General features: G+C 35.6%; 55 protein-coding genes and 1 other RNA gene (1 of these 56 running past the window's edge). 14 read left to right on the forward strand and 42 right to left on the reverse strand.

From position 1 onward, the window contains the following. The 4 genes from H560_RS0119390 to H560_RS0119405 form a co-directional block, all read right to left on the reverse strand. The coding region (locus H560_RS0119390) for a transposase (RefSeq protein WP_027381505.1) at positions 1–281 on the reverse strand (281 nt) is incomplete at its 3' end. A 430-nt stretch (positions 282–711) separates the two neighbouring features. Beyond that, on the reverse strand, positions 712–1,080 hold the full coding sequence (locus tag H560_RS22090) for a DUF1697 domain-containing protein (protein WP_228372512.1): 369 nt from the start codon (positions 1,078–1,080) through the stop codon (positions 712–714). 129 nt (positions 1,081–1,209) lie between these two features. After that, positions 1,210–2,697 carry a hypothetical protein gene (locus H560_RS0119400; RefSeq protein ID WP_027381506.1) on the reverse strand — a complete coding sequence of 496 codons (1,488 nt, stop codon included), beginning with the start codon at positions 2,695–2,697 and terminating at the stop codon, positions 1,210–1,212. A gap of 92 nt (positions 2,698–2,789) precedes the next feature. Continuing rightward, positions 2,790–6,275, reverse strand: a complete 3,486-nt coding sequence (locus H560_RS0119405) for a glycosyltransferase family 117 protein (RefSeq protein ID WP_027381507.1) — start codon at positions 6,273–6,275, stop codon at positions 2,790–2,792. A 220-nt stretch (positions 6,276–6,495) separates the two neighbouring features. Between H560_RS0119405 and H560_RS0119410 the strand changes: the two genes are divergently transcribed. From H560_RS0119410 to H560_RS0119425, 4 genes are all read left to right on the forward strand, one after another. After that, complete coding sequence (locus H560_RS0119410) at positions 6,496–7,533, forward strand: PLP-dependent cysteine synthase family protein (RefSeq protein ID WP_027381508.1); 1,038 nt, start codon at positions 6,496–6,498, stop codon at positions 7,531–7,533. 79 nt (positions 7,534–7,612) lie between these two features. Beyond that, positions 7,613–8,884 carry an aminotransferase class I/II-fold pyridoxal phosphate-dependent enzyme gene (locus H560_RS0119415; RefSeq protein ID WP_027381509.1) on the forward strand — a complete coding sequence of 424 codons (1,272 nt, stop codon included), beginning with the start codon at positions 7,613–7,615 and terminating at the stop codon, positions 8,882–8,884. A 72-nt stretch (positions 8,885–8,956) separates the two neighbouring features. Continuing rightward, positions 8,957–9,835: a DMT family transporter gene (locus tag H560_RS0119420; protein WP_027381510.1), complete on the forward strand. Its 879-nt coding sequence runs from the start codon at positions 8,957–8,959 to the stop codon at positions 9,833–9,835. A gap of 31 nt (positions 9,836–9,866) precedes the next feature. Next, positions 9,867–12,059, forward strand: coding sequence for a B12-binding domain-containing radical SAM protein (locus H560_RS0119425; protein WP_027381511.1), 2,193 nt, complete (start codon positions 9,867–9,869; stop codon positions 12,057–12,059). 208 nt (positions 12,060–12,267) lie between these two features. On the opposite strand, the gene H560_RS0119430 is transcribed toward H560_RS0119425, so the two are convergent. From H560_RS0119430 to atpD, 3 genes are all read right to left on the reverse strand, one after another. After that, a complete protein-coding gene (locus H560_RS0119430; RefSeq protein WP_027381512.1) occupies positions 12,268–13,089 on the reverse strand; it encodes a hypothetical protein in 822 nt (273 codons plus the stop codon). 80 nt (positions 13,090–13,169) lie between these two features. Next, positions 13,170–13,451: a FoF1 ATP synthase subunit delta/epsilon gene (locus tag H560_RS0119435; protein ID WP_027381513.1), complete on the reverse strand. Its 282-nt coding sequence runs from the start codon at positions 13,449–13,451 to the stop codon at positions 13,170–13,172. A gap of 78 nt (positions 13,452–13,529) precedes the next feature. Then, complete coding sequence (gene atpD / locus H560_RS0119440) at positions 13,530–15,038, reverse strand: F0F1 ATP synthase subunit beta (RefSeq protein ID WP_027381514.1); 1,509 nt, start codon at positions 15,036–15,038, stop codon at positions 13,530–13,532. Between the two features lie 238 nt (positions 15,039–15,276). Here atpD and H560_RS0119445 point away from each other — a divergent pair, with 238 nt between their 5' ends. Then, the gene (locus H560_RS0119445) at positions 15,277–16,197 is read left to right on the forward strand and encodes a bifunctional riboflavin kinase/FAD synthetase (protein ID WP_027381515.1); all 921 of its coding nucleotides are present in this window, start codon (positions 15,277–15,279) and stop codon (positions 16,195–16,197) included. A 35-nt stretch (positions 16,198–16,232) separates the two neighbouring features. Here the strand turns inward: H560_RS0119445 and H560_RS0119450 are convergent, their stop codons facing one another. After that, positions 16,233–16,685 carry a hypothetical protein gene (locus H560_RS0119450; RefSeq protein WP_027381516.1) on the reverse strand — a complete coding sequence of 151 codons (453 nt, stop codon included), beginning with the start codon at positions 16,683–16,685 and terminating at the stop codon, positions 16,233–16,235. A 74-nt stretch (positions 16,686–16,759) separates the two neighbouring features. Next, a complete protein-coding gene (locus H560_RS0119455) occupies positions 16,760–17,122 on the reverse strand; it encodes an MmcQ/YjbR family DNA-binding protein (protein ID WP_027381517.1) in 363 nt (120 codons plus the stop codon). A gap of 153 nt (positions 17,123–17,275) precedes the next feature. On the opposite strand from H560_RS0119455, the gene H560_RS22095 reads away from it, so the two are divergent. After that, complete coding sequence (locus H560_RS22095; RefSeq protein WP_034753365.1) at positions 17,276–17,929, forward strand: NAD(P)H-binding protein; 654 nt, start codon at positions 17,276–17,278, stop codon at positions 17,927–17,929. Positions 17,930–18,052: 123 nt separating this feature from the next. Here the strand turns inward: H560_RS22095 and H560_RS0119465 are convergent, their stop codons facing one another. The 11 genes from H560_RS0119465 to H560_RS0119515 form a co-directional block, all read right to left on the reverse strand. Then, positions 18,053–18,631, reverse strand: a complete 579-nt coding sequence (locus tag H560_RS0119465) for a glutathione peroxidase (protein WP_027381518.1) — start codon at positions 18,629–18,631, stop codon at positions 18,053–18,055. A gap of 18 nt (positions 18,632–18,649) precedes the next feature. Continuing rightward, the gene (locus tag H560_RS0119470) at positions 18,650–19,312 is read right to left on the reverse strand and encodes a histidine kinase (RefSeq protein WP_027381519.1); all 663 of its coding nucleotides are present in this window, start codon (positions 19,310–19,312) and stop codon (positions 18,650–18,652) included. Positions 19,313–19,388: 76 nt separating this feature from the next. After that, positions 19,389–20,111 carry a 3-deoxy-manno-octulosonate cytidylyltransferase gene (gene kdsB / locus H560_RS0119475; RefSeq protein WP_027381520.1) on the reverse strand — a complete coding sequence of 241 codons (723 nt, stop codon included), beginning with the start codon at positions 20,109–20,111 and terminating at the stop codon, positions 19,389–19,391. Positions 20,112–20,144: 33 nt separating this feature from the next. Continuing rightward, a complete protein-coding gene (locus tag H560_RS23065; RefSeq protein WP_162143872.1) occupies positions 20,145–20,549 on the reverse strand; it encodes a hypothetical protein in 405 nt (134 codons plus the stop codon). A gap of 310 nt (positions 20,550–20,859) precedes the next feature. Continuing rightward, positions 20,860–22,113, reverse strand: a complete 1,254-nt coding sequence (locus H560_RS0119485; RefSeq protein ID WP_027381522.1) for a pyridoxal phosphate-dependent aminotransferase — start codon at positions 22,111–22,113, stop codon at positions 20,860–20,862. Positions 22,114–22,229: 116 nt separating this feature from the next. Then, a complete protein-coding gene (locus H560_RS0119490; protein WP_027381523.1) occupies positions 22,230–23,945 on the reverse strand; it encodes a phospho-sugar mutase in 1,716 nt (571 codons plus the stop codon). Positions 23,946–24,029: 84 nt separating this feature from the next. Then, entirely contained in the window at positions 24,030–24,386 is a 357-nt protein-coding gene (locus H560_RS0119495; RefSeq protein WP_027381524.1) for a four helix bundle protein, read from the reverse strand. Between the two features lie 75 nt (positions 24,387–24,461). After that, complete coding sequence (locus H560_RS0119500) at positions 24,462–25,163, reverse strand: GIN domain-containing protein (RefSeq protein WP_027381525.1); 702 nt, start codon at positions 25,161–25,163, stop codon at positions 24,462–24,464. Between the two features lie 8 nt (positions 25,164–25,171). After that, positions 25,172–25,882 (reverse strand): DUF3667 domain-containing protein, encoded by a 711-nt coding sequence (locus H560_RS0119505; protein WP_162143873.1) that lies wholly within the window; start codon positions 25,880–25,882, stop codon positions 25,172–25,174. A gap of 25 nt (positions 25,883–25,907) precedes the next feature. Beyond that, entirely contained in the window at positions 25,908–26,858 is a 951-nt protein-coding gene (locus tag H560_RS0119510) for a glycosyltransferase family 2 protein (RefSeq protein WP_027381527.1), read from the reverse strand. A gap of 15 nt (positions 26,859–26,873) precedes the next feature. Beyond that, positions 26,874–27,473 carry a DUF4199 domain-containing protein gene (locus H560_RS0119515; RefSeq protein WP_027381528.1) on the reverse strand — a complete coding sequence of 200 codons (600 nt, stop codon included), beginning with the start codon at positions 27,471–27,473 and terminating at the stop codon, positions 26,874–26,876. A gap of 131 nt (positions 27,474–27,604) precedes the next feature. On the opposite strand from H560_RS0119515, the gene ffs reads away from it, so the two are divergent. Next, an RNA gene (gene ffs, locus H560_RS22840) (signal recognition particle sRNA small type) lies at positions 27,605–27,702 on the forward strand. 102 nt (positions 27,703–27,804) lie between these two features. Here ffs and H560_RS0119525 read toward each other — a convergent pair. The 6 genes from H560_RS0119525 to gyrA form a co-directional block, all read right to left on the reverse strand. After that, complete coding sequence (locus tag H560_RS0119525) at positions 27,805–28,491, reverse strand: metal-dependent hydrolase (RefSeq protein WP_027381530.1); 687 nt, start codon at positions 28,489–28,491, stop codon at positions 27,805–27,807. Between the two features lie 256 nt (positions 28,492–28,747). Continuing rightward, the gene (locus H560_RS0119530) at positions 28,748–29,194 is read right to left on the reverse strand and encodes an SRPBCC family protein (RefSeq protein WP_027381531.1); all 447 of its coding nucleotides are present in this window, start codon (positions 29,192–29,194) and stop codon (positions 28,748–28,750) included. An 11-nt stretch (positions 29,195–29,205) separates the two neighbouring features. Beyond that, positions 29,206–30,135, reverse strand: a complete 930-nt coding sequence (gene menA / locus H560_RS0119535) for a 1,4-dihydroxy-2-naphthoate octaprenyltransferase (protein WP_027381532.1) — start codon at positions 30,133–30,135, stop codon at positions 29,206–29,208. A gap of 89 nt (positions 30,136–30,224) precedes the next feature. Beyond that, the gene (locus H560_RS0119540) at positions 30,225–31,061 is read right to left on the reverse strand and encodes a 1,4-dihydroxy-2-naphthoyl-CoA synthase (protein ID WP_027381533.1); all 837 of its coding nucleotides are present in this window, start codon (positions 31,059–31,061) and stop codon (positions 30,225–30,227) included. Positions 31,062–31,577: 516 nt separating this feature from the next. Then, the gene (locus H560_RS0119550) at positions 31,578–32,609 is read right to left on the reverse strand and encodes a tetratricopeptide repeat protein (protein WP_027381534.1); all 1,032 of its coding nucleotides are present in this window, start codon (positions 32,607–32,609) and stop codon (positions 31,578–31,580) included. A gap of 29 nt (positions 32,610–32,638) precedes the next feature. Continuing rightward, a complete protein-coding gene (gyrA, locus tag H560_RS0119555; protein ID WP_027381535.1) occupies positions 32,639–35,224 on the reverse strand; it encodes a DNA gyrase subunit A in 2,586 nt (861 codons plus the stop codon). A 148-nt stretch (positions 35,225–35,372) separates the two neighbouring features. On the opposite strand from gyrA, the gene H560_RS0119560 reads away from it, so the two are divergent. Then, on the forward strand, positions 35,373–35,687 hold the full coding sequence (locus tag H560_RS0119560; RefSeq protein ID WP_027381536.1) for a DUF4286 family protein: 315 nt from the start codon (positions 35,373–35,375) through the stop codon (positions 35,685–35,687). Between the two features lie 92 nt (positions 35,688–35,779). On the opposite strand, the gene H560_RS0119565 is transcribed toward H560_RS0119560, so the two are convergent. The 4 genes from H560_RS0119565 to H560_RS0119585 form a co-directional block, all read right to left on the reverse strand. After that, a complete protein-coding gene (locus H560_RS0119565) occupies positions 35,780–35,962 on the reverse strand; it encodes a hypothetical protein (RefSeq protein ID WP_155845055.1) in 183 nt (60 codons plus the stop codon). Between the two features lie 113 nt (positions 35,963–36,075). Continuing rightward, entirely contained in the window at positions 36,076–36,270 is a 195-nt protein-coding gene (locus H560_RS22845) for a hypothetical protein (protein WP_081414015.1), read from the reverse strand. A gap of 183 nt (positions 36,271–36,453) precedes the next feature. Then, entirely contained in the window at positions 36,454–36,945 is a 492-nt protein-coding gene (locus H560_RS0119580; RefSeq protein ID WP_027381539.1) for a GNAT family N-acetyltransferase, read from the reverse strand. 2 nt (positions 36,946–36,947) lie between these two features. Then, complete coding sequence (locus H560_RS0119585) at positions 36,948–37,460, reverse strand: DUF421 domain-containing protein (RefSeq protein ID WP_027381540.1); 513 nt, start codon at positions 37,458–37,460, stop codon at positions 36,948–36,950. A gap of 143 nt (positions 37,461–37,603) precedes the next feature. On the opposite strand from H560_RS0119585, the gene H560_RS22615 reads away from it, so the two are divergent. Continuing rightward, the gene (locus tag H560_RS22615) at positions 37,604–38,167 is read left to right on the forward strand and encodes a hypothetical protein (protein WP_155845056.1); all 564 of its coding nucleotides are present in this window, start codon (positions 37,604–37,606) and stop codon (positions 38,165–38,167) included. Positions 38,168–38,200: 33 nt separating this feature from the next. On the opposite strand, the gene H560_RS0119595 is transcribed toward H560_RS22615, so the two are convergent. The 3 genes from H560_RS0119595 to uvrA all read right to left on the reverse strand — a co-directional run bounded on the left by H560_RS0119595 (position 38,201) and on the right by uvrA (position 41,921). Continuing rightward, a complete protein-coding gene (locus H560_RS0119595) occupies positions 38,201–38,335 on the reverse strand; it encodes a bacteriocin-like protein (protein ID WP_027381542.1) in 135 nt (44 codons plus the stop codon). 111 nt (positions 38,336–38,446) lie between these two features. Continuing rightward, a complete protein-coding gene (locus H560_RS0119600; RefSeq protein WP_027381543.1) occupies positions 38,447–38,845 on the reverse strand; it encodes an energy transducer TonB in 399 nt (132 codons plus the stop codon). A gap of 244 nt (positions 38,846–39,089) precedes the next feature. Continuing rightward, the gene (gene uvrA, locus H560_RS0119605) at positions 39,090–41,921 is read right to left on the reverse strand and encodes an excinuclease ABC subunit UvrA (protein ID WP_027381544.1); all 2,832 of its coding nucleotides are present in this window, start codon (positions 41,919–41,921) and stop codon (positions 39,090–39,092) included. A 328-nt stretch (positions 41,922–42,249) separates the two neighbouring features. Between uvrA and H560_RS0119610 the strand changes: the two genes are divergently transcribed. The 3 genes from H560_RS0119610 to H560_RS0119620 all read left to right on the forward strand — a co-directional run bounded on the left by H560_RS0119610 (position 42,250) and on the right by H560_RS0119620 (position 44,157). Beyond that, entirely contained in the window at positions 42,250–42,819 is a 570-nt protein-coding gene (locus H560_RS0119610) for a Crp/Fnr family transcriptional regulator (protein ID WP_027381545.1), read from the forward strand. Between the two features lie 338 nt (positions 42,820–43,157). Next, on the forward strand, positions 43,158–43,838 hold the full coding sequence (locus H560_RS0119615; protein ID WP_027381546.1) for a type 1 glutamine amidotransferase domain-containing protein: 681 nt from the start codon (positions 43,158–43,160) through the stop codon (positions 43,836–43,838). 19 nt (positions 43,839–43,857) lie between these two features. Continuing rightward, entirely contained in the window at positions 43,858–44,157 is a 300-nt protein-coding gene (locus tag H560_RS0119620) for a putative quinol monooxygenase (RefSeq protein ID WP_027381547.1), read from the forward strand. Between the two features lie 181 nt (positions 44,158–44,338). Here H560_RS0119620 and H560_RS0119625 read toward each other — a convergent pair whose 3' ends face one another. The 3 genes from H560_RS0119625 to H560_RS0119635 all read right to left on the reverse strand — a co-directional run bounded on the left by H560_RS0119625 (position 44,339) and on the right by H560_RS0119635 (position 48,380). Further along, positions 44,339–46,222 carry a type VI secretion system baseplate subunit TssF gene (locus H560_RS0119625; RefSeq protein ID WP_027381548.1) on the reverse strand — a complete coding sequence of 628 codons (1,884 nt, stop codon included), beginning with the start codon at positions 46,220–46,222 and terminating at the stop codon, positions 44,339–44,341. A 26-nt stretch (positions 46,223–46,248) separates the two neighbouring features. Next, a complete protein-coding gene (locus H560_RS0119630; protein ID WP_027381549.1) occupies positions 46,249–46,689 on the reverse strand; it encodes a GPW/gp25 family protein in 441 nt (146 codons plus the stop codon). Positions 46,690–46,961: 272 nt separating this feature from the next. Next, a complete protein-coding gene (locus H560_RS0119635) occupies positions 46,962–48,380 on the reverse strand; it encodes an APC family permease (RefSeq protein WP_027381550.1) in 1,419 nt (472 codons plus the stop codon). A 508-nt stretch (positions 48,381–48,888) separates the two neighbouring features. Here H560_RS0119635 and H560_RS0119640 point away from each other — a divergent pair. Next, on the forward strand, positions 48,889–49,398 hold the full coding sequence (locus H560_RS0119640) for a DUF4920 domain-containing protein (protein WP_027381551.1): 510 nt from the start codon (positions 48,889–48,891) through the stop codon (positions 49,396–49,398). A gap of 142 nt (positions 49,399–49,540) precedes the next feature. Here the strand turns inward: H560_RS0119640 and H560_RS0119645 are convergent, their stop codons facing one another. Next, positions 49,541–50,650, reverse strand: coding sequence for a M14 family zinc carboxypeptidase (locus tag H560_RS0119645; protein WP_051289405.1), 1,110 nt, complete (start codon positions 50,648–50,650; stop codon positions 49,541–49,543). An 828-nt stretch (positions 50,651–51,478) separates the two neighbouring features. On the opposite strand from H560_RS0119645, the gene H560_RS0119650 reads away from it, so the two are divergent. Further along, positions 51,479–52,027 (forward strand): helix-turn-helix transcriptional regulator, encoded by a 549-nt coding sequence (locus H560_RS0119650; RefSeq protein WP_027381553.1) that lies wholly within the window; start codon positions 51,479–51,481, stop codon positions 52,025–52,027. A gap of 56 nt (positions 52,028–52,083) precedes the next feature. Here H560_RS0119650 and H560_RS0119655 read toward each other — a convergent pair whose 3' ends face one another. The 5 genes from H560_RS0119655 to H560_RS0119675 all read right to left on the reverse strand — a co-directional run. After that, positions 52,084–53,100, reverse strand: coding sequence for a T9SS type A sorting domain-containing protein (locus tag H560_RS0119655; protein ID WP_027381554.1), 1,017 nt, complete (start codon positions 53,098–53,100; stop codon positions 52,084–52,086). A gap of 192 nt (positions 53,101–53,292) precedes the next feature. Then, complete coding sequence (locus tag H560_RS0119660; RefSeq protein WP_027381555.1) at positions 53,293–54,462, reverse strand: proline dehydrogenase family protein; 1,170 nt, start codon at positions 54,460–54,462, stop codon at positions 53,293–53,295. A gap of 63 nt (positions 54,463–54,525) precedes the next feature. Then, positions 54,526–55,455, reverse strand: a complete 930-nt coding sequence (locus tag H560_RS0119665) for a UbiA family prenyltransferase (protein ID WP_027381556.1) — start codon at positions 55,453–55,455, stop codon at positions 54,526–54,528. Between the two features lie 10 nt (positions 55,456–55,465). After that, positions 55,466–56,392 (reverse strand): mevalonate kinase family protein, encoded by a 927-nt coding sequence (locus H560_RS0119670; protein ID WP_027381557.1) that lies wholly within the window; start codon positions 56,390–56,392, stop codon positions 55,466–55,468. Positions 56,393–56,611: 219 nt separating this feature from the next. Beyond that, positions 56,612–57,671: the 3' portion of an MFS transporter gene (locus tag H560_RS0119675; RefSeq protein ID WP_027381558.1), read on the reverse strand. Its footprint extends 425 nt past the window's final position; the window shows 1,060 of its 1,485 coding nt (coding positions 426–1,485); its start codon lies off the right edge, out of view; it ends in the stop codon at positions 56,612–56,614.

Raw genomic sequence — 57,671 nt, forward strand, 5'->3', positions numbered from 1 at the left:
CTCTTGGAGAAGATGCCTACCGCCTTTTTTAAGATATCACGTTCAAGCTTTGTTTCTTCCAGTTCTTTGCGAAGTCTCAATAACTCTTCCCTTATTGGATCAGAGGATATTTGTTTTTCCTTGCTAAGTTTACCTTCTTTGTGAAGTTTTCGCCAATTAACGAGACTTTCTTTACAGATCCCAAATTCTTCAGCTACCGAGGATACATTGCCTCGCTGCTCACTTAAAGATACTGCTTGGATCTTAAACTCTAGACTGTAATTTTTTCTGATCTTTTTCATACTCTTAAAGATAAAGAGTATAAGAATTGTGTCCTAACAAAGTTAGCAACTCCAATCATGACTTCTTATATTTATAGTACAAATACAAGAAGTTAATTACAATACAAATTTATTAAGTGTAAATTTATATATAGTTGCCTTTCATAATAGTTTATAATTTGATGACAAATATAACTAAGACTAAACGGAAATAAAAGAAAAATAGTACGGCACTATTACTTCATTGCTTGTGTTAACGCGAAATTTTAGAAAAAAATTACTGCAATTATAATCAGCCAATCTTATTAAGGTTTTTTTCAAACGTATTGATATTTCTGCTTGTAAACTGGTCTTTAAGGTTTTTTCTTCCCAAAATCTTACCGAATGTAGAATCTAAAGTATTCCCTTTCGGAACCTGCCAGTAAAAAATATTGTCTACAATTTTTGCTTCTTAATGTTCAGTTTTGGAAGCTTTTTCAAATTCCTGCATCAAAGTTTTCTCCACTCCGTCATTGCCGACAAAAGCATAAGAATGCAGGTTTTCGTTTTTTTCAAAAGGATTATTCTTCCAGATATTTTCCGTTTCTTCCTGAGATTTTATAAATAGAAATGCTTCATAAGAAAAGTGCTCAGACATAGCTTTCTCAAGGATTTTCTTTAAATCCTGTGGCTTTTTATCAGACGAAAAAACAATATTTCCCGACGCCAGAACCGACACCACATCTTCCATCCCCGCATCTTTAAAAACCTGACAGACTTCTGCCATTTTCATATTGGTTCCTTTTACATTGACACCGCGAAGAAATGCACAGTATTTCATTTTTTAGGGTTTAGGGTTTAGGGTTTAGGGTTTAGGCAAAGTTATTTCTAATTTAAAATATATGCAATTATAAATTAAAACAAGAAACTAAAAACCAGAAACCAGAAACTAGAAACATTAAACTTTAAATCAATCAATCCTTTCGTACAAATTATAATCTGTTCCGGATGGCTTCAGAATATAGATTTTCTCCAGGATTTTGTTGTCACTTTTCAGGTGATCTTTCACACGGAATTCTTTGATCAGTTTATAATGAAGCTTAAAATATTCTGCATCTTTTCTTTGATATAAATCGTCGTAAGAAAGAAGATATTTCGGTTTTCTTTTTTTGACGGTATTGATCCAGAAATTGGGTTTATCTTTTTTAATTTCTTCCTGAACTTTTTTATCTACCAATCCTACTTCATCAATTGTTTTTAATCCCGAAAAATAAGGAACATAGCCGGCAGGCTCCAGTAAAATCCATTGTTTTTTATCTTTTTCATATTGATTTAAAAATAAACCGATGGTTCTTCTGTAATTCCATTCCCCGTTTCCTGTTGCGATGGCATGAACGGTTTGGAAAGCCAGCATTGGTAAGATATACACAATGATTAATAATGACAGCCAAAGGTTTCTTTTCACTTTTTGCTCCAGAACAAAAATCAGTACCGGAACAAATAATAAAATCTGCGGAACCCAGTAATACCAGTCGAAAAGACTTTTTTGTGACAGGAAAATAACCTGCTTTACCCATCCGAAAATAAAAATCATCCAAAGAAAATAATTCCTTCTTTCTCTTTGCCTGATTAAATAAATAAAGCAAAGTAATTCAAAAATAAGAAGTAAGATCGTCAATGGATTGAAATCTCCCGGAAGCTTCAGCATTCCCCAGAAATTCCCGAAATTAAGCCTGAAATATTCTAAATTCTGGGCAAAAGTAAAGTGTTTATCGTAAGCCAGTTTTTTAGCGACAATGGTATTATTAACAATTTCATTAAAATAAAACCAGTTAAAAGCCAGCGCTGCAGACACCCCCAAAACTCCACCTAAAATGTAAGTCCATCTGATTTTTTTATTCCAGAATACGTCTACCAGAAATACAATTCCGAGGAAAATGACAGTATCAATTCTGGTGAATAAAATAAGTATTGGTAATACGATGAATGCCCATTTTTTGCCTTTATGAAAACCATAATACAGCAAAGACATTTCCAGCAGGAAGAGAATTCCGTATTCCATTCCGAGGATAGAAATTTTTATAGCAGGAGGCAAGATTCCGATTAAAAATATAAAGACCGCTTTATGCCAGACCTTCTTTAAAACCAAATGAGAAAGCAGTAAGCTCCCAATGGTAAAAAGTATGGAATTAAAAATAAGAATAGGCTCAATGAAGTTTTCTTTCCCGAAAATAAGGTTAAAAAAATAAGAGACAAAAACATACAGGTGTGTAGTAGATGCTGAGATTTTGGTATCGCCGTTAAAGCCGATCACTCCGTAATCCAAGAGGTTTTGCGCCACTCTCCAGGTGATGAATGCATCTTCCTGGATATAATGTGTTAATAAAAATAGGAGTTTGAAAACGACTGTAAATAGTACAGCATAAATTGGGATCTTATTATTTTTCGTCTCTGTCATTGTGCTTCATTATTCTGGGCAAAGATAATCTTAAAATTTCTGAAGTACAATAATAAAAAAACGGAACCGAAGTTCCGTTTTAAATTTTGTTTTTATTGCGTTGCTTTTATAATCGCATTGGTGATCTGAGTTTCCTTTTCTTTCGAATAAGTGGAATCAAAAGGCTCCATAACATCAAATAAATACTGATAGAATGGGGTGATCTTCTGCACCTGTTCAGATTCGCTCATTGCTTTTTCCTTGCCCATTTCCTTAAGGTTTTCAACAAAAGTATTGAATTTTTTATCAATCGGCTCGATGGATTTTACAAGATAATCGTAGGCTTTTTCTTTCTGTCCGATTCTTGTGTAGGCATCCGTAACGGCAGAAATTACAAGAGAATACTCCATTGGTTTTGTTCTGATCTGCCTTCTCAGGTAGCTTTGATCTGCCTTGCTAAGACTCATATAATAATCATATTCTTCAAAAATTCCTTTTTTAAGAACTTCGGCCAGTTTTAATCCTTTCTGCTCCTGTCCTGAAACGATGTATCCGTAAACCATTGAGCTTAAAGAACGAGGATCATTGTATTTTTCTGCAGGGATTTCTTTGGAAGCTAAATCTAATAACTCAATAGCCTTGCCTTTTTGTCCCATAGTTGCCAAAGACGCTGCCGCTCTGCTCGCTGATGCTCTGTAACTCATGATGTTCGAGGTTGCCGTTTCATCAAAATGCGTATTAAGATCTTTGAAATTACCCCATCTGAAATTTTTAACGATATTATATAAAGAATTACCGTCTACTCTTCCCAAATCTCCATCCGGAGTTTGCGGTGTATGAATAGGAACTAATCTGTAGCTGAATCCGTCAAACTGAAGATATTCATCAAGATAGAAAACATTTTCGCTGTCATAGATACCTCCGGAAGAAAAGTTAAGCGGCCTTTTCCAGTCAAAATTAGCAAGAATATCAAGCATGATCAGATTATTTTTAAAGAGAGTGTTCCCTTTGTAAGTAATCATTATTTGATTTACCGTACTTAGAAGATCAGCCTGAGTGATGATTCCGGCTTGTAAAGCATTGGCTTTATTTACAGGTAATATGAATTTGTTTACCGGTAAGATATTATACTTTTCATATTTTTCTTCTCCGAAATACATTTTAAGCAATTCATCTTTTGCAGCAGATTTATGCTTAAGGAAATTCACGGCTTCCTTCAGCGTGATAGAATCCTGGGTAAGATATTTTCTGAATTCCGCAAACTCAGTTTCGGGTGCTCCCTGCTCTTTCAGCATAGAGAAAAGTCCCTCCCAGTCGCTTTTCTTCATCATGTAGATCTGGTCATTTACCCCGTCTTTGTAATCATCATGTGTCAAAACTCCCGGAACTGCCGCAGCATTGTAAGTTCTTCTTTTGATCTGATCAATATTCCACGGCGTTGAAGCCAGAGTAAAGTTGACCACCTTTACATCATCACGGAATCTTTCCGTTTCCTGAATCGCCCAAACCGGATATGTATCATTGTCACCATAAACAAATAAAATGTCGTTTTTAGGCAAAGATTTTAATACAGAATATCCGTAGTCATAAGAAGTATATCTATTATGTCTGTTGTGAACATTATAATTCTGGAAGCCCATCATAAAAGGAACTCCCAATAAAACTACTCCTGCAACAATATTTGCCACATTTGATTTTATTTTAGACTGTAAAAACCAAAGAATGGCCCCGGCTCCCAGACCAATCCAGATCGCAAAAGCGTAGAAAGAGCCTACCATTGCATAATCTCTTTCTCTCGGTTCAAAAGGTTTTACCCCGGTGTAGAAAATAATACCTACACTTGTAATTACAAATAATGATAAAACAGCATAAAATCTCCCGAAATCTCTATTTAACTGGAAAAAGAATCCAATTAATCCCAATAACAAAGGCAGGAAGAAAAACTTCACCGTGCTTTCATTTTTAAACTTAGCCGGCATCTTGTCCTGATTACCAACCAGAGCATTATCTATAAAGGAAATCCCGGAAATCCAGTTTCCTCTTGTGCTTTCCATATTCCCTTCAAGGTCGTTCTGGCGGCCTACGAAGTTCCACATCAGATATCTTACAAAATAATATCCATTCTGGAATGTTATGAAATAATCTAAATTCTGGCTTAAAGAAGGCCTTTGAACATTGATTAAATTATAAGGCTTTACCTTCATATAGTCGGCAGCCGTAATGGTACCGTCTTCATATTTTTTTCTTAATTCGTCGAAAATCTGTTTTGCTTCCGGGTTATCAGCTATTTCTTCATTTCCATAATTAAATGAAAAATCCGGTGCTCCGTACATCGAAATGTAGTTCGAAATCACATCATCATCATCACTGAACATTCTCGGCATAAAACCTACATGAGCCTTATTGAAAACATAATTGAATCGGTCACCTGTTTTTCTGTAGGTCCCCGTTTTCTCATCTTTTTCGTAGATTTCTCCGGTTTTTGTTGTTTTAAAACTGCCGTCTTCATTTTTTTCAATTCCATTTGCATCAAGATGGTAGGTATAATTCTGACCGTAAATTGTAGGCCAGTCACCATATTGCTCCCTGTTATAATAATCCAGCATTCCGATGGCGTTGTCAGGATCATTAAGGTTCATTGGAGGATTAGCATTCGCCCTGATAGGAATTACCATCCAGCATGAAAAACCAATCATCATGAAAACTATGGATAAAGCTATGGTCTGGTACAAATTCTTCTTCATTTTTCCCGCATATCTGATCAGGAAATAGCAGATCGCGATCATGATAACAAAGGCAGCAATTGTTCCTGAATGGAAAGGAAGATTTAAACCATTAACAAAGAAAATCTCCAGCTTCCCGAACATCGTCATAATAAAAGGGAAAATTCCTTTAAAAACGATGGCTAAAATTATCAGCGTAACCACATTTGCCCAAAGGAAATTTTTCCAGCTGAAAGTATATTTTCTTGCATAATACACAAAACAAACCGCAGGAATCGCCAGCATACACATCATGTGAACCCCTACAGAAAGGCCCAAAACAAAGAAAATTAAAATAATCCATCTCTCATTATCCGGAGCCAGATATTCATTTTCCCATTTTGTGATTAACCAGACTAAAAGTGCAATGAACATAGACGCCATGGAATATACCTCGCCTTCCACCGCAGAAAACCAGAAGGTATCCGAGAATGTAAAGCTTAAAGCACCCACTACGCCTGCAAAAAGAATAGAAATTTCCTGATGCGTTGTAATTTCAGTAAAATCTTTGTTCAAAAGTCTTCTTACGAAATGAGTAATTGTCCAGAATAAGAACAAAATCGTAAAAGCACTAAACAATGCAGACATCCCGTTGATCACGATAGAATAATTTTCGCCCTTTCCTAAAGCAAAAATGGCTGCCACAGCACCCACAATCTGGAATAATGCCGCTCCGGGAGCGTGCGTTACTTCAAGTTTTACAGCAGAGGAAATATACTCGCCACAATCCCAAAAACTGAAATTGGGTTCTATGGTGGACAAGTACGTAAAAAATGCAATGACGAAAATCACCCATCCAAGAACGGTGTTCCATTGCTTAAAAGTCCAATTTTTCATAGTATTAAATCAATTACGCGAAAATAAGGCTTTTATATGATTTAAGATGGTTTTTAACAAAATTTAAAAATTTTGGCTCACTTTTTGAAAAGTTTGGTCTTAGATAGCGGTAGAAAAATAAAATTTAGCTATTTTAGAGGTGAGAATTCAAACAAAAGTTTAGAAATAATTTATTTTTTTGTATTTTTGCCGACAGATTTTTATTGAAAAATAACAAATAATGAGTAATGTTTACGATAATATACTTGGCCTGATAGGAAATACTCCTATGGTGAAGCTTAATACTGTGACGAAAGAAATTCCTGCAACTGTTTATGCCAAGTTAGAATCATATAATCCTGGACATTCCACTAAAGATAGAATTGCACTTCATATTATAGAAAACGCTGAGAAAAAAGGTTTATTAAATGAAAATTCCGTAGTTGTGGAAACTACTTCCGGAAATACCGGTTTTTCTCTTGCAATGGTTTGCATCATCAAAGGATATAAATGTATCCTTGCCGTGAGCGATAAGACAAAGCCCGAAAAAATTGCTTATCTGAAAGCCCTGGGTGCCACCGTCTATGTATGTCCTGCAAATGTACCTGCAGATGATCCGAGATCTTATTATGAAGTTGCCAAAAGAATCGCTTCAGAAACACCTAATTCGGTGTATATCAACCAGTATTTTAATGAGCTGAATATCGATGCGCATTATCAGACCACCGGCCCTGAAATCTGGGAACAGACACAAGGTAAGGTAACTCATCTTTTTGCATGTACGGGAACCGGAGGAACATTATCCGGATCTGCAAAATTTCTGAAAGAAAAAAATCCTGATATTAAAATTATCGGTGTGGATGCAGACGGCTCTATCCTGAAAAGCTATCACGAAACTGGAGAAATTAATAAGGAAGATGTACATCCTTACCAGATTGAAGGTATGGGAAAAAACCTGATCCCTTCTGCTCTTCTGTTCGATAAGGTAGATGAGTTTGTAAGGGTAAATGATGAAATGTCCGCTTACAGAACCCGTGAAGTTGCTCTTAAGGAAGCTATCATGGGAGGTTATACTACCGGCGCCGTTACACAGGCTCTTATACAGTATGCCCAGTCTCATCAGTTTTCTGAAAGTGATGTTGTAGTATTAATCTATCCGGATCACGGTTCAAGATACATTACAAAAGTATACAGTGACAAATGGATGGCAGAACAGGGATTTATAAACAACTGTGTTCACAACTACGACGAAGTTTTCAAAACAGAGATCATTAAATAAACAGAAATAAATCACGATACAAATAAAGCCTTTTTTGTAGATCTTAAAAGGCTTTTTACTTAAAAATTACTATATAATGTTGGATATTTTTGAAAGAATAAAAGACAATCCAGGACCTCTTGGACAGTTTGCAGATTACGGAGAAGGATATTTTATTTTCCCAAGATTAGAAGGACCTATCGGCCCGAGAATGAGATTTCAGGGAAGAGAAGTGATTTTCTGGAGCGCAAATGACTATTTGGGAATGTGTAATCATCCTGAAGTTTTGGAAGCTGATGCTAAAGCAGCTGCAGAATTCGGAATGTTTTACCCTATGGGAGCAAGAGCAATGTCCGGAGAAACTGAACAGCACCTTCAATTAGAAAGAGAGCTTGCTGATTTTGTTCAAAAGGAATCTGCATATCTTTTAAATTTCGGTTACCAGGGAATGGTTTCTACCATCGATGCTTTGGTTAGCAGAAATGATGTTATTGTATATGATGTTGATTCTCATGCATGTATCGTAGATGGTGTAAGACTTCATGCCGGAAAAAGATTTACTTACAAGCACAACAATATTGAAAGCCTTGAAAAAAATCTTCAGAGAGCAACAAAAGTAGCTCAGGAAACCGGAGGTGGTATTCTTGTGATTACTGAAGGAGTTTTCGGGATGAGAGGCCAGCAGGGAAAATTAAAAGAAATCTGTGAGCTAAAATCAAAATATCAGTTTAGACTTTTAGTAGACGATGCCCACGGATTCGGAACTCTTGGAAAAACAGGAGCCGGTGCCGGTGAAGAGCAGGAATGCCAGGATCAGATTGATGTTTACTTCTCTACTTTTGCTAAATCCATGGCTGGTTTTGGAGCATTCATTGCGGGTGATAAGGAGATTATCAGGTATTTAAAATTCAACTTAAGATCTCAGATTTTTGCTAAATCTTTAACAATGCCAATGGTAATCGGAGGTTTAAAAAGATTGGAATTGCTGAGAACAAGACCTGAAATCAAAGCAAAACTTTGGGAAAATACCAATAAGCTGCAAAACGGACTAAAAGAAAGAGGTTTCAACATCGGTGACACCAATACCTGTGTAACTCCGGTGATGATGCAGGGAACCCCGGTAGAGGCCACTCTATTAGTAAAAGACTTGAGAGAAATCTACGGAATCTTCACATCTGTAGTAGTTTACCCCGTGATACCTAAAGGAATGATTCTACTGAGATTAATTCCTACCGCGTCTCACACAGATTCAGAAATTAATGAAACGCTTGCTGCTTTTGAAGCAATTCATGATAAATTAGTAAGTGGTTACTATAAGGAGCAGGAACAGAAACTGCTCGCAGAAAAAGGCTTAAGTTTCAAAGAAATTTAATAATAATAAAAAACCACTGAAAATTCAGTGGTTTTTTATTATATATTTTTAAAATTTTATAGAATAATATTAATGAAATTTAAAGGTTATGCTTTAGGAATTACTTCAGCCGTGTCATATGGACTGATACCTATCTTCATCATACCTATAAAGCAGGCCCATTTTCCGCTGGACATTACTTTATTTTATAGATTTTTATTTTCGGCATTGATGATTGGTGGCTATTTACTTTATTCAAAAGAAAAATTTTCTATCAATAAAAAGGAAGGGTTAATTTTGGTCATCCTCGGTTTGTGCTATGCATTTTCCTCAGAATTTTTATTTTTAGGATATGATTATCTCACCCCCGGAATTGCCTCTACTGTACTTTTCATTTACCCGGTCATAGTAGCGTTGATCATGTTTTTCTTTTTTAAAGAAAAATTAAACAGGTTCTCCATACTCTCACTGGTATTTGCTTTTGCAGGTGTAATCATTTTATGCTTAAAAGAAAATAGTATGGAGATCAATTATTTGGGACTTGGAATTGTGATGCTAAGCTCACTTTTCTATGCTCTCTATATGATCATCGTAAATAAATCGAATATTAAAGTTTCCGGATTTAAACTTTCATTTTATTCCATGCTTTTTACTTCAATATTTTTTATGATTAAAGCATTTATAGGAAAAGAATCATTTGTAATTCCTTCTACAACATTATTTTTAAACTTTATCATTTTTGCTTTTCTTACCACAGTAATTTCAACATTATGTCTTGTTTTTGCCATAAAAAGTATCGGCTCTACCGCAGCAGCAATTTTGGGTGCATTGGAACCGGTAGTTGCTGTATTGGTAAGTGTGTTAATTTTTCATGAAGAATTTACTTTTAATTTATTGATCGGGATTACTCTAATACTTTTCGGAGTAATTTTAAATGTTTTGGCCGGAAGTAAAAAAATTGTTCATTCTTAAAAATTAAAATAACTTTGCAAAAATTTTACTGTTGAAAGATCTGCTTCTTATCACTCCGCCTTTTACCCAGCTCAATACTCCTTATCCTGCAACAGCTTATATTAAAGGTTTTTTGAATACAAAAAATATTTCAAGCTACCAGATTGATTTAGGAATTGAGGTTATCCTGGAATTATTTTCCAGAGACGGAATTCAGAAAATCTTCAATAAAGAAATTGATTTACAGGATATTTCAGAAAATTCACAGCGGATATTTGCACTGAGAGAAGAATATTTAAAAACAATTGATCAGGTAATTTCTTTTCTTCAGGGTAAAAATCCTACACTGGCAAGACAAATCTGTTCCATGAATCTTTTACCGGAAGCTTCAAGATTCAATCAGCTTGATGACATGGAATTTGCTTTCGGGAATATGGGATTACAGGATAAAGCTAAACATTTGGCTACCTTATATTTAGAAGATTTATCTGATTATATTGTTGAAAACATTGATCCCGATTTTGGCTTCAGCAGGTATGCCGAAAGATTAGGCAAAAGTGCCAATTCTTTTGATGAATTATATTCAAAATTATTAGCAAATGAGACTTTTATTGATGATTTTACTTTAAAAATTTTAAAGGAAAAAATAGAATTAGTCCAACCAAAGTTAGTTTGTTTTTCTGTTCCTTTTCCCGGAAATTTATATGCGGGATTTCGGTGTGCGAAATTTATCAAAGAGAATTATCCTCATATTAAAACAGCCATGGGAGGCGGCTTTCCCAACACAGAACTGAGAGAAGTAAAAGACAAAAGGGTTTTTGAATTTTTTGATTTCATCACTTTAGATGATGGCGAGCTTCCCATTGAACTTCTTTATCAAAATATAACTACTGAGGTGGCTGGGCCTGTCGAAGCCAAAAGGACATTTTTAATTGAAAATCAAGAAGTAGTTTATAAAAATAATTCTAAAATAGCTGATTATAAACAGTCAGACATCGGAACACCGGATTATACTGATTTACAGTTAGATAAATACATTTCTGTCATTGAAATTGCTAACCCGATGCACAGCCTATGGAGCGACGGCAGGTGGAATAAACTGACGATGGCACACGGCTGCTACTGGGGAAAATGCACTTTTTGTGATATCTCTTTAGACTACATTAAAATTTACGAACCCATTTCTGCAAAGATTCTGGTCGACAGAATGGAAGAATTAATTGCAACAACCGGAGAAACCGGGTTTCATTTTGTGGATGAAGCTGCTCCACCGGCTTTGATGCGAGAAGTTGCGTTAGAAATTTTACGCAGAAATCTTGTAGTAACCTGGTGGACTAATATTCGATTTGAAAAAAGTTTTACTAAAGACTTATGTTTTTTGTTGAAACTTTCTGGCTGCGTTGCTGTTTCAGGCGGCCTTGAAGTGGCGAGCGACCGATTATTGAAATTAATTGATAAAGGGATTTCCGTAGAACAGGTTGCACAGGTAACAAGAAATTTTACGGAAGCCGGAATCATGATTCATGCTTACCTGATGTATGGCTATCCTACTCAGAATGTTCAGGAAACAGTAGATTCTTTGGAAATGGTACGGCAGCTTTTTGAAATGGGAATTTTGCAAAGTGGATTTTGGCATCAGTTTGCAATGACTGCTCATTCGCCAGTCGGGATCAATCCGGAAGAATTTGGAGTAACCCCGATAAGGCAGGAAATTTTATTTGCCAATAACGATGTGGATTTTACAGACAAAACAGGAATTGATCATGGAAAGTTTAGTTTCGGTTTGAAAAAATCTTTGTTCAATTATATGCACGGAATTAATTTTGAGCTTCCCCTTCAGGAATGGTTTGATTTTAAAATTCCGAGAACTACAATTCACCCGGATTATATTCACGACTGTTTACTGGAAGATGAGGATTTTAAATTTAAGGCCAATTCAAAAATTATATTTCTAACAAAAAACGTAATCGCTGAGAATCGCATAAAAACAAAAAAGAAATATTCCGGGACGTATACTGAACTTACATTCCACTTAAAAACCAATATTGTAAAGGTTGAAATGCAACAGGAAATTGCAGAATGGTTTATAAAAGTACTAAAAGAAAACTCAATTGAAAATCCGAAAAAGATTAATCTTCAGCAACTTAAAATAAATTTTGAGGAAAATTTTGAAGATTTTGAATTATTTTGGTTCTCAAAACCGATGCAGCAGTTAAAGGAAAATGGTGTGATTTTGAGTCTGTAGATTTTTATATTTTAATTATCAAAAAATATTATCCATCTGGTGGTTTGTCATTCCTTAAGAATCTAGCTTCCGATTTTAGCAAAACGCGATGTTGAGATTCCTACGGGATGACAAACTAAGTTGAAAAAATTTAATTTTTATAATTTTGGCTAAAGCCAATTGGATTTATATATTCTAAAACGGGCTAAAGCCCGTTCCTACTGATAATTTATTTTTCAATACCGTCTTTCATTAATTGTCCGGCTTCCACTTTACCCTGAACTTTAATAAAATTGGGATCCATGATAGCCATTCGTTCTGCAATAGCTTTGTAAGTCGGAAACTTTAAAATAGATGCACGGCCGGACATTTCTCTGTAAATTGTAAAAGTTTTTCCTCCGGCTGATTTCAATTGTTTCGTGGTAGTGATATACCGTCCAATAAATTTACTTTTTGCATCATAAATTTCAATATCCACAAAAGTTTTATCCATAATGGTATCTTCCGAACCGAAACTTACCGGTAAATTTGTAAAATAACCTACTGGTCTTCCATTACTTAAAATTTCACCGACATTATTGACTGTAATATTCAGCTTATCAATTTTGCTTCTGATAGAATAAGCTTCTTTGGTTTTCGCATCTAAATTTCTTTTGGGGGGTTTAGAAAAAAGATCATCCAAATTTTTGATATTAATTCCTTTATTATCAATAATTTTCAATCCTTTAACACAAGTATATACTGCAGATTTTTCATCACCCGAAAATGCTGACGGAGAAATATAATCCAATTCCAGTACTTTTTCCTGATTGTAAATCCTTTTTAATTTAATATAGCTGTCCCGTACAGAATCCACTATACTTTTATCTACAAACTCTATTGTATAAATGGGTGTTTCTTTTAAATCCATAAAAGTGTAAATATTGGATTTATTAGAAATTTTTGCGACATGCGTTCCGTCCAGGGTTACAATACCTCTTTTAGTTTTAATAATTTGGGCATTAAGCAGGATTCCCAAAACTGTAAATAAAATGATTAAACTTCTCTTCATAAAATCAGATTCTTACATGAAATAAAAAAAGTGTAACCAAAGTTACACTTTCTTGAAAATATATTTAGCTTTTCATTTAATTATTCACAAAGGATAATCCCTTTATTATGATTAAATTCTACAACACCGCTCTTGATAGGATAAGAAAAAACTGAGTCTTTTTCATTTTCTTTGGTAAAATATTTTGCATAAGCTTCGTCTACAGACTTTGTATACAATTTTACATTACCGCCGATTAAAGAAGAAACAATTCCCGCGTGGTTGGTCATGATGTGGAATTCACCATTTTTCCCAGGCAGTAATACAGAGTCTACCTCCCCTTCAAAAACTACGTATTCTGGTGTTAAAATTTTTATATTCATTTCTTTTTAGATTAAAGAGTAAAGAGAAGAGAAAAAAGAGAGTGTCTTTACTCTTTTTTCTTTATTCTATTTTTCTAATTAAGCGTTATCAGCTAACATTTTTTGTCCTGCCTCGATAGCTTCTTCGATAGTTCCTTTCAGGTTGAAAGCAGCTTCCGGTAAGTGATCCAATTCACCATCTATGATCATGTTGAATCCTTTGATGGTATCTTTGATGTCTACCAATGATCCCGGAATACCTGTAAACTGTTCTGCTACGTGGAAAGGCTGAGATAAGAACCTCTGAACTTTTCTTGCACGGTAAACCACAGATTTATCTTCTTCAGAAAGTTCTTCCATACCAAGGATTGCGATGATATCCTGAAGTGCTTTGTATCTCTGAAGAATTTCTTTTACTCTCTGAGCACAGTTATAATGTTCTTCACCGATGATTTCCGGAGCAAGAATTCTTGAAGTAGAAGCCAATGGATCTACCGCCGGATAAATACCTAATGAAGCAATTTTTCTATCTAGTACTGTAGTTGCATCCAAGTGAGCAAACGTAGTTGCAGGAGCCGGGTCAGTTAAGTCATCCGCAGGTACATAAACTGCCTGTACTGAAGTAATTGAACCATTTTTAGTAGAAGTAATTCTTTCCTGCATCGCACCCATTTCAGAAGCAAGCGTTGGTTGGTAACCTACCGCAGACGGCATACGACCAAGAAGTGCAGATACCTCAGAACCAGCCTGTGTAAAACGGAAGATGTTGTCTACGAAGAAAAGTACGTCTCTACCCTGTCCGCTTTCTCCACCGTCTCTGTAGTACTCAGCTAATGTAAGACCAGAAAGCGCTACTCTCGCTCTTGCACCTGGCGGCTCGTTCATCTGTCCGAAAACGAATGCAGCTTTAGAATCTTTCATTACTTCTAAATCTACTTTAGAAAGATCCCAGCCTCCGTTTTCCATAGAGTGCATGAAATCTTCACCATACTTGATGATTCCTGATTCTAGCATCTCTCTTAAAAGGTCATTTCCTTCTCTCGTTCTTTCACCTACTCCGGCGAAAACTGAAAGACCTCCGTGTCCTTTTGCAATATTATTAATTAACTCCTGAATCAATACTGTTTTACCTACACCGGCACCACCGAACAAACCAATTTTCCCCCCTTTTGCGTAAGGCTCGATAAGGTCGATTACTTTAATACCTGTAAATAAAACTTCCGCAGAAGTTGAAAGTTGATCAAATTTTGGAGCTTCTCTGTGGATAGGAAGACCTCCTTCCTTAGAAATATTTTGAAGCCCGTCGATAGCATCACCAACAACGTTGAATAGTCTTCCGTTCACAGCCTCACCGATTGGCATTGTAATAGGATTTCCGTATCCGATTACATCCTGCCCTCTTTTAAGACCATCAGTAGCGTCCATTGCGATACATCTTACTGTATCCTCTCCAATATGCTGTTCTACCTCTAAAACTACTTTTTCACCGTTATCTTTTGTAATTTCTAACGCGTCATAAATGCTGGGAACTGCTTCCACATCAGTAAAGACAACGTCGATTACCGGACCAATAATTTGAGAAATTTTACCTTTAATTTGGTTTGCCATTGCTAAATTTTTTCTTGGTGCAAATATAATGATTCTTGATTAACCCGCAATTGGTAAAAAACAGATTTTTATCATACTTTTGGGTCAATGTAGCAATATACCAATTTAGCAGTTTACTAATCAAATTATTGATAGCAGAATTTAGTTTGTATTACACGTTGTTAAATTGCTACATTGTTATATTGTTACATTAATTTAGTACATTATTTCCTATATTTGCAGTCAAATTTTTTTCATTTTGAAAGTTTTCAAAAATTTTACAGATTATTCTTCTCAAAAGCCTTTGGCACTGTCTTTAGGTATGTTTGACGGGGTACATCTCGGCCATAAAAGTATTATTGATGAATTAATAAAAATTGGTTCCGGGAACAATCTTGAGACCGCTGTGCTTACTTTCTGGCCGCATCCGAGGTTTGTTTTTAATCCTGATGAAGATTTAAAACTTCTGAATACCCTGGAAGAAAAGAAATTTTTAATGGAAAAATATGGTATCGAAAATTTATTTTTAAAAGAATTTGACGAGGATTTCAGAAACCTTACGGGTGAAGAATTTGTCCGCCAGATTTTAATCGAAAAGCTGAACGTAAAATATCTCATTATAGGCTACGACCATTCTTTCGGAAAAAATAAAAGCGGAAACTTTGAACTGCTTCAAAAATTATCCAAAGAGCTTGATTTTGAAGTGGAACAAATGGAAGCCATCAATATTCACGAAAATAATATCAGTTCCACGAAAGTGCGTAATGCCCTTCTGGCTGGTCATATCAAGGAAGCCAATGAAATGCTGGGGTATTCCTACTCTGTTTCCGGAACGGTAGCTCATGGAAAAAAAATAGGCAGAACTATTGGTTATCCTACAGCCAATATCGAAACAGATTCCATTAAACTTTTACCTAAAAAAGGCGCTTACATTGTTGAAGTTTTTGTAAATGATCAGCAATATAAGGGAATGCTGAGCGTTGGAACAAATCCTACAGTGAACGGAGAGAAATTGACCGTTGAAGTGTATATTCTTGATTTTGAAGGTGATATTTATGATCAAAAAATCACTGTGAAATTCAGGGATTTCCTTCATGACGAAATAAAATTCGAAGGGCTTGAAAAATTAATTGAAAGACTGGATGAAGATAAAAGGCTAACGCAAGAATTCATCTTTTAATAAAAGACAGCTTCACGATGTGAAACTGCCATTATTTATTTCAAAACTTTCAAGTATATTTCCTGGGTTTGCCCGGATAAGCTTACATTGGGGAACTTTTTGTCAAAATCAATAAACAAATCTCCTTTTTTGTTTACTTGTCCGTCTCCATTTGAATCCCATTTTAATGTTATATAATAATTTACCGGTCCCGCAGGCTTAGGATTTATACGGTTTTGGGCATCATCAGGAATTGGCAAATCAATAGTAAACGGAACAGATTTCTGTTCATATTCTTTTTCAGAAATTAATGTAGCCGGTGCAACAACAAGAAACTTATCGTGACCATGTAAGCTCACTGTAAATTTAGGGTTTGTAATCACCGTATTTTCCGAACCGTTAAACTGAAGTTTTATTGTTTTTTGAGCTGTTTGTTTTTTTTGATCCATTGCTGTACAGCTTAATAGAGACATGGCTCCTGCTGCTGCTAGTAAAAAATAATTTCTCATTTGTATCATTTTTTGTAATTAATAAAATTAGTCTTGATTTATACAAATTCCATACCTCAGTTCATTTTTAAGATTTAATCCTTTTCAGAACCGTTGATTTCATTTTGAGCTTTTTTTGTTAAAGATTTAAATACCAATTCATACGACTGGTCGATAAGTTTTAAAATCAAATCTTTCTTTAAACCATCTGTAAGAACGGAATTCCAATGGGTTTTGTTCATGTGATATGCCCCGGTGATCTGTGGATGCTGCTCTCTAAGCTCTGCGCTCCACTCCGGATCGGTTTTTACATTGACTGATAGTGGCTGTCTTTCAAGGCTCATCAATAAGAACATTTTTGTACCTACTTTCATCACAAGCGTTTCATTATCAAAGGGAAAGCTTTCCGTAACACCTTTTTTGGAAAGACAATAATCCAGAATTTCGTTGGCATCCATTGTTATAAGTAATTGGTAATTAGTAATGAGTAATTTTTATGATTCATTGATGCTTCTACGGCTCAGCATCTGAATTTTCTTTATTTTAATATAAAACTTTCCACCAAATTTAGTAAATTTAAGAAAGAAACATCATCACACAAACAATATATTATGAAAGCTTTGGTAATCGGTGCTACAGGCGCTACGGGAAAAGATCTGGTTAATCAGCTTCTTAACGATAAGGATTTTGAACAGGTCAATATTTTTGTCAGAAAACCTGTTGATATTCAAAACGACAAATTAAAAACCCATATTGTTAATTTTGATAAGCCTGATGAGTGGAAGTACCTGGTAAAAGGCGATGTAGCTTTTTCATGCCTTGGAACCACCTTGAAAAGTGCAGGAAGTAAAGAAGCTCAGAAAAAAGTAGATTTTGATTATCAGTACGAATTTGCAAAAGCAGCTAAAGAAAATGAGGTGGAAGATTATGTCTTAGTTTCCGCTTACGGGGCCAATCCGAAGTCAAAAATTTTCTACTCTAAAATGAAAGGTGAGCTTGAGGAAGCTGTAAAACAGCTGCATTTCAATAAAATTACCATCTTCAAACCCGGAATGCTCGAAAGAAAAGATTCTGACCGTGCAGGTGAAGTATTGGGAAGCCGTATTATAAAATTTGCCAATAAAATAGGCTTGCTGGAAAGCCAAAAACCGCTGCCGACCGATGTTTTGGCCAAAGCCATGATTAATTCTTCTAAAATTAAAAGTAATGGCTATTCAAGCATTAAGCTTGGAAATATTTTTTGTTTTGCGGAGAAAGGTAATTAATAAAGTTATGAGTTATGAATCATAAGTTATAAACGTTTCGACTTCGCTCAGCGTGACATTTCTAATACTACTGTTTATTTAGCAGAGTGTCACGCTGAGCGAAGTCGAAGCGTTTATTTTATTTTATTTCAAATATTTTGTAATCGCTTCATCCGTTGGTTTGGTAGTACTTACAAAAGAATCGATAAGCTTTCCGTTTTCATCGATTAAGAATTTTGTAAAGTTCCAAAGGATCTTTGTATTTTTTACTCCGTTTAGTTCTTTTTCAGTTAAATATTTGAAGATTGGTGCTGTGTCATCTCCTTTTACTGAAACTTTAGATGCTAACGGAAAAGTTACTCCATAATTCTTCTGGCAAAAAGCTCCTATTTCTGCATTGGTTCCGGGCTCCTGACCGCCAAAATTGTTGGCAGGAAATCCTACAACTACCAATTTATCTTTATACTCTTGTGAAACTTTCTCAAGATCAGCATATTGCGGAGTAAAACCACATTCTGATGCTGTGTTTACAATAAGAATTTTCTTCCCTTTGAAATCAGCAAAATTGATTTGTTTTCCTTCTTCCAAGGCATCTACCTTAAAATCGTAAATTGATTTTCCCATAAGTTCTTTGGTTTTAGATTTAGAGGCATCACTTTTTTTCTGGGCACAGCTGTTAAAAAACGCTACAAAAGAAAGCAGCACTAAAAATAATTTTTTCATATTAAATTGATTATTTAATTAAAATTTAAAAATATTAGCCGGAAATACTTTATTGATATCTATCCTATTCATCAGCATTACGTAATCCCCATCCTTTTTGGTGCTTGAAGATTCTATCCTGAAAGGCATTGATAAGTTTCCTATCTTTTTGTATTCGGAATAATCCAGGGTTTCATCTTTTTTAATTTCTCTCAAAAGCATATAAGTTTTGGTATCGAAATAATAGATGTTTTTATTTACATTTTTCGTTAATTCTACCTTATGACAATAAATATTTCCGATCTTTTCCTTTCCTAAATATTTAGCATCGAAACCTTTGCTTTCCCAATCAATAAAGTCATTATCAAAACTTTCTGATACATATTCCGGATAAACCTGAAGTTTATTCGTTGCATAATTCATTGCATAGCCTTTTGTACCGTCAAATCCTTCAATAGCTGTATCTTTTCCATTAATTGTAATGATTGTCTTGGTAAGATTCGGGCGCTGCTGGTAGATTTTTATAGGATATTCATCTTTCACTCCCAAAATTACTTTCCCCTGAAGCAATACTGAATTTAACAGCTTCCAATTCGTTAATCCTCCGGACATTTCGATATTTTTATCTATAATTTCCTTTGCAGTCTGTGCATAGAAAATCTGAGAAAAGATCAGGACGAATACTACAAATATTTTCTTCATTAATTCTTTTTATAAATTCAAATATAAGGCGAATTTGTAAAAGGGCAAAAGGCAATAAGCTATTTTGCTGATTAGCCTAGATAAGCTTTCTTGCTTTTTCAAGATCTTCAGGCGTGTCGATACCTACCCCTATAAAATTGGTTTCTATCAGCTTGATTTTCATACCATATTCAAGGTAACGGATGCATTCTATTTTTTCTGAAATCTCCAAAGGCTTCATTTCCAGCTTTGAAAATTGAATTAAAGCATGTTTCCTGAAAGCATAGACCCCAATGTGCTTAAAATAGCTGATATCATAAGAAATTTCCCTGTGAAAAGGGATCACAGAACGACTGAAATATAATGCAAAACCGTTATTATCCGTAATTACTTTTACATTATTGGGGTTTTCAATCTCTTCTTTTTCTGTAAGCTTTATTTTTAATGAGGCTAAAGAAATTTCCTGGTTTTCATCGTTATGAAAAACATCGATCAATTGTTGTAACGGTTCTAATTTTAAGAAAGGTTCGTCCCCCTGAACATTGATAACAATATCACAGTCAATATTTTGTACAGCTTCCGCAATACGATCGCTTCCGGTTTCATGCTGACCTGTCATTACCGCTTTCCCGTCGTTCTTACTAATTTCATCAAAGATAATTTCCGAGTCTGTAGCCACAAAAACTTCATCAAACAAACCTGTTTCCACCACATTCTGATACGTGGTAGTGATAACGGTTTTCTCTCCCAGCATCTGCATCAGCTTAGCAGGAAATCGGCTTGCTTCGTAACGGGCAGGAATAACTGCGATGATTTTCATACGTAAATAATTATAAGTTATTAATTATGAGTTTTAACCTAAATAATTAACTAAAAAGATAATTCCATATATCCATGAAATATACAAAAATGAATAAAAAAATCCGAAAGCCAAACTTCTCAGCAAATCCCCTTTACAATGCTTTGAATTTTTAAATACCAAACGTAAAGCTCGGAAAAAAATCCAATATAACATTGCTGCAAATAATAAAATTACCGCCCAAAAAAAGACTCCAAGAAAATATAAAAGAAAAACCAGAACAATAGTAAATAATATCCATAAAACAATGGAAAGTATAATACCACCTATACTATCACCAACAGCAGGAATATCAAAATCTAAGTTGCTGATTTGAGGCGTTCTATCCGAATATTTTTTAATCCTGTCTCTTGTTAAAACATGCCCCACATTTTCTTTTAATTTTAAACCATAATACAATCCTAAACTGATAAACAGAAAAAAGGAAATGGCTAAAATCGAAGTTGAGAGAATAGAATTTTGAAATAAAGATCTGTGAGAATTTAATCCTGAAATCCAGACACTTACAATTACTAAAACAATAATCCCTATTGTCGCATAACTTAAGAATTTGGTTTCAAGAAAAAACTTCCGGGATAGTTTCACTTTATTATAAATTTGAAAAAAGCTTCGACAGGCTCAGCATGACATCGTTAAAAATATACTGCTAATAAAGCAGTTAGTATTAGAATCGTCATGCTGAGGGAGCCGAAGCATCTATTATATTAAATTATTTTAAAGCATTTAATGCTGTTTCCAATTTCGGCATCATTGATGAAATTTCTTCCGTAGCTAAACCACCTACAGATGCTCTGAACCAGGGCTCAGATTTTTCTTCCCCGAAAGCAGAGAAAGGAACCAAAGCCACTCCAGCTTCATTGATTAAATAAAATACCAGGTCAGAAGAATTTTCAATTTTGGATCCGTCCGGTTTTGTTTTTCCGATATAGTCTAATTTAATGGTAAGGTAAAGTGCTCCCATCGGTTCAATGCTGTCTACAGAAAGGCCTTTTGCTTTTAAATCCTGAATCCCTGCGTGAAGAACTTTCAGGCTTGCCTCCAGCTTATCCTTGAAATCTTCAACGAAAGCGTTTACTTCCTCCGGATTTTCATAATATTTTGCAGTGGCTTCCTGCTCCGGTTTTGGAGCCCAAGCTCCCACGTGCGTCAAAAGAGCCTTCATTTTATCTAAAATATGAGTAGGACCGAATCCCCAGCCTACACGAACTCCAGTAGCAGCAAGGCATTTTGAAATTCCGTCGATATAGATGGTATAGTCTCTCATTTCAGGGAAAAGAGACACAGGATCCACGTGTTTTGCTCCAAAAGTAAGGTTTGAATAGATTTGATCATACATCAGGTACAATGGCTTCTCATCTTCGCCTCTTTTTTTGTTTTCAGCTAATACCAGTTCGCAGATTTCTGAAAGCTGTTCTTTTGTGAACATCGTTCCTGTAGGGTTTAACGGTGAACAAAGAGCCAATAAAACCGCTCCATCCAAATGAGGTCTTACATCATCCGCAGTCGGAAGGAAATTATTTTCAGGAGTCGTTTTTACTTCCACAGCATCAGCTGAAGTAAGGTAAGCATAATGGTTGTTATTCCATGATGGTGTTGGATAAACTACTTTATCACCCTCGTCTACAATTGTTTTGTACACTGCATAGATCAAGGGTCTTGAACCAGCCGTAATCAAAATATCATTAGGTGAATAATCCAGATTCCATCTTGTTTTCAAGTCTTTAGAAACCTCTTTTCTTAAAGATAAAAGTCCGTTAGCAGGCGGATAATTTGTCAGGTTATTCTGATAAGCCTTCTGAATTTCTTCCTTCAATTTTGCAGGAATCGGATAAATATTAGAATTTAAATCACCAATCGTAAGATTCGCAATTTCCGCTCCTTTCGCTTTTAAATCATTTACTTCATTACCAATTTTTACAATCTCAGAACCGATCAGGTTCGCAGCTAATTTTGAAACTTTCACTTTATTTTTATTTAATTAGAATTCGTTTTGAGGGCTTAGGAATTAGGTTTTAGGTCTAAATTTCTGCGTACAAAAAATTTACCTAATTCCTTTTTCCTAAATCCTAAACCCTATTTTTATGTTAGTTGTAAATCGTTTTTTACCTGATTAATCTTCTCATCCAAAGATTTTAATTTGTCCCTGAAATCTGCTTCAGAAGTAACAGAATCTTTTACTGAGATATAAAATTTAATTTTTGGTTCTGTCCCTGAAGGTCTTACGCAAACTTTTGTTCCGTCCTGAGTGTAATAAATCAGTACATTTGATTTTGGAATGTCATTCATTACCAATTTTTCATTTTTAGAAACAACAAGATTGGTCTGTTCTTTAAAATCCTTCACTTCTTCAACCGGTGAACCCGCTAATTGCTTAGGTGGATTTTCACGGAAGTTTTTCATCATATTTTCTATTTCCTCTGCACCGTCTTTCCCTTTTCTTACCAGGTTTACCAGGCCTTCATAATACATTCCTGTTTCCTGATAGATCTCGATAAGGTATTGATACATTGTTCTTCCGTTTGCTTTGCACCATGCTGCAATTTCGCAGGCAAGGACGATACTTCCGCAAGAGTCTTTATCACGAACGAAATCTCCCGTCATAAATCCGAAGCTTTCTTCTCCACCGCAAATGAATTTCTCTTTTCCTTCCACATCACGGATCATTTTCCCGATCCATTTGAATCCGGTAAGCCCTGCTTTACACTGAACGCCGAATTTCTGAGCAATGTCAAAGAAAATATCTGAAGTCACAATCGTAGAACCAATAAATTCTGAACCAGTGATTTTTCCCTGTTTTCTCCATTCATTTAAAATATAATACGTTAAGATCGTATTACACTGATTTCCATTCAATAACTGAATTTCACCATCCAGATTTCTTACTGCAATTCCTAATCTGTCGCCATCCGGATCCGTCCCGATAACAATATCTGCATTGGTAATTTTTGCAAGATCCATCGCCATCTCCAATGCTGCAGGCTCTTCCGGGTTCGGAGAATCTACTGTCGGGAAATTTCCGCTTGGGATCATCTGCTCTCTTACTAAATCTATCTTTTTAAAGCCTGCTTTTTCCAGTGCTTTCGGAACCGTTGTATAAGTAGTTCCGTGGATGGATGTGAAAACAATATTTAAATTTTCTTTCCCAACGTTCTGATAGGTAGAGTTTTCTATACAGGCATCAATATAAACATCATCCTGCTCCTCTCCGATCCATTCAATAAGATCATCATTTCCGTTAAATTTAATTTCATCAAATTTTACAGAATACACCTCTTTGATAATCGCTTCGTCGTGCGGCGGAACAATTTGTGCCCCGTCATTCCAATACACTTTATATCCGTTGTATTCCGGTGGATTGTGAGAAGCCGTCAGTACAATTCCTCCGTGACAGTTTCTGTTTCTTACCGTGAAAGACAATTCCGGAGTCGGCCTGTGATCTTTGAAAAGCAATACTTTAATCCCGTTTGCCGTCAAAACATCTGCCACCAGCTTTCCGAATTCTTTTGAATTATTTCTTACGTCATACGCAATCGCAACTTTGATTTCTTCACCTTGAAACTGCTTTAGCATATAATTCGCAAGTCCCTGTGTAGCTTGACCTAACGTGTATTTATTTAAACGATTGGTTCCAACCCCCATAATCCCTCTCATTCCTCCGGTACCGAATTCCAGCTCCCTGTAAAAAGAGTCCTCCAGATCCGGAGAATTTCCTTCAATTAAAAGCTGAACAGCATCTCTTGTTTCCTTATCAAATGATTCATGCAACCAAAGTTTTGCTTTTTCTAGTGTTGTCATATTTGTAATTTTTTTTATTTGGTGGAAGCTGGAAGTAAGGGAGCGGGAGGTCTTCCATCATCCCCGCTTCAGGCTTCCCGCCCTTTATTCTTTTATTTGATTCCTAAATGCTATAATCTGATTCATAAGATTATAACTTTCATTATACATTTTATTAAAATCCTGCTCTGAAATATATTTCTTGTTTTTCGTTTTATACAAACAGGTTACAACTTCAGCTAAGGAGCAAATTGAGTATCCTAAAAATTTTTTAAATTCTAATTTTGATTGTAGAATACTGCCTTCGGATATATTAAGTGCAATCGAATCTGAAGCTCTTCTTATTTGTGATGTTAAGTTAAAGGCCTCTTCTTTTGGAAAATTCTGTGATAATTTAAAAATATTTTCACCATAATCCATAGATTTCTGCCAAATAATTAACTTTTCAAATTTGAAACTCATCAGTTAAAATTTTTCCCATCATTTAATTTGTGTGTATAGTTCTTCCATCATCCAGCTTCCTTCTTCCAGCCTTTTCTAATCCAGTTTTTTATTCTCCACCCGTGTTTCTTTGTCTATCTTAAATGCTCTGATCGGGTCATTATAATAAACAAATTTCGCCGTGTTCTGGATATGTCCTTTTAATGAATCTTTTACATTAACTTCTGCATAATTTCCGTTCTTCGAATCAATTTTAAGGTTCTCGATTTTCCAGTACGGAGCTATTAAACTTGCTGTATCAGAGATCTTTATCACTGCATCCCTGGTTTGTCCAAGAAAATTTGCCCTGCTTCTGTTCAGCATTTCAACCTCCGCTCTTCTTGTGTTCACCGAACCCATAAAAGTAGCATTATTTTTTAAATTAAGCTTAAAATTGTCGGTCTTAATTTCACTTGATATATTCATTTCCACAGAATCGGAAATCGATACTTTTTCCAGATTATATTTTGAATAAATGGTGATATTATAAAAATCGACGCCTTTTGTTCCGCGTTTTTCTTTGATGGAAAGTGTCTTATCATCTACATCCACATCCAGATTATCAGCCACATTGGGGTATGTTTCTATTTCCATGAAGTTTTTTGGACCCCTTGCATAAAATACACGGAATTTTCCTTCCAGATCCAGATTTACAAACTCAGAAACATCCACATTCTTCCTTTCAATATTGCCTTTTGGTGAAACTTTACCACAGGAAACAAGGCTAACAAATAAGAATGTGTATAGTATATTTTTCATATTTTAATTTAAACTACCTTATATAAAGCTAAAATCAATACAGAACTTTCTATTCCCATCAAAACATACAGAACCAATACCCTCCAGAATAAACCTGGTGTAGAGTATATATTTTTAAAAGCATTCCAGTAAGTGAGTGCAGGGAAGAGAATAAAAAGACCGAATATAATATTGTCGAAAATATCGAAAATCTTTGAAACAGGTTTCCACAAACCAATCAGACTTACAATATCGTCGAACAAAAATATGATTAAAATTCCTAATAAGCTTACTGTTGCTATAATAAAATGCTCAGCAATATTCAATTTTACCCTTCTAAAAAGAAAATAAGCATGAACCGCAAGCATAGGAATAATAATGAATAAAATGGTTTTAGAATATTTTGAAAAAAACATTCTTATTTCAGAATCATCTGCCAAAGTTTCCGGTGGAGCAAATTTTCCATAAAAATGCAGCCCAAGCACATTAAAACCAAAAAGAACCAGCAACAATGATATAAAATTATTGTATCTGATTCTTTTTCCTGAAATATAATCCATTGCCGTTTTGCCCGGCCTGATGATAATATCTTTTAAAGTGTTGAAAAATCTCGCTTCTACATGCCAGATTGATCCGAGGATATCATTTTTAATGAGAGATTTTGGAGTTATTCTTGCTGTGTCCGCTTTCTGTCCGCAATGAGGGCAAAACTCATCGGAGATTGAATGACCACAGTTCAAACAACTTTTTTTATTCATTCATTAATTAAATTACTTCGTCAATATTGTAATTTTTATGTTCCCTATTCGTTCTGATAATCATTTCACCTAAAAATCCTGCCACGAATAGCAGTGTTCCCATAATCATCATCGTTAAAGCGATGTAAAACCAAGGGTTGCTGGTAATTAAATGACCGTAAATACCTCTGGAAACATCAATTAACTTTGAAACTCCCAGCCAAAGCGCAGAAAGAAAACCAAAAATAAACATCAGTGTACCCACAGCCCCGAAAAAGTGCATTGGCCTTCCTCCGAAACGGCTTACAAACCAAAGTGTTACCAAGTCCAGAAAACCTCTGATAAATCTTTCTGTCCCGAATTTTGATGTCCCATAAGGTCTTGCCTGATGCTGAACCTCTTTTTCCGTAATTCTTCTGAAACCCGCATTGGCAGCCAAAACCGGAATGTATCGGTGCATGTCTCCGTAAACATCTATGGTTTTTACAACCTGCTTTTTATATGCTTTTAATCCGCAATTGAAATCATGAAGATAAACGCCGGAAACTTTTCTGGCCGCCGCATTGAATAATTTTGACGGAACATTTTTCGTCATGACATTATCAAAACGCTTCTTTTTCCATCCGGAAACAATATCGTAATTTTCATTCACCACCATTGCATACAGCTCTGGAATTTCTTCAGGAAAATCCTGTAAATCAGCATCCATTGTAATAATTACATCACCATTTGTTCTTTCAAAAGCTGCATGAAGCGCTTGTGATTTCCCGTAATTTTTAGAGAATTTGATGGCGTGAACCTGTGGATTCTGAATCTTTAGATTTTCAATAATGCTCCAGGATAGATCTGTACTTCCGTCATCCACAAACCAGATTTCATATGATAAATTGTTTGACCTGCAAACATTATCAATCCTCGAAAAAAGCTCTTCCAGAGAGTCTTCTTCATTGAGCAACGGAATAACTATAGATAAATTCATGTAATTTTAATAAAATTATTCTTGATTTTGTTCTTCTTGGTAAATAGTTTTCGTTCTGAAAAACGCCCCGAAAAACACTGACAAAACTACGTAAAATATAAGAATTGCCGCAAAATATCCTGAAAAATGACTTGCCGTAAGCATATCTTTTCCTTTAACAGCTTCAGGAGTAAAACTTTGAAGTCTTTCCTTGTATTTCTGATCCAGCTCGTCTATATCTTTTTGATGTTTCAAAACCTTTCTCGCTGAAGTATATTCTTTATCCAATTCAGCTTTTTGTCTGGTTACATATTGGTAATTCAACAATTTTTTTGCATCCGTATCTACAAAATTGAGATACGCAAAAATGCTGAAAATAGAGAGAATTCCTCCGACAAACATCGGAACAAAAGCTCTTTTAAAGGCTTCTTTGAAACTCACTACTCTATTATTATTCCAATATGTTTTTACTGACCAGAACGCTGCTCCGGCGTACAAGATCGGTAATACAAAAGCATTGGCTTTCAATGAAATATCAAAATAATTAACTCCTGAAAAGAAGTAATACACCACGAAAAAAACAATCATCGTAGCTCCAAACAGTATAATTCCTAATGTGGAAGGGCTTTTCGTCATATCTAATTTTTTAGAAAAAAGTTGAAAAATTATTGTTCTAGCATTCAATATCTTAGTTGTATTGCTGCATTTTTTTCAACTAATTTTCTTTAATAAGTTTTCAATTTTATAAAATATTCCTATCTTTGCACCGGCAAGTCCTAAACAACCAGCTCCTGAGAATCCTCCAGGGTGGGAACGCAGCAAAGGTAATTGGTCGTAGCGGTGTGATTTAGGTAGCTTGCCATTTTTTATTGGTTTTAGTTGAAGAGAGGTAATTTGAAAATTATCTTTTTTTGTTTCTAAACTTTTCAACAATTCCATTCTGATTTTCAAATTACCTTTCATTTATTTAAAATTCGAACTCCTCACCCAGCTTTGGTAAAACAAGCTCTACATTTTTGTCTGCAAAATGTTTCAATGCACTTTCGTGATTAATTTCAATGGCAGGGAAAGTATCGAAATGACATCCGATTACTTTCGGAGTTTTCAACAATTCCGCTGCTGCAAAAGCCGCTTTTCTAGCACACATTGTATAGTGGCTTCCAATTGGAAGAATGGATAAATCCAAATGTCCGTATAGTCTCGGGAAAAGTTCCATATCAGCCATTACGCCCGTATCACCAGCCAAATAAAGGTTTTTACCTTCCGGCAATCTGAAAATATATCCTACAGGAACACCTCCGTAGCTTCCGTCAGGAAACGAACTTGTATGATGAGCCGGAACCATGGAAATTTTAAGATCATCGATTTTTGCTGAGCCTCCAAGATTTACATCATCCGTATTTTTAGCCATTTTGAAGTGACCGCAAATTTCCGGAACCGCAATAATAGTTGCTTCCGGATGATACTGTAATACTTCCTCCACATCTGCAATATGATCTCCATGCGCGTGAGTCAGTAAAATATAATCAATTTTCTGAGCGGCAATATCAAACCCTGATTCTGCTTTTTTGTAGTTGTAGAAAGGGTCACAAAGAATTGTTTTGTCTTTATAAGTGAACAAAAAACAGTTTTGTCCCAGATACTGTATTTTCATTTTATTTATTTTTTTAAGTTTTTAACCCGAATGGCACAAATATTTTTCACGAATAACTCAAATTGAAATTCGAAAAAACCTGCGAATGAGATGCTTCGACCCCGCTCAGCATGACAGCGCGCTCAACTAACTGTTTTAACCTAACCTAAGTTATAACACTGCCATGCTGAGCCTGTAGAAGCATCTTTATTTTTAAATACAAATAATTCTAATATTTCACGAATGACACGATTAAAATATTAGAATTGTTCATTTCTCAATTAGATGGAAACTTATCTTCAATCAACCCTAGATTAATTCCGTGCTCTAAGTAAGCTTTACAACCGTCTAAAACCGTTGTGAAACCTCCTGTATTGTCATTGATTATTTTTAACAAATCTTCTCCTTTCTGAGAAAATCCGTAACTTTTAATAATTACCAGAGTTCCTTTTTCCATTCTTTTGAATTCATAATCTACATTTGTTGAAGGTTCTCCCCAAATCGTTTTTATCAATTGATTTTGAACAATTTGGAGAACTTTAACATCAGATTTTGCGCCGTACATTTCCCATTCCCAGGTAACTGTTTTGCCTTCTTCGAGTTTTCCTGTTGACTTTGTAAACCAAAAATTGGTTGTTATTTCCGGAGTGATAAATGCTTCGAAAACGTCTTCAATCGGTTTTCTTATCAGCATTTGAGCTTCAACATAGATATTTGAACTCATATTGAAATATTTTAGTTAAAAAAATTAAGCCCGAAAGCAGTAAGAACCGCCATCACAAAAGTCATAATCCCGACTTGCTTCAAAAACGGATCAAGCTCTCGCGGTTCTTTTACAGCCATTATTTTTCTTCTCAGCTTCATTAAAGGCAGTAATAAAATCATTACGATGAAAACATAATAATTCTGTGTCTGGAAGAAGCCATTAATTCCTAAAAACATCAAAATCAAAATCAGAGGAAGCTGCAGCAAGATCATTTCATAAATCATGGCATTTTTGAATCCTATTCTTAATGCAAAGCTGTTTTTTCCTGATAATCTGTCGCTTTCAATGTCTCTCATATTATTAAGATTCAAGACTGCCATACTCATCATTCCCACTGCTGTTCCCGGCAAAAGCATATCCCAGCTGAACGTTTTAGTAAATAAAAAATAGCTCCCGCAAACAGAAACCAGACCGAAAAAGATAAAAACAAAAATGTCTCCCAATCCCATGTATCCATAAGGTTTTTTACCTACTGTATACCCAATTGCCGCTAAGATACTTGCCACTCCCAATCCAATGAAAATGTAAAATTCATTCATATATTTTGGAATGAAAGCAACGTACAGAAGCGCAACTGTCGCGACAAAGGATAAAACTGAGAAAAGAATGACTGCATTTCTCATCTGTTTTGCTGTAATCCTTCCTGATGCTACCGCTCTGGATTCTGCTTCCGTGGCTCTTTTTGCATCGGTTCCTTTGATTCCGTCTCCGTAATCATTAGCGTAATTTGAAAGGATCTGATACAGCAATGTCACTAAAAGTGCCAGTGCAAAAATTCTCCAATCCCAAAATCCGCCTTCACCATAAAGCCTCCATTTTGCGATGAAAGCTCCCATTATAATTCCGCTCAAGGAAAGCGGTAATGTTCTAAGCCTTGCGGCTTTTATCCAATCCGTCATATATTTAGATGTTAGATATTAGAAGTTAGAAGTTAGATTCTTAAAGCTGCAAAAGCTAATATCTAATTTCTAACCTCTAACTTCTTATTTTATGATATCCATTGATTTTCTCCGAAATCAGGCTTTCTCTTTTCCAGGAAGGCGTTTCTTCCTTCTTTTGCTTCTTCCGTCATATAAGCCAAACGGGTTGCTTCTCCCGCGAAAACCTGCTGACCAACCATTCCGTCGTCTGTAAGGTTCATTGCGAATTTCAGCATTCTGATGGATGTAGGAGATTTAGCTAAAATTTCCTGAGCCCATTCATAAGCTGTATCTTCCAATTCGTCGTGAGGAATTACTGCGTTTACCATTCCCATATCCAGAGCTTCCTGCGCAGAATAATTTCTGCCTAAAAAGAAAATTTCACGAGCTTTTTTCTGTCCGACCATTTTTGCAAGATATGCTGATCCGTAACCACCATCAAAGCTGGTAACATCGGCATCTGTCTGCTTGAAAATAGCGTGCTCTTTACTCGCCAGAGTAAGATCGCAAACGACATGAAGAGAATGACCTCCACCAACAGCCCATCCCGGAACCACCGCAATGACTACTTTCGGCATAAAACGAATCAGACGCTGAACTTCAAGAATATTCAAACGATGTCTTCCGTCTTCACCTACGTATCCCTGATGCCCTCTCGCCTTCTGATCTCCTCCGCTGCAGAATGCCCAACCTCCGTCTTTCGGACTTGGCCCTTCTCCTGAAAGCAGTACAACACCTATGGAAGAATCTTCATAAGCGTCATAAAAAGCATCGTATAGTTCTGAGGTAGTTTTTGGTCTGAAAGCATTGCGAATTTCCGGTCTGTTGAAAGCGATTCTCGCTACACCATTACATTTTTTATATGTAATATCTTCGTATTCTTTGACGGTTTTCCACTCGATCATTTTTGTAAAAATTTTTCTCAAAGATACGGAATTACATAGAATTTTAACATTGATTTTTGATGATAATCGTTGGGAAATTTGTGAAAGTTTTTGGTTTAAAATTTAATTGATTTTATGCAAAGAACACTAAGCTTTCTTTTTTAATGTTTGTGAATATTTTTCGCAAAGACATTTAACTCAGCAAAGAAAAAATACAGCATTTGTCATTCTGTATATACTCAGATACCACCTTTCTGTTAAAATTTTGCTTAAATATCGCGGGATGACAAATAGAATGGATATAAGTTATAAAAAAAGACTACTAGTGACTGGTGGCTGAGGCTCTCGAAGCCACCAGTCCTGCCATCCTAGCCCCGATTGTAGCATTGTTTAAGCTCATTTTCAGGATTTCGGCGGCGGCAAAGCCGCCGCCGAAATCCTGAAAATAGCGAGTGCGGAAAGCGGGAAAAAGCTCCAAAATCAAACAAAAAAACCGAAACAAAATGTTCCGGTTTATATGTATTCAATGTTTGAAAATTATTTAGCGGGCTGTTTTGCTAACTCAGTTTCTTTAGCTTTCATTTCATTGTATTTTGCTGTATTTTTTGTGATACTGTAGATTTCTTTCAGCATCTGGACAGCATTAATGTCATTCGGTACAGCCTGATACCATTTTTCAGCATAAGGTAAAGCTTTGTTGAATCTTTCCTTTCTTGCATCAATCAGTTTTGTAGCATCATCCGGCTTAGTTTTTCTAAGCGTATTGATTTCGCTTACCGCTTTTTCATCATCTCCGATAGCTGTATACACTAAATTTTGATAAGCATTAGAGAAGTCCGGCTTAAGCTCGATTGCCTTCTGGAAGGAAGTCATTGCGTCATTAGCTGTTTCAGGGTTTTTTGCCTGAAGAACTCCTAAATTATACCAGTTGGTAGCATCATTAGGGTTTTTCGCTAACTGCTCTTTCAGGTTCTGCATGAATTTATCGGTATTTCCTGATGCATATAATGCTGATCCCTGATATTCTTTTAGTTTAGCACTGTTCGGGAATTTTGCAAGACCTTTTTCAATAATCGCCAATGCTTCGTCATTTTTCTTAGCATTTAACAATAAGGTTGATAAAGTTTCGTACAAATCCTGCTCAACACTTGGAGTCTGCTCAGTTTTGAAATCTGTATAATCTCCTCCTGATTTTTTCAGCAATTCCCAAGTCGCTTTGTCATAAGTAGCAACCTGACCTGTTTTTTTGTCTTTAGCAGTATAATTTGTTTCTACTCCTGTATATCCGGAATTAATTAAATCTGTATATATTTTAGTAGCCTGAGGAATATCGTTTGCCAAAGCATAATTAAGTCCTGAGTAATACATATATACTTTATTATCCTGCCCGTTTGTTTTCAGTAAGTTATAAACTTCCATAAACTTAGGAGCCGCCACAGCATAGTTTTTAGCATTATATGCATCCATTGCCGCTTTGTTAGCTTCTTGCAGCTTAGCGTTTGCATCTTCTTTCTGCCCAAAAGCAAAAGCTGATGCCACGATAGCCATCCCTAAAATTAGCTTTCTCATAATCACTATTTTATATTAATTGTACAATACTATTCTTCCGAATCAGAATTCTCTGTTTCCTCAGTAGGGTTTTGGTTTTCTGCCTGAGGTTCTTCCATATTGTTTTCCTGGTTATCAGCTATGTTTTCTGCCGCCTCTTCATTTTCTTCTTCATCTGCCACATCCTTATCCATTTCTACTTTTGCAATGGCTGCAATTTCGTCATTTTTCTTAAGGTTGATCATTCTTACTCCCTGAGTATTTCTACCCATTACTCTCATCTCATCCATATTCATACGGATTGCAACTCCGGATTTGTTGATAATCATCAATCCGTCTTCATCCGTCACGTTCTGAATAGCGATCAGATTACCTGTTTTCTCAGTAATATTAAGCGTGATAACTCCTTTTCCTCCTCTGTTGGTAATTCTGTAGTCTTCCACGGCGGTTCTCTTACCATATCCTTTTTCGGATACCACAAGAACCGTTTCTTTCTCCACATCATTCACAACAATCATACCAATAACCTCATCATTATCCTCCATCGCGATACCACGAACCCCGATAGAACCTCTACCTACTTCTCTTACTTTTTCTTCTGGGAAACGGATACATTTACCGTTTTTGGTAGCGATCATGATCTGTGAATTCCCATTGGTTAAATAAGCTCCTAACAACTGGTCATTATCCCTAATCTCAATAGCATTTACCCCGTTTACCCTTGGTCTTGAATAAGCTTCCAATGAAGTTTTCTTAATGGTACCGTTTTTAGTTACCATCACTACGCTCATTTGATTTATGTATTCAGAATCTTTTAAGTTATTGGTTCTGATATAAGCTTTGATCTTATCGTCCGGCTCAATGTTAATTAAGTTTTGTACCGCTCTTCCCTTCGCAGTTTTTGAACCTTCAGGAATTTCGAATACTCTTAGCCAGTAACATCTTCCTTTTTCTGTAAAGAACAGCATATACTGGTGATTGGTTGCGGAAACAATATACTCTAAGAAATCGGAGTCTCTTGTAGTTGCCGCTTTATTTCCTACACCGCCTCTACTTTGGATTTTATATTCTGAAAGCAACGTTCTCTTCACATATCCTGCATGAGAAATGGTAAGAACTACAGATTCATTCGGGATGATGTCTTCTATTGACATTTCACCACCTGAATAGTCTATTTCAGTTCTTCTTTCGTCACCGTATTTTTCTTTAACTTCAATTAATTCATCTTTGATAATCTGGAATCTTCTTGGTTCATTAGCCAAAATATCTTCCAAATTAGCAATTTCTTTCATAATTGCATCGTACTCGTCGCGGATCTTATCAAGCTCCATTCCTGTAAGACGTGCAAGACGTAAATCAAGAATGGCCTGAGCCTGAATTTCAGAAAGATCAAATTCTGTTATTAATCCTTCTTTCGCAGCCTGTGGATTGGCAGAGTGACGGATAATAGAAATGGCTTTATCTAAAGCGTCCTGAGTTCCGATCACCTTCATGAAACCTTCAAGAATGTGAGCTCTTTCTTTTGCTTTTTTAAGCTCAAACTGAGTTCTTCTTACTATTACCTCATGTCTGTGCTCCACAAAATGATGGATGATATCTTTTAGGTTTAACTGTTCCGGTCTTCCATGAACCAAAGCAATATTATTAACGCTGAAAGATGTCTGAAGCGATGTATATTTATATAATAAGTTTAAAACAACATTCGGAATCGCATCATTTTTTAATTCATAAACAATACGAAGCCCCCTTCTGTCGGATTCATCTCTGATTTCGTAGATTCCCGGGATTTTTTCCTCTTTTACCAATTCGGCAGTTCTGGCAATCATTTCCGCTTTGTTCACCTGGTAAGGAACTTCGTTTACGATAATTGCGTTTCTGTTCCCGATTTCTTCAAAGGCAACTTTAGCTCTAAGAACCACCCTTCCTCTTCCGGTATGGAAAGCATCCCTTACCCCGTCATATCCATAGATAATCCCACCTGTAGGGAAATCCGGAGCAATGATGTGCTGCATGAGCTCATCAATGGTGATTTCTCTGTTATCAATATAAGCGCAGATAGCATCTACAGCTTCCGATAAGTTATGTGGCGCCATGTTTGTTGCCATCCCTACCGCAATACCTGAGGTTCCGTTTACAAGAAGATTCGGAATTTTTGAAGGTAAAACCGTTGGTTCCGTTAAACTATCATCGAAGTTATTCTGGAAATCTACCGTTTCTTTGTCTAAGTCTGAAAGCACCTCATCGGAGATTTTTTTCAATCTTGCTTCCGTGTAACGCATTGCTGCAGGCGGGTCACCGTCCATAGATCCGAAGTTACCCTGGCCGTCTACCTGAGGATAACGCAAGCTCCAGTCCTGAGCCATTCTCACCATTGCATCGTATACAGAAGAGTCTCCATGCGGGTGGTATTTACCCAAAACGTCCCCAACAATTCTCGCAGATTTTAAATATTTTCTATTAGAAAAAACCCCTAGTCCATACATACCGTAAAGTACTCTTCTATGAACGGGCTTTAAGCCGTCTCTTACATCAGGCAACGCTCTTGAAACGATAACCGACATCGAATAATCGATATAAGACGACTTCATTTCATCAACAATGTTGATAGGAATCAGTCTTTCTCCTTCTTTTTGCATAAACAAATTTTATTATAATGATAGTCAGACCCTTAGCTGTATGTCTGAAAATATTTTTTTTTGAATTTTTATTAACGGGCTAATTTACGAAAAATTTGCCGATTTTTGCGGTAGAATTTATCCACAAACTCTTAAAAAATCATAAAATATGAGCATATTAAGCATAACTTTTCACTCCACGAAAAATAATCTGGAAGCCTGGGAAAATTATATTGATGAAACCCTGATTTTAATGACGGAAAACTTAATGGATGTAAGCAAATATATCCTTTCTGAAGTTCACAGTGATTATATTGAGGAGGGTAAAAATTATAATCTTCTTTTGATTTTTGATAATGATGATCTGAGAGATGATTTTATAAAAAGCGAAATGGTAAATATTGCCGAAAGAATCGAGAAAAGATTCGGGACGGAAGTGATGATTTTTAATACTTTGCTTAATCAGAAGAAGTCAAGGATGTAAATTGAGTTTAAGGTTAAGGTTGAGATTTAAACTAATATTTTATTAAAAAAATAAGAGCCCTGAGTTTCTCGGGGCTCTTTTGTATTAAACTTCTATGTGTTTTCTGTAGATTTTCTTGTAAAAATTAAATCTGTTTTAGACTGCTCCTGACTTTTTTCCAACATTCCGTGTGGTCTTGGAGGTTTCGGTGGTCTCGGCGGTCTTGGAGGCGGATGGCAGGCGCTGGTAGCGTAAGCCAACACAAATATTCCGAAAATTTTAGGTAAAGTTTTCATATTTTTTATTTTGAATTTAACAATCAAGCTGAATGCCAATTTCAAGATTATCAGCAATTAATTTATAAAAAGCAAAAGCACCGGAATTTCCAGTGCTTCTATTTTTCTTAATCTCATCTGTGGCGGCCGTGGCCGTGACCTCTATGTTTGTAATGCCCATGACCATGTCCGGGATTTTTATAGATGTACACTTTTTTTGCCTGTCCGGGAGGCAATCCTCTTCTTCCGTGATGCTCATGAACGATGCATGAAGTTAACATCAACATTGCAATTGTTGCGGCACCGGCAACTTTAATCAAACTTCTCATTTTTTCACTTTTTCAAATTCCGATGTGAAAAATATCAATGTTAATGCCAAAATTAATTGATGAGTTTGAATGAATGATGGTGTTATAGTTATTTTTTTTGTGTTTATAAGACTTTTTTGAACTTAAAATAAATTTACATCTAAACTTTAATTCAACTTTTTACTCGTTTCTTTTATTATTATCTTAAAATAAATCACTTCTTTTTTCAAGCAAGACAACATCTTTCCAGTCTCCGTTCAGCTTTGCTATTTTTTTTCTGATTCCTACCGTTCGAAAACCATTTTTCTGATGGAATTTAATGGATGCTTCATTTTCGTAGAATATATTTGCCTGTAAAGTCCAGAATCCGTGGCTTTCGCTATCCAAAATCATCTTTTTAAGTAAAACCGAACCCAAACCCTTACCCTGATAATTATTATCGAAATAAATGCTTACTTCTGCCACTCCGTGATAACACTCCCTTTTGCTGACAAGCTTCAGGGCACACCAGCCTACAACTTCATTATTTTCATTTTCCAAAACCCAGCGGCAGTCGTTGAAATATTCCATATTCCAGGCCTCCGGAGTTGGAATGTTTGTTTCAAATGTGGAAATTCCGCCTTCAACACCCTGCCTGAATATTTCCAAAACCCTTACGCTATCACTGGAAAGCATTTCTCTAAGCTCGTAGTTCATTATTAATGGTATTTTCGTTTGTTTTTTCTTTTAATCCTGGAATAATGGGTCTGTTTGTTTTGCTCGTCTTCAGAGATTACACTGATGTTTCCGTCTACTTCCAAAATAGATAATTTTACATTTTCAATTCCGTCCACGCCATGTTCCCTGATTGCTTCTTCCAGCTCCTGCTTGTTTATTTTAACCTTAAATAAAGCATCCTGATTAATTTTACCATCCCTTATAAGAATCACAGGTTCATCTTCAAAAAATGCTTCAAATTTTTTGTTGGAAAACATCAATCTTTTAACAATAAAATTAGCCGCAAAAAGAACCAAAGCAGCTACAAGGCCCCCAGTAAGAGATGTATCCGGGCCCACCATTGCATTCTGAACAGCATTTGAAATAAGCAGCAACAGGACAACATCCCCTGCATTGAGCTGGGAAAGCTGGTTTTTACCAAAAATTCGGATCGCAATTACCATAAAAAGATAGACGCAGAGAGACCGGACGACAACATCAAGGATGGGATTCACAACAGTTTATTTTAACTCAAATGTATACATTTTTTACATACCTGATTACAATTATTAAATTATAAAAAACAATACATAAAATTTAAAAACACGGCATAAACTTTGCTAATAAGTTGTTAATATTAAATTAATTTACACAAATTATGAAACAATTATTTCTATACTTGGGAGTTCTCCTGACATTTGCATCTTGCAATAAAAATGACAATTTGCCGAAAACAGTAAATAATGATGCTGAAATCACACTAAAGGTTAATGAATTGTACAGTATCTACGGTAAGTCCACAGAATCACTTTATAAAGTACCTTTTGCCGATTCTATTTTCTCACCAGGACTTAAAAAAAATCTGGATGAGGCTGTAAAAGCTTCTAACGCAAGCATTGAAAGAACTGAAAAAGAAAAAAAAGGTGATAAGCCTCAGATTTTTGAAGGCTCTCTATTTACAAGTCTTTATGAAGGATATACTAATTATAAAATCGTTTCTGTAAAAATGCTTAACGATTCCGGAGAAGCTAAGGCTGAAGTAAATGTAGAATTTGAAAACTCCAATGAAAATCCAAAAATTACGTGGGTTGATAAAATCAATTTAATTAACCCCGGAGACGGATGGAAAATTGATAATATTGATTTTGATGATAAATTAGGAAACACTTCCGATCTCAAAAAAAGTTTAGCAAGCTTTATAGAAGGTGCCAAAACAAATTAAAAACTAAAGCCGCTCGATGAGCGGCTTTAGTTTTTAAGGGCATTGTGAAATAGGAACTTCGCTGCATACTACAGCATTCATCCATTCGCAGTACACGCAGTATTTTTTAGGAGCACCTCCGTTTACTGCTTTTAGTTCTTCTTTTGATAGTTTCTTTAGATTTTTCATATCGTTTAATTTTTGCGTATTAAATATAAACGAAAAAAATATTACGAATTATTATAACTTTTTATTTAAAAATTTCATAATTATTATATTAATGTATAATAATTTATAATTCTATCTCTGATCTATCTCTATTGTAACAGGCATAACATAAGTATAGGCCATCATTTTTCCGTTCAGCTTTTTAGGCTTAATTCTGAAATTACTCAAAACATTTTCAATTTCTTTACTAACATTTTTACAGTCGCCAGTGGAATGAACATTAGCAACCTTTCCATCTTCCAAAATATCAAATTTTACCTCAGAATTTACTATTCCCTGTTTATATTCATAGTTTGTAAAGTCAAAATTGTTTATTAATTCTTTTCTTACATCGCTTAGAGCATCTTTTTTATTTAATTGAACCTCCTGGATAACATTGCTGTTCGTATTTTGTGCTTTAGCTGTATTTACCACAGCTGCAAGTCCGCACACCATAAATGAAGCTATAAATATTTGAATATTATTTTTCATAACTAATTGGTTTTAAATATTATACTTATTTAATTTTATATCTACTATCAAAGTTATAAAAAATAATTTACAATAAATTTACATTCAGTTAACATTGGGTTAACATTGAAATTTAATTAACTGATTTTCAACTATATAAATTTTAAAAATAATTAAAAATTTAATATTGGAAGTTAATATTAAGCATAAAAAAGGCCAAAACATTAGTTGTTTTGACCTGTAATTTATAAACTTTAACAAAGTATTACTCTAGTTCTCTTTTCAAAAACTTACCTGTCAAACTTTTCTTCGATTTTACGATTTCTTCCGGAGTTCCCTGTGCTACAATCTGCCCGCCGTGCTTTCCACCTTCAGGACCAACATCTATAATATGATCTGCTAATTTTATAACGTCCATATTATGTTCAATAATAATAAATGAGTTTCCTAATTCCACTAATTTATTAATAGCATCCATAAGTATTTTCACGTCTTCAAAGTGAAGTCCGGTGGTAGGTTCATCAAGGATATATAATGTATTTCCGGTCTGTCTTTTTGCCAGTTCAGTTGCCAGCTTGATACGCTGAGCCTCTCCTCCTGAAAGCGTGGTCGATTGCTGTCCCAAAGTAATATACCCCAAACCTACATCCTGTAATGTTTTTACTCTTGCAAAAATCTTTGGAATCGGCTGGAAAAATTCTACGGCTTCATCAATCGTCATATCCAATACATCTGAAATAGATTTTCCTTTGTAACGTACTTCCAGCGTTTCCCTGTTGAAACGTTTTCCGTTGCAGGTTTCGCAATGTACATAGACATCCGGTAAGAAATTCATTTCAATAACCTTCAACCCGCCTCCCTGACAGGTTTCGCATCTTCCGCCTTTTACGTTGAAAGAGAATCTTCCCGGCTTATAACCACGGATTTTACTTTCCGGCAATTCAGCAAAAAGATTTCGGATATCCGTAAACATTCCTGTGTAGGTTGCCGGGTTTGAACGTGGCGTTCTCCCGATCGGGGTCTGGTCTACATCTACAATTTTATCGATGTTTTCGAGACCATCAATTTTTTTGTATGGTAAAGGTTCCTGAACGGCTCTGTAAAAATGCTTGTTTAAAATCGGGTACAAGGTTCCGTTAATCAAAGAAGATTTTCCGCTTCCTGAAATTCCTGAAACTACAACCAGCTTACCTAAAGGAATATCCAGTGTTACATTTTTAAGATTATTTCCTGTAGCCCCTTTTAATACGATATTTTTACCGTTTCCTTTACGTCTTTCCGCAGGAATTTCGATTTTTCTTTTTCCATTAATATACTGAGCTGTAATCGTATCCGCTTTCAACAAATCTTTCGGTTTTCCCTGCCAAAGGATTTCTCCCCCGAACTTCCCGGCTCTGGGGCCAATATCCAGTACCTCATCGGCCTCCAGAATCATATCTTTGTCGTGTTCTACCACCAAAACAGAGTTTCCGATATCACGGAGATTTTTCAGTGAATTAATCAATCTCTCATTGTCTCTCTGGTGTAAACCTATACTCGGTTCATCCAAAATATAAAGAACATTTACCAATTGAGACCCTATCTGCGTAGCCAGGCGAATCCTTTGAGACTCCCCTCCTGAAAGAGTTTTTGAACTCCTGCTCAGGCTTAAATAATCCAAACCTACATCCAGCAAAAACTGAAGCCTTGTTTCGATTTCTTTTAAAATTTCATGAGCAATAATGGCATGCTTTTCTGAGAATTTATCTTTAACGTCAGCTAACCAGTCTTTTAAATCTATTAAACTCAATGCATTAACCTCAGCAATATTTTTTCCATCGATTTTAAAGCTCAGGCTTGAAGGCTGAAGACGTGTTCCCTTACATTCCGGACACGTTTCTTCCGTTGTGAAATGTCTTTCCAGCAAAATAGCCTCGTAAGATTCCCTTTCCTCAATGATCTCTTCCATAAAAGGAATTAAACCATCAAAGCTGATTTTAATTTTCTTGGTAATTCCGGCGTATTTTAAATCTTTATTGAATTCTTTGTGGCATCCGTTGTACATATAATCCAACGCTTCTTCCGGGATATCCTGAAAAGGAGTAGTTAAGCCCAATCCGAAAATTTCAAGGATATTTTTAATCTGAGCCAGAATCCATTTATTAGATTTAATATCTTCCAAAGGCAGTAAGCCTCCCTGATTTATTGATAATTTTGGATTTTCAACAAAATAATCGGTGTTTATTTTTTTAATAGTTCCCAAGCCTTTACATTCCGGGCAGCTTCCTTTCGGAGAGTTAAAAGAGAATGTATTCGGTTCCGGCAAAGCCAATGAATGACCGGTTTCCGCATCCATTAAATTCTTTGAAAAATATTCAATTTCCGTACTTCCCAGTTTTTGAATCCCGATTAAGCCTTCTCCCATTTCCATCGCCGTCCGCAATGATTTTTCCATTCTGGCTTCGGAAGCACTTTCCCCGATAATCCAACGGTCGATTACAATGTCGATATCGTGGGTTTTGTAACGGTCAAGCTTTAAATCATATTCAATATCCTGCAGTTCACCGTCAATTCTTGCCTGCCCGTACCCTTTCTTAGCCATCTGCACGAAAAGTTCATGATAATGACCTTTTCTGGAACGTACCACTGGAGCCATCAGCATGATTTTTTCGCCTTTATAATTTTCTTTAATTGTATCAAGAATCTGATCTTCGGTATAGCTTACCAGCCTCTTGCCTGTTGTCTGAGAATACGCATCTGAAACTCTTGCGTATAGAAGACGGAGAAAATCATATAATTCCGTAACCGTTCCTACGGTAGAACGGGGATTTTTATTGGTTGTTTTCTGTTCTATGGCAATTACGGGAGATAATCCTTCTATTTTGTCTACATCAGGACGCTCCAGTCCGCCCAAAAACTGTCTGGCATAAGCAGAAAACGTTTCGATATAACGGCGCTGGCCTTCTGCAAAAATAGTATCAAAAGCCAATGATGATTTTCCGCTTCCCGAAAGCCCGGTAATTACTACCAATTCGTTGCGCGGAATTTTTACGTTAATATTTTTAAGATTATGTTCACGGGCTCCGTAAACTTCTATATATTCTGTTGATTTACTCATAATTTGGTGTGATTTTACCTGAAAATCACGATGTGCAAAATTACGGAAATTTTAGGAATTTTTTGTGTTAAAATTGTTAGATTATTAGCCGTGAATCTATCCATTTTTTATTTTAAATGAAATTAACTTTGTGGAATTCTTCGACTGCTCACGTTCAGCATGACAGAAGTCTAATACTAATTGTTTTATTTCAAATTAAATGCAGAAAAAATTTCGCGGTGTCATCCTAAGTGAGAACAGTCAAAAGATCTCTAACAATACCAAGCAAGAATATCCATTCAAAAATTAACTATTTTTTAATTAAATTTACATCACTTAAAACCCAGCCATGAACAGACTCCGGGAACATATTGAAGCCATAACTCCGCTTACAGATGAGGAGTTTGATTACGTCAAAGACTTTTTCGTTCTTAAAAATGTTCGCAAAAACCAGTTTTTAGTTCATGAGGGAGACGAAGTAAAATATGAATTTCTGGCTTTAGACGGTATTTATAAAGTTTTCTATATTGATGAAAACGGTAAAGAACATATCCTCCAGTTTGCGAAAAAAAACTGGTGGATGACGGATTATATCGGATTTTTTAAACAAAAGAATGCTACCATGTTTGTAGAATGCCTGCAGGACGGAGCTATAGTATGCCTTACACTGGAAGGCCGTGAAAAACTGTCTTCAGAACTTCATAAGATGGAGCATTTCTTCAGAGTAAAGCTGATGAACGGCTATATTGCTTTACAGCAGAGAATTATGCTTTTATTATCGAGTACACCGCAACAGCGATATGAAGAATTTGTAAGATTATATCCGGATCTTATCTCCGAAATTACTAAAAAATATGTTGCAGAATATCTTGGAGTAAGCCGCGAAACACTTAGCAGGCTGTATTCTAATATTAAATAATTTTATGTCATTGCGAGGAGCGAAGCGATGAAGCAATCTCTTTTTTAAATACTAATAGCACTAATTTTTCACAAATAACACTGGAATATATTATACCTCTAAACTATGCTTAGATCCTTCCAGGATGACAAACATTATGTATATTTTTTATGTTTAATAATAGTTTTACATAAAATTCTAATTTAAAAATCAAATATTCAAGTGTGATTTCGATCACACTTTTTTTGTGACTTCACTCCTTCTGTTGAGGCATTGGATCAACCTACATTTGCTATAGAAATTTAAAACAATTTCAAAAGATCATTCAAAAATAATAATTAACTAAAAAAATTTAAGTCATGAATCCAAAAGTATTAATCATTGTATCCAATGCCAGCTCAATCGGACCTAATCACCGAAGAACCGGAACTTTCTTATCTGAAGTAGCGCATCCTTACGCAGAATTTGAAAAAGCAGGCTATGAAGTTGATTTTGCAAGCCTTACTGGTGAATCTCCGTTTTTAGATGCTTTAAATTTAGCCGGTGATCCTGATAACTTAAAATTCTTAACCGGAAAAGGTTGGGAAGGAATGCACAGTGCAATAAAACTTTCTAATCTGGATATCAGTTCTTATGATGCTGTTTTTGTTCCGGGAGGTCTGGCACCGATGGTAGATATGCCGGAAGCCGCCGAACTTAAAAAAGTAATTGCTGAATTTTATGAAAACAATCGCGTTGTAGGAGCCGTTTGCCACGGTCCTGTTTCACTCTTAAATGTAAAATTGAGTGACGGAAGTTATCTGGTGGATGGTAAAAATATCACATCATTTACGACTGAAGAAGAAGATAACTATGCAAGACCGGATGTTCCTTTCGATTTGCAAACGGCCTTAACTGAACAGGGAGCGATTTTCCACGCCGCTGAACCCTGGTCTGCCAACAGTATCGCAGACGGAAATCTTGTAACAGGTCAAAACCCAGCTTCTGCAAAAGGTGTTGGTGAAAAAATGGTTGCTCTGCTGGAGGCTAAAAAATCATAATTTAATTCAAAATAAAAAAATGGATCAAAACGCTGTATTTGTTCACGCCAAATGGCAGGTGAAAGAAGGAAAACTGGATGCCGTTCTTCAATTAATGAAAGAAGCCGGAGAAAAAAGTACCCGGGAAGAAGGAAATTTGTTTTATAAACTGCATCAGAGTCAGGAAGATCAGAATACAATTATTTTATATGAAGGGTATATAAGTGCCGATGCTGTGGAAATCCATCGTAATTCTGAGCATTTTAAAAGCATTGTACTGGAACAGGTTGTTCCTTTATTGGAGGAAAGAGAGGTGATTCTTATGAATCTGTTATTTTAATGATGTGTTTTAATGAGTTACGGGCAAACCTATGGTTTGCCCGTAACTTTTTTATAATTGTTTGATCCTTCGACAGGCTCAGGATGACACTGTGAAAATCTCCTGCATATTTTAATTAAAATAAAATGAAACAGTCAGTATTAGAGCACTGTCATCCTGAGCCTGTCGAAGAATCTTTAATTTAATTATCAAAAAAATCAGAATCTTCATTTGTTACTTTCACAACATATTCTATTCCGTCAATTGCTTTTGAAATGATCTGATTTCTCAGAATATTCGCCATGTTTTCCCAATATACTCTTCCGTAAAAAGAATAATTCTGTGGAATGATTTCTACCTCAACCGTTCTTACAAAGCCCTCTTTAGGCTTGTTGCTGATCATGGTTCCGCGTTTTACCCTTACGTCTTTTAATTCGTCTTTCAGAACCATTCTGCAATAGTTTTTAACATCTTCCAAAGAAATAATTTTATCTCTCGTGGTCAAAGCATATTTATACGCCTGAATGCTGTCTGTTCCTTTCTGTTCTTCCGCCCCGCCGATGGTTTCCGTTAAAAGAATAAGCATCTGGGATTTTAACTGGTTGGAAAGCTCAGTCCCGGGACGCATGTGGTTCGCAAGCGTGCAGTGGGTAACCCAAAATGATGCGTAGGTATGATCCGTTTTTTCTACAGGCTCCATAATGATGTAATTCAGCTCCTGCTTGATGGTTCTTTTCGCATTATTCACTTTCTGAACCATAGATTTCATCTTATCGGCCATCTCGCTTAAGACACCCTTTACATTATCCCTGTTTAAAAGAGAAAACGCGGCAATTTCGTCTCTGGTAAGTTCCAGAACATTGGCGATCATATCCACTGCATTTCTGTTTGTAAAACGTTCCATACCGCCTTTTCTTACCGTGTATAAGCCTTTTTTAAGATCATCGTTGGGCGTAAAAGGTATTTCCGTATACCGTCTTCCGTCTCCATCCTGAACTTCATCAACATATAAAAAATGTTCGCCTTCATCTGTAACCAGCGGAATATTATTTCCCATAATATCCAGGCTGTATTCTGTTTTTTTCCAGCCACGGTTGTAAATAGGGAATGCGTTTAATACAAATGAAAAATTATCTAAAATCTCTGCCGAAAACTGTGGAGGAAACTCCAAAGTAAGCCACAGATAGCGTTTTCCGTCAATATGTTTTGTGATTTCTTCTTTATAATCTACATATTCTAAATTTTCAGGCAATTTTCCAGGTTCGGAAAACAAAGAATCCGAAAGTCCGGTAATCTCAATGAATTTGTGGCGGTAAATGCTTTTCACATCTTCAAAAAGTTTATTCTGGATAGACTGTTCGCGGAACATCTGTTCATATCCGTCCGTCTGATTATTTTTGATATAAGTAAGTCCTTCTTTTACAAACAAAGGGTTTCCATTACTGGAAACCGTAATGTACGGTAATAATTTATAGACAAAATCAAGATGTTCAAAGGCCGGATTTGAGCAATAAATGCTGAGATACTTAGGAAAACTTTCACTTTCATATTTTGAAACATTAATTCCGATGGTAACCTTCCTGTAATCTTCCGGCTTTCCCTGGAATCTTGCAATCGGGATTTTATTTAAGCGGTCGTCCACACTGTAGCAGGTATTCCCTACGAACATAACAGCGGTCTGCGCTTTATTGATCCTGATATTTCCTACGGGCGTAAACGGAATATTAATCTGCTTATCTGACTCTGATTTTACCGTAGAGGTCATCTGTTTCCTGAAGAAAAATTCTGTATGCTCCAACAGGATTTCCGAAGATTCATAAGGCTGCGTAAAAGCAATGGCATGGGCCGGAATGGGATGTGTATAAATGGACGGCGTTAATAATTTTGCCAGCTTTTCTAAAATTCTGGCATTTACCGTCTGTATTTCGTTATTTGCTTTGAAAACTTCTGTGCTGAATGCGTCTATCAATAACTTTACGAAAGGATCCAGTGACTGTGGACTTTTTAATCCCCAAACTTTGGTAGCATTCTGAAGCATTCTTGCTTTTACAGATTCTTTGGAATATATATTTTGGTCTAAATTCATAGGTTCTGGTTACAAGTTTACAATAATTAATCAATCGACATCGGGCTCAGGAATAATTCCGTAGAAAAGCTGAACCGCTCTCCCGTTTCTTCCATTTTTGCATTGATGGCAATTTTTACTTTCTTTTTGATTTCAGTATGCTCTTTTGTATCGTAGCTGTGTTCTACAATGAGGATATGTGCATCGATCTGTGGCTGCACAATCCTCGGCTCATAATCCCTGATCTGTCTTTTCAGGCTTTTTATGAATACGCTTTCCCATACTGCACTTGTAACTCCGTTATCGAATTCCAGGTTCCAGACGTCGTTTCCGTAATTTTCATCATATCTGTTTTCGCCTTTCTTTGTGGTGATCAACAGCATGATGTTATGGGCAATGCTTTCTCCCATGTCGCAGGTGTCGATACTTCCTCCTTCTGTCATTAAGGTTGACGGAACGAAAGGCATTCTGTAATTTGGTGTGTCCATGATCTCAACTTCTTTATTTTTTACTTCATAGTCTTGTTTAATCGAAAATAAATACCAAATTAAGTATTTTTAGCGAAATAAAATATTATAAGATTTAAATTTGATGTATAATATTTAGGCTGTTAGCTTTAGGGCCTTCAGCAATTATTTAGCAAGGTTTCGGGGCTGGTGGCTTCGAGTGCGGAGAGCGGGAAAAAGCTCCTTTAAAAATAGGTAATGAGTATTAAATAACAATAAAAAAGCTGTCTAAATTAATTAAACAGCTTTTGAATTTATTCTTTAATTTTATTGTTATTTCTATTGATAAAATAATACACCGGAAGTCCAAGCAATACCATCAGGAAGCCCGGCCAGGTATACTGCTGCTTATAGATCAACAGCAAAATACAGAATCCCGCTCCTATCACTAAATAAATAATTGGTGTTACAGGATACAGCCATGTTTTGTAGGGTCTTTCGAGGTTCGGCTGCTTAATTCTTAAATAAATAACTCCAAAAACCGTAATCATATAAAATAACACGATTACAAAAGAAATCATATCCAGAAGGTTGCCATACTGTCCGCTTAAACAAAGCAGAGAAGCCCAGATTCCCTGCATCCAGAGTGCATTAGCAGGAACATCATTTGCATTGTTTTTTTCCGCTGATTTAAAGAACATTCCGTCTTTTGCCATTGTCTGAAAAACTCTTGCTCCGGCCAGAATAAGCCCGTTATCACATCCAAATGTAGAAACCATCACCAGTAAAGCAATGATGATTGTCCCGGCACTTCCAAAAATAAAATGAGAAGCAGAAACCGCTACCCTGTCATTTTCAGCAAAAGCAATAGCATCGCGGTCCAGAGCATTAAGATAAACATAATTGACTGCGATATATAAAATCATGACGGCTGTAGTACCATAAATCATTGATTTTACTACATTTTTCTTAGGGTTTTCAATCTCTCCGGAAACGAAGGTCACACTTTCCCAAGCTACCGAGCTGAACACGGAGCCTACCATTGCGGCTGCAATTCCGCCAAGTAAAGTCATCCCGCCAATAGGTTCCCAGCCTTCTTTAAGAAAATTCCCGAAGGTGTCTTTTTTAAGATTATTAAAAGAATCCATCCCGAAGCTGAAGTTTTCTGCCATGTGGGAAACATCCACTAAAATAAATCCAACAGCTATTAAGCCCAACAACGCAATAATTTTTGACCCTGTAAAAATATTTTGTAATAATTTTCCGCTTTCTACCCCTCTTGTGTTGATATAGGTAAGCAAAAGAATGACTCCAATGGCCAGAATCTGAATCCATGTAATTTTAAATTCTCCACTCTGGATAATAGGAGCAGCATCATTAAGCGCCGGAACAAGGTACGCAGTAAATTTTCCGAATGCCATTGCTACTGCCGCAATAGTCCCGGTCTGAATAACCGTAAACAATCCCCAACCATAGAGAAAACCCATTCTTTTTCCGAAAATTTCCTTAAGATATGTGTATTGCCCTCCAGCTTTCGGGTATAATGCTGAAAGCTCTCCATAGCTTATAGCTGCAGCAACTGTCATGATACCGGTAATTACCCAAACCACGATCAGCCAGAATCCTGAGCCTAAATTCCGCATCATATCTGCGCTTACAATGAAGATTCCGCTTCCGATCATCGAACCCATTACGAGCATGATGGCGTCCCAAAGTTTTAGTTTTTTTTGCATAGTTGAGTATAGATGTCAAATATAAATAAATATAGCATTGAATTTAAATTTTGTTGTGAAATTAAGAAAAGTGTATTAATATATTTACGCTATGCTCGCAAGGCTATTTGAATTAATCTTGAAAACAGTTTTGATCGCAAGGGCACTTCGTTCAGCAAATGATAGCAATATTTTAATTGAAAAATTGATGATAATAAAATATTTTTATTGATTTTCACACAATGTTTGTCATCCTGAAAGGATCTAAGCATCATATTAGAAAACAGTATGAAAGATTCGCGGCCAGATTCCTACGGAATGACAAGCTCTGTGAATACCTAATGCTTAAATGAATGACTTCAGCCCTAGCCCCGATTGTAATGAAAATCCTTTTTTGCTAAAAAAAGATTGTAATGGAAAGCGGGAATAGCTTCAAATAATTAAACACAAAAACATAACCTGTTTTTTATCAATTTTTTCGCAATTTATGATTCAAATTTTATTAGTACTTTTGAGAAAAATATTAAAAATGAAATTCAAAGCAATATTATTCGCTGTAGCTGTAAGTGTTTCTACTTTAGCTTTTGCACAGGAGACAAAAAAATTCGGGCCGCCGGCTGGAAATGCCGTTGTTGGTGACGTATACGGAGGCGGTGTAGCTGCTAACGCAGAATCTAAAGCAATTACTGTTGAAAAATTAAGCAAAAAGCTTAAAAAAGAGAATAAAAAAGTAGAAAATGTAGCTGTAAAAGGAAAAGTTACAGATGTTTGCGAGAAAAAAGGCTGTTGGTTAACCATCCAGACTGAAGATAACTCCCAGTTTTTCGTAAAAATGAAGGATTATGCATTCTTTGTTCCAACTGCTCTGAAGGGTAAAACAGTTGTTTTAGACGGAACTGCAGAAAGAAAAGTAACTTCTGTCGACGAGCAAAAGCATTACGCAGAAGACGCAAAAAAACCTCAGGCTGAAATTGATGCCATCACAAGTCCAAAAGAAGAAATCAGATTTGTAGCAAACGGGATTAAAGTGGTGAACTAAAAATTCTAAAATTTTAATTTTTCGTTGTCATTCAGCGGAACAAAGTGGAGTTAAGAATGTGTAACTTTATTGAGATTGCTTCACCTTCGGTTCGCAATGACATTTAGTATAAAACAAAAGCGGAACAAATTGTTCCGCTTTTTTAGTCTTCTATAGTAAAATTTACTTCTGCATCCAGTTTTGGATATTTTGTGGCAGAGACAAATCTCTTCCCGGTACAGTCTATTTCCAGCCAGCCTTTTCGCTGTTTTACATCGCCCACTTCCATTACAAAAGGAATAAATGATATTTCATCTTTCCCTTCCTCCATAATTTCTCTGTACTGAACGGCTACATCCAGAATACATTCATGTTCCGTGTTCAGTTTTACATTCCTGTAAACAATGTCATAGTGCGTTTCCCTGTTTTCAGGAATATCAAGATAAGCTTCCCAACCTTCAATACCTGAATTTAGCTCCGAAATTGCTTTTAAAGCATAATATAAAGCAATTGTATAGTATTTTCTGGTTCCTTTTCGGGTATAATCATCTATAAAATGTCCGCCTTCAAATAAAATAGTAGGCATTCCTGCTTTTATAAAGTTGTCACCAGTGGAAGTCGGGTAAAATTCATCAGAATACCGGCCGATCTGGTTGGGGATCATTTCTTTAAGATGATGATAAACATTGGCAATAACAGCCATACATTTTTTCCGGTTTTCCGTAACCGTCCGCTCGACGTTTTCAGAAGGGGCAAGGAAAGAAAGTGTTGCAGGATGGATGCCGTCTGTTGTAAAAATAGTTCTTTGCTCATGCAGATTCAGCGCATAATCATATTTATTTGAAGCGACCGCATTCTTAAGATATTTGATCTCTCTGCTGGATTCATTGTGAAAGTCCCTGTTTAAATCGATATCTGCAGCATTCAGCCTGGTCCATCTTTCCGAACCGTCAGGGTTTAGCATAAAAATAAAATCCAGCTTTACTTTACTGAATAGCTCGTCTTTAAGCTCCGGAACTTTATCCAGAGTAATCAGCAGGTCGAGCATTGCATGGGTTGCATTGGATTCATTACCGTGCATCTGCGACCAGGCAAGAACTTGAATATTACCTGTTCCAACTGTCAGTTTATAAATAGGTTTATCTAAATAAGATTTTCCGATCTCCTGAATATAATCGCTGAGATTGGTCTGTAGGTAAGAAAATAATTTTTCAGGGGAAATATAGCGATTTGGGAATTCGGGATTTGGTTGATAAATCTGTTCAAAATTCATTGTGTAATAGTTTACAAGAGTCAAATTTAACCATTTTTAATAAGAAAATAAAATTAACATTTGTAACGCAATTAAACAATGTAAATTGACAAAATGTCTGTGGATAAAATTGTGGATTAATTATAATTCAATTACTTATAGTTAAATTATTCATTATGAGATATTTAAAACATTTATATAAACCCGTAGTTTAGATTTACTTTAAGCGCATTATGCAGTACTTATCTACATTTGCGCGTAATTTCATTAAACAAGAATTAATGTGGAAAATGATTTAATATAATTAATATACAATTGTAAATTATTGATAATTTAGAATATTAATCAATGAATCTTTACAAATTGAGATTTACATGAAAACTCTAACTTAACAATAAAAACAAGAATTTTAGCTATAAGAATTATTCTTAAATAAATGTAAGATCACTTCCAATAAACACAATTCAGACGTTTTAAGACGATACATGTACCGTTTAATAATCTAAATCAGGTATTTAGAATACTACCACTCTATTTTAAGTTAATTTAGTAGTTAAAACATGCTATAGAGTCGATCAATAAAGGGATCATAATAGATTTCATAAATAAAATTTAAATAAACGGCTTACTTCATGTTTTACTTGAAGTAAACATTTTAAATAAGCTTCTTGGGGAAAAATTGTTAAATAATAAATCTTGCTTTTTACAGAATAATGAGTAATTAATTGATTGTTAATATTTTATAATGTTTACAATTGTATATTAAATAAATTATTTATGACTTACTTTTGTATTTTGCATTTGTAAATTATATCTTTACATTTGTAAAGTGATTTAAAGCTTATTTTTATGAGTCTAAATGAAAGAATTTCCAAGGTTATTGAATACTCAGGGTTAACACCGTCTGAATTTGCAGATGAGGTTGATGTGCAACGCTCTTCCATTTCACATATAACTTCCGGCAGGAATAAGCCGTCACTGGAATTCATTATAAAAATCAAATCCCGCTTTCCTGAGATTTTATGGGACTGGCTTGTAAACGGCGATGGAGAGATGTTAAAATCTGATCTTTCTGAAACTGTTAAAAAGACTGAAGAAACTTCAGAAAATTCAGAAGAGGAGAAGCTAAAGCCAACTTCTCTACCCGATCTTTTTACCATGATGAATGAGGACGAAGATTTTGGGATAGAGGAAAAAGAATTTGAAGCTCCAAAAATAAGTTCCCGAGAATCCGTTATACCGGACCAATATAAAGTAACGGAAAATATATCCGATTCTCAGCGATTAGAAAATAATCAGTCTGATGCCATTCGCCAAGTTGTTGGAAATCAAAATGGTAAGATAAAACGTATTGTTTTGTTCTATGAAAATGGAAAATTTGAAAGTTTTGAGCCATAAAAAAAACCTGATCGCATATTGATCAGGCCAAAAATATTTGAAGAAGAAAACTAAAGCTATTGCTTTATAAGTTTTGTAATTTTTGTAGCTTCACTACTTTTAATTTTAAGGATATAATTTCCTTTAGGTAAATCCGAAACATTATATTCTTCAGAAGCTTTTAAGTTTTTAATAATCTTCCCGGATATGTCTATAATTTCAACATTAGAAATCTTGATTTTTTCCGGATTATTAATTTTAAACATATCTTTCACAGGATTTGGATAGACCTGCACTCTGTTGTCATATTGCATTACCTCGCTTGTTCCTAAACCTGTAGTTGTGAAATTCACGATAAACGGCATATCCATTGGATAGTCTGTGGCGGTGGCTGGATTTCCGTCATCAATTAAAGAAGTCCAATTACCAGTAATCGCATCATTTTGCTTTGCATTCCAGCCAGGAAGCCCTCTTGTTCCTGCAATTGTAACTGGAGGTAAAAATCCGGCACTGGCTGTAACCACGTTCTGAAGCTGATACTTAACCCAATACGTTCCAGCCGTAAGTGAAACAGGTGTAGAAGCTGTAACTTTCCAGATTTTTCTGGTAGTTCCGGGTGTAGAAGCGGTAGGAACCTGAGTGTTGAAAACTCTGTACATATTGGAGTCTATGCTTGATAAGAACCTGTTGGTAGTATCATTTCCGAAAACACTTGCAGCTCCGGTTACGGAAGGATCAGAACTGAAAATATTCACCCTCACAGTGTTAAAAGGAGATGTAGTACCCGCATAACCCGTTTGATAAGCAAAAAAATCGATGGAGGTAATATTCCAGGTCTGCCCTGCCGGGATCGTAAAATCATCTGCAATAAAAAAGCTTGCAGTTGTGGAACTGTAAGTTCCTCCATATCCGGCATTTGTATTGGATTCCGTTGTATTTCCTGTGTTATTCTGAACTTCAGACCACGTGTAGCCTGCAGGTGCGGCAACTCCACTCTTGGAAGTGGCTCCAGTACTTAAACCTCCATTATTGTAGGTTTGTGCTAATGTAATGTTTGCTACCAAAGCAACAGCAGCAAGTAGAATTTTTTTCATGAGTATTTAGTTTTTTTTGTTAATTCAATCAAATATAATAATTTGAATTAATTTAGCAAATAAAAAGACTATTTTTTATTATTATATTAATATAATCGATAAATAAAATAATTTTCACCAATTTAACATACCACATTTTTAAAAGTAAAAGCCCCACAAATGTGAGGCTCGTTATTATTATGAAGAACTTTTTTAATTCTTTCTTCTTCTTTCCAATTCTTTTTTAATAAGACCAAGCTCACGCCCGGTTTGTCCTGCTACAGAAGTGTTTTCCTGGGCTCTTCTTGTAAGATAGGGCACTACATCTTTTACTGGGCCATACGGCAGGTATTTTGCTGCATTATAGCCTTTATCAGACAGATAGAACGTAATATTATCACTCATTCCGTAAAGCTGTCCGAAATATACATGAGGATTATCATTTTGCAGTCCTGCAGCTTTCATTTTGTCCATAACAAGCTCAGATGAAATTTCATTGTGGGTTCCGAAAAAAGCGGAAACTTTATCAAGATGATTCATTACAAAATCAATTCCTGCATTATAATTTTTATCTGAAGCATCTTTCGTTGGCTGGATAGGATCCGGATAGCCTTTTTCTGCGGCTCTTGCTCTTTCTTTTTCCATATAAGCACCACGAACAATCTTATAGCCAATGAAATACCCCTTTTCTTTAGCTCTCTGCAGATGCTCTTCCATATATTCCAGCCTGCCGGTTCTGTACATCTGGATGGTATTCCATACAATAGGTTTTTCCTGATTATATTTTTCCATCATTTCTTCACAAAGATGATCTGCTGCGTCCTGCATCCAGGTTTCTTCCGCATCTACCATTACTTTTTTATCATGCTCATGGCATAGTTTACATACTTCGTCAAATCTTTTTATCACTCTTTCCCATTCTTCTTTCTGGCTAGAAGTCAGTTCTGCATTTTTCCCTACAGCTTCATATAAATCGATTCTACCGAAAGCAGTAGGCTTAAAAACGATAAACGGAATTGCAGGATTTCCCACTGAAAATTTCACAATATCCTTAATTTCATTACAAACGGCATCAAATGTAGCCTCATCTTCCTTACCTTCAATAGAATAATCGAAGATACTTCCAACTCCGCTTTTGAAAAGCTGCTTCACCACTTTCATGCTTTCTTCACGCGTTTCGCCACCGCAAAACTGCTCAAATAAAGTATTTTTTACAATTCCGGTAACGAAAGGAAAATTATTATGAACCGAGAAATTGAGAACCGAAGTTCCAACTTTTGTAAGGGCCGGCTGCTCTATCATCTTGAACATCCAATACGCTTTCCTAAGCTGTGCATCAGATTTGTCTGCAAACGCGACTTTTGTATCGTTAAAAATGGGCATTACTTATATAAATTTAAGGTTTTGCGAAGATAAGAAAATGTAAGGTTTTTTCTAGAAAATTTTCTATAATTTCCCTTCCAGCCCGTTTAAAAGCATTGCGATGATTCCTACAAAAACCCAGAATCTTAAAATATTAAGTGTCACAAAATTACTTTTTCTGGAGTTGTTCAGAATCAGATAAATACAAAGAATCATTACAAATAATCCGCCTGCAAAATAATAAGCCATAAATCCTGAAATTCCGGTTCTTAGGATCAGCTTCATAGAAACAGCCATCGTGATAGCGAGCAAAGAAGTTATAATGATCTTGGTTTTTTTACTTTTAAAATAATTCGGGATGGTAATATAACCGAAAGCTTTATCAACACTTTTCGTTAATGTATCTTTCACAATATCAATACATAACAGAATTAAGAAAAGGAAAATTGCCATCAACAGCACTTTTTTGGAAAAAGTTTCATAATAGACCATCATCCCAAAGAATGGATATAAAGTAAGGCTTACAAATGTAAGGTTATTTAATATCAGAATTCGGCTTAATTTATGGCTGTAAAACCACATAAAAAACTGATAAACAAGAAAAAAAATCAATACACGGTAAGAAATCAGCCACGCAGTTCCTAAAGAAATAATTGAAAAAAATAAATAAACATATAAAAAATACCTTTGCTTGATAAAGCTCTGAATCCTCGTTCTGAAAGGCTTTACAATATGATCTTTTTCAAAATCATAAAATTGATTGATGATTCCTCCCGCCAGAATGGTAAGAACCGTACAAAAAATAATGCCGTGAACTTTAAAATCAAAAACAAATTTCCTGAAAGTTTCATCCTGATTAAAAAGGAAAAACGTAGAAACATACAATGCAAAAGTGAGCAGAATAGCAACAAAAAAGCGAGCCCCCAGAAGAAAGCCCACAAATTGTGAAAATCTGTAAAAAAAAGATTTTTGGATATAGTTTTTCTGTTGGAAATTTTCTTTTTCAGAATTCATTCCAACTTAATTAAAATCTGTAAATCACCTCTTTATGGAAGCCGTCAAGCATTTTTTCTGCTTTTGCATAGTCTTTGGTAAAGCCTAAAATATAGCCTCCTCCGCCACTTCCGCAAAGTTTTAGGTAATAGGCATTAGAATCAAGTCCTTTTTTCCAGACCTTAAACAAACTTTCCGGGATCATCGGACGGAAATGTTCGTAAGCCCAATGGGAAAGTTTTTTGAGATTTCTGAAGAATGGATTCATGTCTTTTTTTAAGAAAGAATCAATACATGCATTATTATAACGGATAAATTCTTCTTTCAGCGTTTTTCTGAAACCTTCTGTTTTCATTTTTTCAAAGAAAATCTGAATCATCGGTCCTGTTTCGCCCGTCATTCCTGAGTCAATTAAGAAAATGGCTCCTTTTCCGGCTTCACTTGCCGGGATAGCAACCTTGTCTACACTTTCTTTACTTTCAATAAGAATAGGAAGATTCATGTAGCAGATCAGAGGATCAATTCCTGAACTTTTACCGTGAAAATAGCTTTCCATTAAACCAAAAACCTTTCTAAGGCTTTTTAATTCATCTTTAGAAATATTTTCTGGTTCATGCCTGGAAATTGAATAACGCTCAAAAATAGCCGCTACCAAAGCGCCTGAGCTGCCCACTCCATATCCTTGTGGAATATTGCTGTCGAAAAATAATCCTTTTGATATTTCTTCCCTGAATTTTGATACATTAAGTTCAAAACCTTCCGGAAGCTCCAGATCTTGAAGGTAATCTGAGTATTTAATAAGATGATCATTAGACTTTTTTTCAAATTCGGAATCCAATGATGAAAACTTGAGGGTACCTTTATAAAAACTATAAGGTAATGTCAAACCTTGGGAATCTTCTATGATTCCGTATTCTCCAAACAAAAGAATTTTTGCGTAAAATAGTGGGTTTGTCATTTATTTAAATAAATTTTTTTGCAAATTTAAAAATTATTTCGCTGAATATAAGCAAAATTCAAGCCGAATTCCGGAATAATTTTACAGCAGAATAATTTTCACTTTTAACAATGTTAAAAAATCTGTGTTTACCGTATTAAAGATACTAAAAAAGCCTGAGATTCCCAGGCTTTTTTTAACATATATTTAAAACTTATTGCTTTATGAAATCAATTTTGATTATTTGTTGTCTTTAAGAATACTTATTTTCACAAACCTTATCATCAAAAGTCCGGCTCCGAAGAAGATCGTCATAGATAATGCAGCGATTCTCATATTGTTAAAATGTTCGATTAACGTAGCAAAAATGAACGTCCCTATGATAATGGCAATCTTTTCCAAAACATCATAAAAACTGAAAAAAGTAGTATTTTCCATGGAATCTTCCGGTAAAAGTTTGGAATAAGTAGACCTCGACATCGCCTGAAGACCTCCCATTACCAGTCCTACTACTGCCGCCACACCATAAAACTGATATTCTACGGTAGGATTCTCTTTGTTTAAGAAATACGCCCAGATACACGCTACAATCCATAAAACAATAGCAATGGAAATTACATTTTTATTCCCGATTCTTTTGGAGAGTTTTGAGAAGATTACAGCCCCGATAATAGCCTCAATCTGTATTACCAGAAGTGTTCCTATTAATTTATCCTGAGCAAGATTGATCTCACTCTTTCCGAATAAAGTAGCCATCAGGAAAATGGTCTGCATCCCCACACTGTAAAAGAAGAAACTGGACAGGAAAAACTTAAGGTTTTTGTCCTTAAACAGTTCATTTCCTACTTTAAATAATTCATGGAAGCTTTCTTTCGCGATATCTTTATAAAAGCTTAGATTATCTTTTAAAACCTCGAAAAAACCGCCCTGCTCTTCATGTCTTTTGAAGATGTTCTTATAATTTAATAATACCAAATCTTTTGGAAGTTTTTCTTTTACATCCCCAAACTGAGGGAGGTGTTTAAAGGTATATTGTGAAAAGCCAAACCACCATGCTCCGGTAAGTAAAAAGCTTATTCTCGTAAATAAAAGCTGCTGTGCCGCCCCTTTTGCAAATACCTGAATTAATAATAAACAAATTACCACTAAAACTACAGAACCAATATATCCGTAAACATATCCTCTTGCAGAAAGTGCATCCTGCTTATCACGCGTCGCAATATCCGGTAAAAATGAGTTATAAAACACCAAGCTGCCCCAGAACCCGACACTGGCCGTAATGCTAAATAAAAGGCCCAGA

Origin of the sequence: Chryseobacterium daeguense DSM 19388, from assembly GCF_000430825.1 — a bacterium.
GTDB lineage: Bacteria > Bacteroidota > Bacteroidia > Flavobacteriales > Weeksellaceae > Chryseobacterium > Chryseobacterium daeguense.

Coding starts and splice junctions, on each gene's coding strand:
- H560_RS0119430 (WP_027381512.1), bottom strand. CDS start 13,089: ATGAAGAGAAGTTTAATCATTTTATTTACAGTTTTGGGAATCCTGCTT.
- H560_RS22615 (WP_155845056.1), top strand. CDS start 37,604: ATGAAACAATTATTTCTATACTTGGGAGTTCTCCTGACATTTGCATCT.
- H560_RS0119455 (WP_027381517.1), bottom strand. CDS start 17,122: ATGGATGCCAACGAAATTCTGGATTATTGTCTTTCCAAAAAAGGTGTT.
- H560_RS22090 (WP_228372512.1), bottom strand. CDS start 1,080: ATGAAATACTGTGCATTTCTTCGCGGTGTCAATGTAAAAGGAACCAAT.
- H560_RS0119660 (WP_027381555.1), bottom strand. CDS start 54,462: ATGCCCATTTTTAACGATACAAAAGTCGCGTTTGCAGACAAATCTGAT.
- H560_RS0119665 (WP_027381556.1), bottom strand. CDS start 55,455: ATGAATTCTGAAAAAGAAAATTTCCAACAGAAAAACTATATCCAAAAA.
- H560_RS0119540 (WP_027381533.1), bottom strand. CDS start 31,061: ATGATCGAGTGGAAAACCGTCAAAGAATACGAAGATATTACATATAAA.
- H560_RS0119655 (WP_027381554.1), bottom strand. CDS start 53,100: ATGAAAAAAATTCTACTTGCTGCTGTTGCTTTGGTAGCAAACATTACA.
- H560_RS0119530 (WP_027381531.1), bottom strand. CDS start 29,194: ATGAGTTCAAATATCTATGTTGAAGCTCAAATGCTGATAAGAAAACCG.
- atpD (WP_027381514.1), bottom strand. CDS start 15,038: ATGGCAAACCAAATTAAAGGTAAAATTTCTCAAATTATTGGTCCGGTA.
- H560_RS0119470 (WP_027381519.1), bottom strand. CDS start 19,312: ATGAAGAAAATATTTGTAGTATTCGTCCTGATCTTTTCTCAGATTTTC.
- H560_RS0119495 (WP_027381524.1), bottom strand. CDS start 24,386: ATGAGTTTCAAATTTGAAAAGTTAATTATTTGGCAGAAATCTATGGAT.
- H560_RS0119635 (WP_027381550.1), bottom strand. CDS start 48,380: ATGCAAAAAAAACTAAAACTTTGGGACGCCATCATGCTCGTAATGGGT.
- H560_RS0119620 (WP_027381547.1), top strand. CDS start 43,858: ATGGATCAAAACGCTGTATTTGTTCACGCCAAATGGCAGGTGAAAGAA.
- H560_RS0119600 (WP_027381543.1), bottom strand. CDS start 38,845: ATGAAAAATAATATTCAAATATTTATAGCTTCATTTATGGTGTGCGGA.
- H560_RS0119410 (WP_027381508.1), top strand. CDS start 6,496: ATGAGTAATGTTTACGATAATATACTTGGCCTGATAGGAAATACTCCT.
- H560_RS0119580 (WP_027381539.1), bottom strand. CDS start 36,945: ATGAACTACGAGCTTAGAGAAATGCTTTCCAGTGATAGCGTAAGGGTT.
- H560_RS0119550 (WP_027381534.1), bottom strand. CDS start 32,609: ATGAGAAAGCTAATTTTAGGGATGGCTATCGTGGCATCAGCTTTTGCT.
- H560_RS0119500 (WP_027381525.1), bottom strand. CDS start 25,163: ATGAAAAATATACTATACACATTCTTATTTGTTAGCCTTGTTTCCTGT.
- H560_RS22845 (WP_081414015.1), bottom strand. CDS start 36,270: ATGAGAAGTTTGATTAAAGTTGCCGGTGCCGCAACAATTGCAATGTTG.
- H560_RS0119670 (WP_027381557.1), bottom strand. CDS start 56,392: ATGACAAACCCACTATTTTACGCAAAAATTCTTTTGTTTGGAGAATAC.
- H560_RS0119435 (WP_027381513.1), bottom strand. CDS start 13,451: ATGAATATAAAAATTTTAACACCAGAATACGTAGTTTTTGAAGGGGAG.
- uvrA (WP_027381544.1), bottom strand. CDS start 41,921: ATGAGTAAATCAACAGAATATATAGAAGTTTACGGAGCCCGTGAACAT.
- gyrA (WP_027381535.1), bottom strand. CDS start 35,224: ATGCAAAAAGAAGGAGAAAGACTGATTCCTATCAACATTGTTGATGAA.
- H560_RS0119525 (WP_027381530.1), bottom strand. CDS start 28,491: ATGAAAATACAGTATCTGGGACAAAACTGTTTTTTGTTCACTTATAAA.
- H560_RS0119405 (WP_027381507.1), bottom strand. CDS start 6,275: ATGAAAAATTGGACTTTTAAGCAATGGAACACCGTTCTTGGATGGGTG.
- H560_RS0119490 (WP_027381523.1), bottom strand. CDS start 23,945: ATGACAACACTAGAAAAAGCAAAACTTTGGTTGCATGAATCATTTGAT.
- H560_RS22095 (WP_034753365.1), top strand. CDS start 17,276: ATGAAAGCTTTGGTAATCGGTGCTACAGGCGCTACGGGAAAAGATCTG.
- H560_RS0119595 (WP_027381542.1), bottom strand. CDS start 38,335: ATGAAAAATCTAAAGAAACTATCAAAAGAAGAACTAAAAGCAGTAAAC.
- H560_RS0119565 (WP_155845055.1), bottom strand. CDS start 35,962: ATGAAAACTTTACCTAAAATTTTCGGAATATTTGTGTTGGCTTACGCT.
- H560_RS0119510 (WP_027381527.1), bottom strand. CDS start 26,858: ATGAATTTATCTATAGTTATTCCGTTGCTCAATGAAGAAGACTCTCTG.
- H560_RS0119650 (WP_027381553.1), top strand. CDS start 51,479: ATGAGTCTAAATGAAAGAATTTCCAAGGTTATTGAATACTCAGGGTTA.
- H560_RS0119615 (WP_027381546.1), top strand. CDS start 43,158: ATGAATCCAAAAGTATTAATCATTGTATCCAATGCCAGCTCAATCGGA.
- H560_RS0119645 (WP_051289405.1), bottom strand. CDS start 50,650: ATGAATTTTGAACAGATTTATCAACCAAATCCCGAATTCCCAAATCGC.
- H560_RS0119420 (WP_027381510.1), top strand. CDS start 8,957: ATGAAATTTAAAGGTTATGCTTTAGGAATTACTTCAGCCGTGTCATAT.
- H560_RS0119625 (WP_027381548.1), bottom strand. CDS start 46,222: ATGAATTTAGACCAAAATATATATTCCAAAGAATCTGTAAAAGCAAGA.
- menA (WP_027381532.1), bottom strand. CDS start 30,135: ATGACGGATTGGATAAAAGCCGCAAGGCTTAGAACATTACCGCTTTCC.
- H560_RS0119640 (WP_027381551.1), top strand. CDS start 48,889: ATGAAATTCAAAGCAATATTATTCGCTGTAGCTGTAAGTGTTTCTACT.
- kdsB (WP_027381520.1), bottom strand. CDS start 20,111: ATGAAAATCATCGCAGTTATTCCTGCCCGTTACGAAGCAAGCCGATTT.
- H560_RS0119560 (WP_027381536.1), top strand. CDS start 35,373: ATGAGCATATTAAGCATAACTTTTCACTCCACGAAAAATAATCTGGAA.
- H560_RS0119465 (WP_027381518.1), bottom strand. CDS start 18,631: ATGAAAAAATTATTTTTAGTGCTGCTTTCTTTTGTAGCGTTTTTTAAC.
- H560_RS0119610 (WP_027381545.1), top strand. CDS start 42,250: ATGAACAGACTCCGGGAACATATTGAAGCCATAACTCCGCTTACAGAT.
- H560_RS0119630 (WP_027381549.1), bottom strand. CDS start 46,689: ATGGACACACCAAATTACAGAATGCCTTTCGTTCCGTCAACCTTAATG.
- H560_RS0119400 (WP_027381506.1), bottom strand. CDS start 2,697: ATGACAGAGACGAAAAATAATAAGATCCCAATTTATGCTGTACTATTT.
- H560_RS0119450 (WP_027381516.1), bottom strand. CDS start 16,685: ATGAGAAATTATTTTTTACTAGCAGCAGCAGGAGCCATGTCTCTATTA.
- H560_RS0119515 (WP_027381528.1), bottom strand. CDS start 27,473: ATGACGAAAAGCCCTTCCACATTAGGAATTATACTGTTTGGAGCTACG.